We start from the raw sequence: 56,137 nt of genomic DNA, 5'->3' as shown, positions 1-56,137 counted from the left end.
TCGTCGGTGGCGGCACGGGTCGCGGCGACCGTGGTGCGGATACCGCCCCCGGTGTACGGCTCCCCGGCCATCCGGGCCGCGAACTCCGGTGCGCGGTCCCCGGCGAACACCAGATGGCTGTGGCTGTCCACGAAGCCGGGCAGCACCGCCGCCCCGCGTACGTCGAGGCGCTCGTCGGCGGCCGGCGCGGCCGAAGCCGGGCCGACCCACTCGACCCGCTCGCCGACCACGATCGCCGCGTCGCGCAGCAGGCCCAGCTCAGGATCGTTCGTGGTCAGCTCGCCGATGTTGGTGATCAGAAGAGACACGTGATCGCCTCCTGCAGCTCGCGGGCCACGTCGACGGCGACGTGCCGCCCGTCCCGGACGATCTCCCGGCCGTCGGCCAGCACGTGGGTGACGTCGGCGGCGCTCGCCGCGAACAGCACGCCCTCGGGGTCGATCCCCGCGGTGCGCGGGCTGTCCAGGGCCACGGTCACCAGGTCGGCCCGCGCCCCGACCTCGATGCGCCCGGCATCCGGCCAACCCAGGCTGGTGTGCCCCGCCGCCGTCGCCGCGGCCCGCAGCTCGGCCGCCGTGAAGTGGCCGCGCTGCTCGGTGGCGAGGCGTTCGTGCAGCTCCAGGGCCCGTGACTCCTCGAAGAAGTCTATGACCGCGTGGCTGTCGCTGCCCAAGGTCAGCCGGGTGCCCGCGTCGGCCAGGGCGCGCGCCGGCCCGATGCCGTCGCCGAGATCGCGCTCGGTCGTCGGGCAGAAGCAGGCGTACGAGTCCGACAGCAGCGCCATGTCCCGGTGCGTCAGATGCGTGGCGTGCACCGCCGTGAACGTCTCGTGCACCGCCCCGAAGTCCGCCAGCACCTCCGTCGGCGTACGCCCGTGCTCGGCCAGGCACGCCTCGTTCTCGGCCCGCTGCTCGGACACGTGCGCGTGCAGCGGCCGCCCGGCCGCCCACGCCGCCACGGTCGCCATCTGCGGCAACGGCACCGCCCGCACCGAATGGATCGCCGCCCCGACCACCAGGTGCGGCGCATCGGGCAGCGCATCCACCCGATCCGCCCACCGCAGCGCATCCCCGTCCCCGAACCGCAACTGAGGCCCTTCGAGCGGCTTACCGTCCACGGACGCGGTCAGGTAGAGCGTGTCCAGCAACGTGATCCGCAACCCCGCGTCCTGAGCAGCGGAGATCAACGCGTGACTCATCGCGTTCGGGTCGGCGTAAGGCGTCCCACCCGGCCCGTGATGCAGGTAGTGGAACTCACCCACGGACGTGACGCCGCCCAGCGCCATCTCCCCGTAAACACCCCGCGCCAGCCGGTAGTACGAGTCCGGATCCAGCGCCGCCGCAACCCGGTACATCTGCTCCCGCCAGGTCCAGAACGACCCCCGGTCCCCGTGGGTCCGCCCCCGCAACGCCCGGTGAAACGCGTGCGAGTGCGCATCGGCGAACCCCGGCATGGTCAACCCAGCCCGATAAACCACCCCGCCCCCGCGGCCCGTCCCCGCCTCGCGGCGGCGATCTTGCGCGGACTGTGGGGACGACACGCCCGAATCGGGTATCTCGGCAACAGTTCGCGCAAGATCGTCGCGATCTTGGGGGCGGGTGATGCGGGTCAGGCGGGATTCGTGGATCTCCAGGACCACGTCGGGGTAGATGCCGTCGGGGAGCCAGGCGTACTGGCAGTGGATCAGCACGCGAGGTCCTGGAGGGCGGTGGCGAGGGCCTGGATGCCGGATTCGCAGTCGGCATCGGGCGCGTGTTCGGCGGGGGAGTGGGAGATGCCGGTCGGGTTGCGGACGAAGAGCATGGCGGTGGGGACGAAGGCGCTCAGGACGCCCGCGTCGTGGCCCGCTCCGGTGGGCAGGACCGGCGCGTCGTCGAGCAGTTTCGCCAGGCGGTCGCGCAGGCCGAGGTGGAACTCCGTCTCCGGGGAGACGGACTCGGCGGTCAGGGTGACCTTGGTGCTGTCGGCCAGGGCACGATTCTGGGCCTGCAGGTGTACGCCGGCGACGACCTGTTCCATCGTGTCGGGGGAGTCGGCGCGGGCGTCGAGCCAGGCGCTGACCTTGCCGGGGATGGCGTTGGTGGCGTTCGGGTAGACCTGGACGCGGCCGATGGTGGCGTGCGCGCCGAGCCTTCTGGCCTCGTCGTTGGCGGCCAGGACGGTCGCGGCGAAGGTCAGCATCGGGTCGCGGCGATCGGCCATCAGCGTGGTGCCGGCGTGGTTGGCCTCGCCGGTGAAGTCCAGCCGCCAGCGGCCGTGCGGCCAGATCGCGCTGGCCACGGCGACGGGGCGGTCCAGGTCGACCAGGGCGCGGCCCTGCTCGACGTGCAGCTCGATGTAGCAGCCGATCCGGCCCAGCAGGTCGGGGCGCGCCCCGGCCGGGCCCGCGCCCAGCGTGGAACGCATGGCCGTGTCCAGGGTGACGCCGTCGCGGTCGGTCAGCGCCGCCGCGGCGGCCGGGTCGACGAGCCCGGCGAGCAGGCGCGAGCCGAGGCAGGCCAGCCCGAACCGGGAGCCCTCCTCCTCGGCGAACACCGCGACGCCGATCGGCCGGGCCGGGGTGACGCCCCGCGCCCGCAGCTCGTCGATCGCGAGCAGGGCGCTGACCACACCGAGCGGCCCGTCGTACGCCCCGCCGTGCGGCACCGAGTCCAGATGCGAGCCGGTCAGGACGGCGTTCCCCGTGGCGGGATCGCCCCACCACGCGAAGATGTTGCCGTTCCCGTCCTCCTCGATCACCAGATCCCGCGCCTTGGCCTGCTCCACGAACCAGCCCCGTAGCGCCATCTCCGCCGCCCCGAACGCGTACCGCAGATACCCGCCACTCCCCGCGTCCCGCCCCACCGGCGCCAGCTGCGCCCACAACTCCGCGAACGCACTCATCCCGCCACCCCCACGCCGACCCGCACCCCGAAGTGCAGTTTCGGGGAAACTGCGCGAATCGAGTGCGGCATTCGCGCGGTTTCCGCGAAAGTGCAGAGCTCGCTCATGACTCACGCATCGGGATGCGGACGCCGCGTTCGGTGGCGACGGAGGCGGCGTGGTCGTAGCCGGCGTCGACGTGGCGGATGACACCCATGCCGGGGTCGTTGGTCAGGACGCGCTCGATCTTCTGGGCGGCCAGGGCGGTGCCGTCGGCGACGGTGACCTGGCCGGCGTGGATGGAGCGGCCGATGCCGACGCCGCCGCCGTGGTGGATGGACACCCACGACGCGCCGGAGGCGGTGTTGACCAGGGCGTTGAGCAGCGGCCAGTCGGCGATCGCGTCGGAGCCGTCGAGCATCGCCTCGGTCTCCCGGTACGGCGAGGCGACGCTGCCGCAGTCGAGGTGGTCGCGGCCGATGACGATCGGGGCCTTCAGGGTGCCGTCGGCGACCATCTCGTTGAACCGGACGCCGGCCTTGTCCCGCTCGCCGTAGCCGAGCCAGCAGATCCGGGCGGGCAGGCCCTGGAAGGCGACCTTCTCCTGCGCCATCTTGATCCAGCGCGACAGCGACTCGTTCTCGGGGAACAGGTCGAGCACGGCCCGGTCGGTGGCGGCGATGTCGGCCGGGTCGCCGGACAGCGCGGCCCAGCGGAAGGGCCCCTTGCCCTCCTCGAACAGCGGCCGGATGTACGCGGGCACGAAGCCGGGGAACGCGAACGCCCGGTCGTACCCGCCGAGCTGGGCCTCGCCGCGGATCGAGTTGCCGTAGTCGAACACCTCGGCGCCCGCGTCCAGGAAGCCGACCATGGCCTCGACGTGCTTGGCCATGCTGGCGCGGGCCCGCTCGGTGAACTCCTCCGGCTTGTCGGCCGCGAAGGTCTGCCACTGCTCCATCGACACGCCCTCGGGCAGGTACGACAGCGGGTCGTGGGCGCTGGTCTGGTCGGTCACGATGTCGACCGCGACCCCGCGGCGCAGCAGCTCCGGGAAGATGGTCGCGGCGTTGCCGACGACGCCGACGGACAGCGGCGTGCGGTCGCGCTTGGCGGCCAGGGCCAGCTCGATGCCGTGGTCGAGGGAGTCGGCGACCACGTCGAGGTAGCGGGTCTGCACCCGGCGGTCCAGGCGGGTCTTGTCGACGTCGACGATCAGGCAGGCGCCGCCGTTCATGGTGACGGCGAGCGGCTGCGCGCCGCCCATGCCGCCGCAGCCGCCGGTCAGCGTCAGCGTGCCGGCGAGCGTGTCGCCGAACTTCTTGGCGGCGACGGCCGCGAAGGTCTCGTAGGTGCCCTGCAGGATGCCCTGGGTGCCGATGTAGATCCAGGAGCCGGCGGTCATCTGGCCGTACATGGTCAGGCCGAGCTGCTCCAGGCGGCGGAACTCGGGCCAGGTGGCCCAGTCGCCGACCAGGTTGGAGTTGGCCAGCAGCACGCGCGGGGCCCACTCGTGGGTGCGGAACACGCCGACCGGGCGGCCGGACTGGACGAGCATGGTCTCGTCGTCCTTGAGCGTGGTCAGGGTGCGGATCAGCGCGTGGAAGCTGGGCCAGTCGCGGGCCGCCTTGCCGGTGCCGCCGTACACCACCAGGTCCTGGGGGCGCTCGGCGACGTCCGGGTCGAGGTTGTTGCACAGCATGCGGATCGCCGCCTCCTGCTGCCAGCCCAACGCGGTGCGGGTGGCGCCGGTCGCGGCACGGATGATCTGCTCCATCGCTTCCCCTATTCCATGAAGACGCTGCGGCGGGTGGCCGAGCTCTCGAAGTGTTCGAGCCGGCGCTGGGTGGCGGCCGGGTCGACGTCGCTGATGGCCTGCAGCAGCACCATGGTCAGCACCATGGGGGCGGTGTGCAGGTCGAACACGAGCTGGGAGCCGACCGCGGCGGTGAGCGTCACGTCGGCGAGGTCGGTGGCCGGGCTGACCGGGGAGTCGGTCACCACGACGATCTTCAGGCCCAGGGCGCGGGCCTCGGCGAGCGCGTCGCGCAACTCCCGGGGGTATCGCGGCAGCGCGTACGCGAGCACGGCCCGCGCGCCGGAGTCGGCGGCCTGCTCGAGCCGTTCGGCGAGCAGGCTGCCGCCGGTGTCCAGCACCCGCACCTCGGGGTGGATCTTTGCGGCGAAGTAGCCGAAGTAGCCCGCGAGCGGGGCGGCGGCGCGCAGGCCGACCACGGGCAGCGGGCGGCTGGCGGCCAGCAGCCCCGCGGCGGCGTGCACGGCGGCCGGGTCGGCGAGGTGGTCGGCGAGCCGGTTCAGGTTGGCCATCTCGTCGCGTACGGCGCGCTGCAGGTCGTTGTCGCCGTCGGCGGCGCTGCCGGCGCGCGGCCCGGCGGTGAGTTCCCGCAGGCGGCGGCGCAGCGCCGGGTAGCCGTCGAAGCCGAGCGCCATCGCGAACCGGGTCACCGACGGCTGGCTCACCTGGGCCAGCTCGGCGACCTCGGCGGCGGACAGGTAGGCGACGGTGTCGGCGTGGTGCACGAGTTCGCGGGCGATGCGGCGCTGGGTGGGCGTCAGGCGGGCGCCCTGCACGAGCGAGCGCACGTCAGCGGCGGCCCCGGTCGGCGCATCGGTTGTTGGCACCACATTCACAGCGACACTGTATGCAAAATTTCATTCAGAGACAATCTCGGGTCTGTCCGCGGGGCGGCCGGACATGATAGAACTCGCACACGCATTCATGTTCGCCGTGGAAGGTGCGCCCATGACCGACCGCAAGACTCGGCTCAGGCGTGCCGTGTCGCGCACCGCGCTGGCCCCGCTCGCCGCCCTGCCCAAGCGGCTGGCCCGGGTCGCCCGGCACGACGCCAAGGTGATCCGGCAGTCCGCGCGCTGGCTGGTGACCTCCCGCGAGCACCACAACTACACCTACGACCTGACTCCGCTGAACCGCGAGCACCTCGCCTGGTTCGTCAGCATCGTCGCCGAGGCGCCCGTCGCCGACGTGCGCGGCTGGATGGCCGAGATCGAGTCCGACACGGTGCTGCGTACGCACATCGAGCAGACCACCGCCCGCTCCGCCCGCCGGGGCCTGGCCGACAAGCAGGTCCGCTACGCCCGCCGGGTCGGCTGGTATGCCCTGGTCCGGGCGCGCAAGCCGCGGCACGTGGTGGAGACCGGCGTGGACAAGGGCCTGGGCACCTGCGTGCTGGCCGCCGCCCTGCTGCGCAACGTCGCCGAGGGCCACCCGGGCCGGGTCACCTCCCTGGACATCAACCCCGAGGCCGGCTACCTGGCCAAGGCCGAGCCCTGGGCGAGCGTGGTGGACCTGGTCATCGGCGACTCCATCGCGACGCTGAACGCCATGGACCGCCCGGTCGACATGTTCCTGCACGACAGCGACCACAGCGCCGGGCATGAGCAGCGCGAGTTCAGCGCCGTCGAGCCGCACCTGTCCGAGCGGGCGCTGCTGCTCACCGACAACGTCACCATCACCACCGTGCTGCTCAAGCACGCGGAGAAGACCGGCCGCCGCTTCCTGGCCTTCCGCGAGCAGCCGAAGGAGCACTGGTATCCGGGCGACGGCATCGGGGCGGCCTGGCGCTGACGGGGCGGCGCCGGACGCGCTCGCGACAGAGGACCGCCCGGTCGCCGGACGCGCTGATAGCGTCGCGTCATGCGAGTGAGCGCGCTGCACACGTACCCGATCAAGGGTTGCCGCCGGATCGACCACGACCGGGCCGTCGTCGAGCCCTGGGGCCTGGCCGGCGACCGGCGCTGGATGATCATCGACGCGGACGGCGACCAGATCACCCAGCGCGACGTCGCCCGCCTCGCGCTGCTGCGCGCGACGCCCGCCGGCACCGGCCTGGAGCTGTCCTTCCCCGGCTCGGTGCCGCTGCTCGTCCCGCAGCCCGCGCCCGACCCGGCGGTGACCTCCGTGCTGTGGGGCCGCATCACCATGGCCGCGACCCCGGCCGGGCCGGACGCCGACGCGCTGCTCAGCAAGGAACTCGGCCGTGACGTGCGGCTGGTCTGGATGGACGACCCGGCGAGCCGCCGCCCGGTCGAACCCGAGTACTCGCTGCCCACCGACCGGGTCTCCTTCGCCGACGGCTACCCGCTGCTGCTGGCAAGCACCGCCTCGCTGGACCGGCTCAACGACTGGATCGCCGAGTCGGGCTCCGACGAGGGCCCGCTGCCGATGGCCCGGTTCCGGCCCAACGTGGTCGTCGACGGCGCGCCGCCGTTCGCCGAGGACGAGTGGCTGGGCCGGCGGCTGCGCCTCGGCGCGCTGGTGTTCCGGGTCGCCAAGCCGTGCGGCCGCTGCGTGGTCACCACCACCGACCAGGAGACCGGCGAACGCGGCCGCGAACCGCTGCGCACCCTGGCCCGCTACCGCAACGTCGACCAGCACCTGCTCTTCGGTGCCAACCTGATCCCCGACACGCTCGGCGAGATCGCCGTCGGCGACGAGGTCGAGGTGCTGGACCGCTTCCGCGCCGAGCTCAGCTGAGGTCCAGCCACATCAGGACCTCGTCGCGGTCGTCGCCCGGGGCCACCCGCAGCGCGCCCGGCAGGCGGCCGACCTCCCGGTAACCGAGCGGTCCGTAGAAGCGCTCCAGGCCCATGCCGCCGCGCACCGTGATCTGCAGGCCCGCCAGGCCCATCGCGCGGCCGATCCGCTCGCCCTCGCGCATCAGGGCCGCGCCCTCGCCCCGGCCCTGGCGGCGCGGGTGCACCATCACCCGGCCCACGGTGCGCCAGTGCTCGGACAGCGCGAAGCGCTGGCTCACCAGGATCAGCATGGCCGCGACGGCACCGTCCTCGTCGTAGCCGACCAGCAGCCGGTCGATCCCGGCCGCGATCCCGTCGAACGCCGCCCGCGCGACCGGCTCGACGTCGCCGCGGGTCACCTGTCCCACGAAGCCGATCGACCCGCCCGCGTTCGACGCGTCGGTCCACAGCGTGACGATCTGCTCGCGTACGGCGTCGGTCAGCTCGGGGTCCAGCTCGAAGCGCATGATCCCGATCTTATGAAGCCCACCCCCGAGCAAAGGAAGGGCACCTTCACAACGCTATGCGTTGTAGAAGGTGCCCTTCTTAACTCCGCGCCTGCGGGATCAGTACCCGAGCAGGTGCTTCATCGAGCGCTTGACCAGGTCGTCGCGCTCCGCCGGGGTCAGGCCCTCGGCGCCGAAGCCGGTGAAGACCGTGTCACGGGTGACCACGATCGACCCCTCCTCGAACGCCTGCTGGCTGCGCACCCAGGTGTTGCTGCCGGCCGGCGAGCCGTCCGGCGCGGCGGCGACGGTGAAACCGCCCAGGCCGTCCTCGAACGAGGTCGTCGCGAGCGGCGCGCCGTCGGCGCTGACCGTCACGTCGTCGAGGAACACGCCGAGGCCCTGCGTGCCCCAGTCGGACGCGTACGAGATCGAGATCTCCACCTGCTTGCCCGCGTACGCGGTCAGGTCGAAGGCCAGCTCCGTCCAGCCCCCGGAGGGACCGGTCAGTGCGTGCCAGGCGCCCGAGGTGCCCGTCGGCGAGCAGTCCGCGCCCTGGTAGTGGGCCACGAACGGGTGCAGGTCGGACCAGCCGCTCGCGCAGCTGTCACCCGTCACCTGGGTGGTGTGCCCGGTGGTGTCGGGCAGCGTGGTCCATTCGTCCGACCCGACCGGGTGCGCCTCCACGAACATGAAGTCCCAGTTCGGCTCGGTGTCGTACGACGACCAGAACCGCAGCTCGCCCGAGGTCTTCCCGGTCAGGTCCACGGTCCGGGTCAGCCGCTTGTACGACACGTCAGCCCGGTCGCTGTAGAGGTACCAGTCACCGGTGCGCGGGTCGAACGGGGCCGCTCCCGGGCGCAGCCAGTCCACCGGGGACGAGCTGTTGAACTGCGGGAACTGCGCCGGGGGCAGGAAGCTCGACGTGGTCAGGAACGACGCGCTGTGTGTCTGGTTGCCCGCCGAGCCGGCCTCGTTGAGCGTGCCCGAGAACCCGCTGAACGCGCCCGCGTTGCCGCCGACGTCGTACGGCTCGCCGTCCGGGTCGGTGCCGCCGTCGCTGACGTAGGTGTACGCGCCGAGGTAGTACTGCATGAAGTCGTTCAGCAGCGGCAGGCACGGGTACGCCCGCACGGTGCACTCCGGCTGCGCCGGCGCGTCCGGGTGGTAGAAGTACGACCCGTCGGCCGACTGCGCGAACAGCGCGTTCTGGCCCGTGAGCAGCAGCTTGCCGCCCTCGTTCAGGTAGTCGCGCACGGCCAGCTCGATGTCGAGCGCGGCCTTCGCGGCGGTGCCGCCGGGCTGCCCGGTGGACCGCAGGATGATGTCGTCGCCGGTCTCCCACACGATCGCCTTGTAGTGCGACAGCACACCCAGGTGGTGCGGAGCCTTGCGGCCCATCACGTCGAAGTCGTACACGTCGCTGGAGTAGCCGGCCGCGGTCAGCGACGCGGCGTAGTCCGCGGCGTACTTCGCCGTGGTCACACCCTGGGCCGGGCTGACGCCCGTCACGTCCTCCGCGGCGAGGATCAGCACCTTGCCGCCGATGTCGTCGTGCACCCGGTAGGTGAAGTGGTCGCTGGTCACCGCACCGGTGCGCCCCGGCGTCACGGAGAACCCGCTGAACCACACCTCGACCTGGTCACCGGGCTTCTGCCCGGTCACCGTGCCGCGGAACTCGGCGTAGTAGTCGTCGTTCTCGGCGCCGTAGCGCTCGCCGCCCTTCCACTCCTTCACCGAGCCGGACTTCGTCGCCCCGCCGTTGATCTTCCAGTGCACCTTCACGTTCTTCAGCGACCGGCGGATCGTCGCGGCGACGGCCTGGCTGCGGCCGTACGACACGTCGAAGTTATCGGTCACGAAGTGCGGGGTGACGTGGCCCAGCACGGACACCGGGTCGTCCGGCCGCGCCGCCGACTTGGCCAGCGACAGCGCGAACGGGATGTTCTTGGCGAACTCGGCCTGGATCAGCTCCTCGTCGTCCGGGAAGTTGAAGCCGCTCGCGCAGTCCTCGGCCAGCCACTCGTCGTCCGGAATGGAGTTCGACACCGTCTCGCAGGTGGTCATCTCGGGCGTGAAGCCCAGCGTGCCGTACCTGGCCTGCATGTGCGAGTCGACGTCGCCGTTGGTGGTGTACAGCTCGGCCGAGATGTCCGGGTCGTAGCCGGGCACCGCCGGGTTCGCGTCGTCACCGGCCAGCGCCGTGTAGATGGTGTCGTCCGGGGTCGGCGTGCTGACCTGCCAGCCCGTGCCGTAGAGCAGCAGCTCCGCGGCCGAGTGGTAGTTGATGTAGTAGTCCGGGCGCACCCGCTTGAAGAACGAGTCGAGCGCCTTGCTCTCCGGCTCCGAGTTCGGGCCGCTGCCCCGGTAGGTCTCACTGGACGGGTCAGGTGAGGAACCCTCGTTGTCGTAACCCCACTTGAAGGCGTAGTTGCGGTTCGGGTCGACGCCGTCGCCCGCCGTGATCTGCCCGTCGCCGTTGTTGTCCCGGAGGTTCTTGCGCCACAACCGGTTGCCCTCGGTGAACGTGAAGTCGTAGCCGTCCGGGTTCACCACGGGGAAGAAGTACAGCTCACGGGTCTTGATCAGGTTGGTCAGCTCGGCGTTCGTGCCGTAGCCGTCGAGGTAGTGGTGCAGCAGCCGGCGCACCATCTCCGGCGTGATCCACTCGCGGGCGTGCTGCGCCGCGCCGTAGACCACCGACGGCTTGAGCCCGTCGGGCAGCACCCGGGCGCCCAGGCTCAGCTTGATGCCCCGGATGGGCTTGCCCTGCACCGTGTGCCCGATCGTCAGCAGCTTGGTGATCGACGGGTGCTCCGCCGCGATCTTCTCCAGCTCCTCGCGCAGGCCGCCCGGCCCGCTGTACGGCCGGTACACCACGTTGCCCGCCAGCGCCTGCTTGCGCAGCGCGTCCGAGGCCTTCTGGCCGCGGATCATCTTCACCGACAGCGGCACACCGCGACCGGCCAGCCGCGACGCCTCCACTTCGGAGAGCACCGCCTCGACCTTCACCTTGCCGCCGGGCAACTGCGCGGTCCGCAACTCCTCGTTGTCGATGCCGAGCCTGCGGAACTGTTCCAGCTGGCTCTGATCGAGCTCGCCGACATACACGTCGAGCGGGTTCCTGGCCCGATCGCCGTCACCAACGGGTTTCGCGCTCGCCGGCACGACCAGCGCGATCGCGCCGACCATGCCGAGGCACACCGCCATGACTCGAAGTTTCCTCACTGCCCCTCCAGGGTGTCGAAGGACTCGCGCAAGGAGCCTTTCGGAACACCGTTAAATGTGTCAATAGAACACGCCCGTTCCCGGCCGTGTGGTCGGGAATGTCACCGGTGAGGGGCAGACTGGTGGACGCGGCGTCGGGCCAACGCTAAAGGCGTCGCGGCCGGCGGCACGGGAGGCGCGAATGGTCACGGTGGAACAGGTGCGGCAGGTCGCGCTGTCGCTACCCCGGGCGTACGAGGCACTGGTGCGCGACCGGGTCAAGTTCCGGGTGGGGCGGATCGTGTTCGCGGCGCTGTCCGCCGACGAGACGGAACTCGGCTTCGGCTATCCGAAGGAGGCCCGCGACGCGCTGGTGGCCGCCGAGCCGGACAAGTTCTTCCTGCCCCGCGAGTCCGACCTGCGCTACCACTGGGTGCAGGCGAGGATGGCCGCCCTCGACGAGGACGAACTGCACGAGCTGATCACCGACGCCTGGCGCATGTGCGTCCCGAAGCGCGTCGCCGCCGACCACCTGCGCATGCTCGGCCTCTGAACGATGGTGCGGGAGGGGGGACTCGAACCCCCACGTCCTCTCGGACACCAGGACCTAAACCTGGCGCGGCTGCCGTTACGCCACTCCCGCTGAACCGAACCGCAGTGTAGCGGTTCGGCCCGTCAGTCGAGTTTGAGATCCCGGCGGAGTTTGGCGACGTGGCCGGTGGCCTTGACGTTGTAGAAGGCGTGCTCGATGTGGCCCTTCTCGTCGATGACGAAGGTGGACCGGATGACGCCCTGCACGACCTTGCCGTAGTTCTTCTTCTCGCCGAACGCGCCGTAGCTGGTGAGCACGGCCTTGTCCTGGTCGCTGACGAGCGGGAAGGTGATCGCGTCGCGCTCGACGAACTTGGCCAGCTTCGCGGGCGCGTCGGGGGAGATGCCGACGACGGCGTAGCCCTTGGCGGTGAGCGAGGCGAGCGAGTCGCGGAAGTCGCAGGCCTGGGTGGTGCAGCCGGGGGTCATCGCGGCCGGGTAGGCGTACAGGACGACCTTCTTGCCGCGCAGGCCGGACAGGTGGAGCGTGCCGCCGTCGGCGGTGGGCAGGCTGAAGTCGGGGGCGGCGTCGCCGGGCGAGAGTCGTACGTTCTCCGTCACACCGGCCACCCTATCCGTGCCGTCTGCCTGCGCAGGTGAGGGCAGGACCGACGCAACCTTATTGCAAGTCTTTTGCAACAACCCTAGGCTGGCTGAGTGAATATCGCGATGCACATCTCCAACGGCATCATCGGCGGGCCCGTCTCGCTGGCGTACGGCGTGGTCGCCGTGGGGCTGCTGGCCCTCTGCCTGGGCCGCGCTCGCCAGGACCTCAACGAGCGGCTGGCCCCCATGGCCGGCCTGGTCGCCGCGTTCATCTTCGCGGTGCAGATGCTCAACTTCCCGGTGCTGCCCGGCGTCAGCGGGCACCTGCTCGGCGGCGCGCTGGCCGCGGCGCTGGTCGGCCCGTGGGTCGGCGCGCTGTGCGTCTCGGTGGTCCTGATCGTGCAGGCGCTGGTCTTCGCCGACGGCGGCATCAGCGCGCTCGGCCTCAACATCTCCAACATGGCGCTGCTCGGCACCGCCGTCGGCTACCTGGCGCTGGTCGCGCTGCTGAAGCTGCTCCCGCGTACCGCGGCGGGCGTCGGCCTGGCCGTCTTCGGAGCCTCGATCGTCTCCGTCGTGCTCGCCTCGCAGGGCTTCGTGCTGCAGTTCGTGCTCGGCGGCGACGTGCCGCTGACCATCGGCTACGGGCAGATCTCGGCCACCATGGCCGGCGTGCACGCGCTGATCGGCGTCGGCGAGGGCCTCATCGCGGCCGCCGCGGTCACCACGGTGGCGAAGGTGCGCCCCGACCTGGTGTACGCGCTGCGCGGTTCCCGCCTGGAGCGGCCCGCGCCGGGCGGCGTACCCACCAAGGTCTTCCTGCTCGGCGGCCTGGCCGTCGCCGCGGCGCTGGCCGGCGGGGTCAGCTACCTGGCGTCGGGGTCCCCGGACGGCCTGGACGCGACCACCCTGGCGGGCTGCACCGTCGACGCCGACGGCGTGATCACCGGCGGCAGCTGCATCGCGCAGCAGGCGACCGACCACGAGCTGGGCGGCTCGTTCCTGGCCGACTACGGCATCAAGGGGATCGACAACGCGACCGGCCTGGCCGGCCTGATCGGCGTCGCGCTGACCTTCGCGGTCGGCCTGGCGATCTTCTGGGCCGCGCGCCGCCGCCGGCACGCGGCAGCCGCGGCGGAGCAGGCCCCCGCCCCCGTGGCCGCGGAGAAGTAGCCGTGGGCGCGGGGCACACCCATCCGATGTACGTGCACGGGCACTCGTCCGTGCACCACTTCGCGCCCGAGGTCAAGATCGCCGCGTCGGTGCTGTTCACCGTCGTGGTGGTGGCGACGCCGCGCGAGCTGCTGCCCGCCTTCGGGGCGTACGCGCTGATCGTCGCGGCGCTCGCGGTGCTGGCCCGGATCCCCGCCGGGTGGCTGGCCCGGCGCAGCCTCATCGAGCTGCCGTTCGTGGCGACCGCGGTGCTGCTGCCGTTCTTCGCCGCCGGGCCCCGCACCGACGTGCTCGGGCTGTCGGTGGCCGTCGAGGGCCTGTGGGCCGGCTGGAACATCCTGGTCAAGGGCACGCTCGGCGTGCTCATCGCGCTGCTGCTGGCCGGCACGACCCCGGCCCGCGACGTGCTGGTCGGCCTGGACCGGCTGCGCACCCCGCAGGCGATCACCCAGATCGCCCTGTTCATGCTGCGTTACCTGGACGTGCTCGCCGACGAGGCGCGGCGGATGCGCATCGCCCGGCTGTCCCGGCTCGACGACCCGCGTTTCCTGTGGCAGGTGCGCGGCTTCGCCGCCGGGCTCGGCACGCTGTTCCTGCGCGCGTTCGAACGCGGCGAGCGGGTGTTCCTGGCCATGCGCTCGCGCGGGTACACCGGGCGGCTGCCCGCGGCCCTGCACGAGGGCAGCGTGGCCACCGCGCGGCAGTGGGCGATCGGGGCCGTGGTGCCCGCGCTCGCCGTCGTGGTCCTGCTGGCGGATAGGTTCCTGGTATGACCGCGCTGCTGCTCGACGACGTGCGATACGCCTACCCCGACGGCCACCAGGCGCTGCACGGCGTCAGCCTGCGCATCGAGCCGGGTGAGCGGGTCGCCCTGCTCGGCCCGAACGGCGCCGGCAAGACGACGCTGGTGCTGCACCTCAACGGCATCCTGCCCGCGTCCGGCCTGACCGGCTCGTCCGGCTCGGTGTCGGTCGGCGACCGCACCGTCGACCCGAAGGACCGGCCCGGCCTGGCCGAGATCCGCCGCCGCGTCGGCCTGGTCTTCCAGGACCCGGACGACCAGCTGTTCCTGCCGACGGTCGGCGAGGACGTGGCGTTCGGCCCGGCGAACCTGGGCCTGCGTGGCGCGGAGCTGTCGGCGCGGGTCGACGAGGCGCTGGCCGCGGTCGGCATGGGCGACGTCAAGGACCGCGCCCCGCACCACCTGTCGCTGGGCCAGCGCCGCCGGGTCGCCGTCGCCACGGTGCTCGCGATGCGACCCGACCTGCTGGTCATGGACGAGCCGTCGTCCAACCTGGACCCGCAGGCGCGGCGCGAGCTGGCCGAGATCGTGCTGGGGCTGGACGTGACGCTGCTGATGGTCACCCACGACCTGCCGTACGCGCTGCAGCTGTGCCCGCGCTCGGTGATCCTGGACGGCGGCCGGATCGTGGCGGACGGGCCGACCCGCGAGCTGCTGTCCGACACCGAACTGCTGGCCCGGCACCGGCTGGAACTGCCGTACGGATTCGCGGTCCCGGTGGCCTGACGCCACCGGGACCCGCCGCCGGGCGTCAGTGCCCGCGCACCTGCTGGCGGACCGTGGTCCAGACGCGGTTGCCGAACCTGGTGTGCCGGATCCGGCGCAGCAGGCGCACCGGGGCGCTCTCGGGTCCGAACGGCGCCGGCCGCGCGGTGACCCGGGCGTAGGTGCTGCCGGTGGCCGGGAGCATGGTCTCCGGCTCCAGGGCTTCGGCGGCGACCGCCAGCGAGGTGAACTGCTGCAGGATGCGCGCGTCCGGGCGACCACCCAGCCGCAAGCTGCGCAGCGCCTTCTCGACTGCCGGTTTGTGCATGAGCCCGGCGAGCGTGCCGCCTGCGGTGTCCAGGAGGTCGCTCACCGCCGCCACGCCGTCGCCCTCCCAGACACGGGTGGCCGTGGACCGCCCGGTGTGGAGGCTGACGAAGGGGATGTCCGCCCACTCCGGCACCAGCCGGGCGATGATGCCGGTGTGCAGCAGCCGCTCGCGCTTCTGTTCCGGGGTCAGCGCGAACGTGGTGGCGACGAAGCCCGGCGCCAGGAATGGAGTGATCATGCCGGTGGTGTACGCGGAGGTGGACCAGCGGCGCATCCGTTCCACGAGGTAGAGGTAGTCGAGCAGGTGCAGCCCGCGTACGCCCATCGCCTCGGCGTGCTGGAAGATGCCTTCGATCCGGTCCCGTTCGGCGGCGAACACGGCCGGCGCTATGGCCGCCGCGGGTGCGCCGGCGAGCAGCTTGCCCATGCCCGCCTGGCGGGGCGTGACCGTCGGGCCGGCGGCCGCCGGATACCAGTAGCCGACGGCCAGTTCGCCGGCCGCGCCGGTGTACGTGGCGGGGCTCATCCGCTCGGGCGGCAGCGGCGAGTCGGCCGGGCGGGTCAGGTAGCTGGACGGAAACTGGTGGTCGTAGCGGTCGCGCAGGTATCGGGCGCGCTCGCGCAGGCCGGTGTTCAGCACCTTCGCGGGGGCCCCGGCAAGCCGGAGCACGTGTTCGGGATCGAGGCCGCGCCGGTCGCGCAGCAGCTGCACCAGCTGCTGCGCCACCCGCCCCTCGGCCGCGGTGTCCTGGTAGGTGAGGAAGCGGGGAAGGCGATCGGCCGCGACCAGCGTGGCGGCGATCAGGCGGGAGTCCTTGCCGCCGGACAGGCCGAGGGTGATCTGGTCGGCGTAGAGCCGGGGCACGCCGGCGGCGACGCGGGTGAGCGCGTCGGCGGCCCGGTCGAGCTGCTCCGCGACGGGGCGGCCCTGGCCGGCGAGCCCTTCGGCGACCACGTCGTCGACCGCGTACCGGAGCTCGCTGTCGAGATGCCAGCCACCGCCGGGGAGGCGTCGACCGGTCGCCCGCTCGCCCGGGCGCAGCTGCCGGGTCCCGGCCACCGGGGACAGGTCCCCGCCGAAGTGCCCGCAGACGGTGTACGAGGTCCAGCCGGCCAGGTCAGGCTGCGGCTTCCCGTGCAGGAACGTGGCGAGCAGTCCGGGCCGGGTGCAGTAGGCGGTGACCCCGTCGGCGGTGCCGGTGAACACCCGGGCCATGCCGAGCCAGTCCTGCTGCAGGCTGAACCGGTCGGTGTCGAGCGCCAGCAGGCCGAACGGCGGCACCACGGCACGGTGCACGTCCTCGGCGGCCAGCAGCCGCTCGGCCAGCGCCGCCGGGCCGCCGTCGGCGTCGACCCCGACGGGGATGCCGAGGGAGACCGCGGTGACCGGACCGGCGGTCTCCACCGTCGGCCACCGGAACGCTCCCTGGTCGGCAGGGTGCAGGACGGTGACGCCCCAGTCCTCGCCACCGAGGTCGTGCCGCGTCCATGATGCCGGCACGAGCCCGTCGAGCGCCTGCGTGAACCGGGCCGCACGCTGCGAATGCGCCTCATCGGACACCGCGCCATGGGCAAACCAGCACAGCATGAGCTGCATGCAACTACCCCCAGGTCGACTGCTGAGGGCGCAACTTAGCGCGCTCGCCACGCTGTCGCTGTCCCCGATTCCTGTTCGGGGGGATAGCCGACCGAAAAGCTGACCTCAGACCAGACGCGCGGACCAGTTCGACCGGGGATCAGGCGGCGATCCGCCACCCGGGGGTCAGGCGGGCGCTGCCGGGTTGGTGTCGGCCGCCGGCGGGCTGACGTCCTGCGGGGTCGGCACAGTGCCGTGAGCCGGGTCTGCCGCGCTGCCGGAGGTGGTGCCGCGCAGGCGGAGCATGCCGGCCGCGGCGACGCCCACGCCGAGGGCGATGACGGTGGCGACGATGACCCGGGCCGTGGTGTCGCCCCACGGGATCGGGGCGATCGAGCGATGGAACACCGCCGCGTTGACCATGCCCGCGAACAGCCCGACCGCGGCCGCGCCCAGCGCCAGCGCGAAGTCGCCCGCGGCACGGCGGGACAGCGAGTACGCCCCCGCGGCGATCGCGGCCAGGGCGCTGACCACGGCCCACAGCTGCACCGTGAGCAGTTCCAGCAGGATCGGCCCGAGCGCGTGGTTGCCGGCGTCGATCTCGCGCCCGACCGCGTACGCGAGCGCGAGCACCCCGGCGGCGATGGCGGCGACGGACAACACGACGGTGATCGCGCGGGAGCGGCCGCGGACCAGGCCGAGCAGGGCGACGGCGAGAGCACCGGCGACGGCGGCGATCCACCAGGTCACCGGATTCGGTGGCGGCACCCAGTCGAGAGTGCCGGTGACCTGCAACGGGGTCACCTCGGTGCGCATCGGCACGGTCCACTCGCGGATGCGGTGTGGCTGGCCCGGCGCGGCGGCCACGGCGGGCGGCTCGGCCGGTTCGGTCCAGATGGCGCGCTGGTCGTGCCAGCGGTACACCGGCTCGTCGCTGACCTTGCGCCACTCCGGGGGCACCGTCGGGTCGGCGTGCGCGGGCGGGTCCACGTGCGCGATGGTGATGTTGAGGTACGTGGCGGGGGAGTGGATGTTCTCGTACACCCCGTCGGGGCGTACCTCCAGGTAAGGCTCGTTGCTGTAGCCCAGGACCTCGACCGGCTTGCCGCTGTGGTTGCTCAGCTGCAGCCGCGCGCCGGCCTCGATCGTGATCACTTCGAGGCCGGGCAGATCGGGTGTTCCCGTGATGGCGGTGCGGTAGTTCGTGGCGTCGGGGGCGTCGGCCCCGTGCGCGGCCGCGGGGGAGGCGAGGGTGAACAGCAGGGTGAGCGCGGTCCCGAGGACCGCGCCCACCCGCCGTGCCGTGAGGGGTGTCATCTGCTCCTGCTCAGGTCAGCTCGCCGACGGGGTGGCTCCGCCGGCGGCGGCGACCGCGGCGGCGATCTGCGCCGCGCTCGCCTGGGTGGGCTTGCCGTTGACCAGGACGGTCGGGGTGCCGGTGACCCCGGCCCGGCCGGCTTCCTCACTGACGTGGTTGGTCCAGGTGAGGAAGCGCTTGTCGCGTACGCACTGGGCGAAGTCGTCGCCGAGCCCGGCCTGCCGGCCGAGCACGATCAGATCGTCGTCGGTGGGTCCGGCGCCGCCCTCGGCGGGCTGGTTGTCGAACAGCACGTCCGAGAACTCGGTGAACTTGCCGTACTCGGCGGCGCAGCCCGCGGCGGCCGACGAGCGGGTCGAGTACCGGTTGGTGGACGCGCCGTCGAGGTACGCCACCGGGTGCGTCACCAGGGTGATCTTGCCATCGGCGGCGAGCTGCGCGATCGAGGCGGCGGCCTCGTCGTGGAAGCTCTTGCAGTGCGGGCAGAGGTAGTCGACGTACTCGTCGACGACGACCGGCCCGCTGCCGGTGACGATGCCGTTGCCGGCGGCGTTCGCGCCCCGCGGGGCGGTGAAGTCCGTCGTCTTGGAGCCCGCGTAGATGCCCCAGCCGATCAGGCCCGCGATGACCAGTGCCGACACCGCGGCGATGGAGATCCACATGGTGCGCTTGCGCCGCTGCTCCTTGGCGATCTGGTCCCGCACCATCCGGGCCGCCGCGTTCTGGTCCTTCCTGCTGCTCATGCCTGCACCGCACCGCGGTCAGGCGCGCTCGCGGCGCGGTGCGGTGTGCTCGCTCGATTCACTTTCTTCCTCCAGCACGTCGTCATCCGCCGGGAGCCCGGCGGAGAACGGTCGGTCCAGTCGTGCGTCGAGGGAGAAACGGCTGACCGGGTAGATGATCAAAAAGATGGCCATCGCGAGGAAGGCCACATCCCGGAAGATCTCCGGAAGATAGTTGGGCGTCACCCCGGGCGGCAGCTGGCCGCCCTTGCTGAAGCACCCGCAGTCGATGTTCAGGCCGCGGGCCCAGGCCGAGCTGATGCCCGCGATGAAGGCGACCATCATGCCCGCCGACAGCCACGCCGCCAGCCGGGTGGCGAGGCCGAGCAGGAGCAGCAGGCCGACGACGATCTCCACGAAGGGCTGGATCGCGCCGACGACCATCGCGGCGTCATACGACATGATCTGGTACGCGTTCACGGCGCGGCCGTTGGCGGCCAGGTCGGTGACCTTGAGCCCGCCCGCGACCAGGAAGATCCCGGCCAGACCGAGCCTGACCACCAGGCTCACCCACGGCTGGGCCCTGCTCCAGCCGGTGCGCTCGTCCATCGTTCTCCTCCTTCGCCCCCGCGCGACCGCCTCAGGCGGCTAAGGCGCTAACGACGTCGTCCACCAGTTCGGCGCGGGCACGCGCGACCCGGGACCGGATCGTGCCGACCGGCACCTCCTGCACCGCGGCCGCCTGCTCGTACGACAGCCCCAGCAGCTGGGTCAGCACGAACGCCTCCCGGCGCTCCGGGGACAGCCGGTCGAGCAGCTGCGCCGCCCCGACCTGGCCCGCCGGGTCCGGGTGCGGCCCGCTGACCAGCACCTGTGCGGCCAGGCGGACGCCCAGCCGGCGCTGCCTTACCACCGTACGCAGATGGTCGGCGCAGGTGCGGCGGGCGATGCCGAGCAGCCAGGTGCGCACCGTGGAACGGCCCTCGAACGCGGGCAGCGCCCGGAACGCCCGCAGGTACGTCTCCTGGGTGAGGTCGTCCGCGCTGCCCGGGTCGACCAGGGCGGCCACGAAGCGCCACACCTCGGCCTGGGTGGACCGGACGAACGCGGCCTGCGCCACCGGGTCCCCGGTGCGGGCCGCCAGCGCCCATTCGGTGGCCGGGTCCGGCGCACCGTCGAGCGGCTCGGCCTGGCGGGGGGCAGCCGTCCGCGAATCCTGCCCGCGCTGGACGGCTCGCCCGTCGCCGGCCGGCCGGCCGCCCGGCGGCTGGGGGACAACCGTGGCCGGGACCGGCTCCGCGCGCCCGCCACCGCGGGCGACGGGGACACCGTCGTCCGGGAGCGTGTCGTCTCGTGGCACGGGGGGCACGGGGAGCAAGCCTAACCGCCGGTCCGGCTCACACCGGGCGGTGACGGCACGCGTGTCCTGGGACACCGGCGGGAACTGAACGGCCCCGCGCGGCGACTACCCGCCCATGACGAACTGCGACGAGATGCGCGTCGGGCTGTCCGCGCGGCTGGACGGCGAGGCCGGCGCCTGGGCCGCGCAGGCCGGACTCGCGGCGGACGCGCTCGATCGGCACCTGGCCGGGTGCGCGGACTGCCGCGCCTGGTCACGGGCCGCCGAGCAGCTCACCCGGGCGGTGCGGGTGCAGGCGGTCGCGGTGCCCGACCTGACCGTCCCGATCCTCGCCGCGGTCGCGGCCGAGCGGCACGGCGCGGAGCGGGCCGCCCGGCGGCAGGCCGAGGGGCGGCGGCAGATCCTGCGGATCGCGCTCGGGGCGACCGCCGTGGTGCAGGTGCTGCTGGCGCTGCCGGTGCTGTTCGCGGGCGGCGGCGACCTGCACACCGGCCGGGAGGCGGCCTCGTTCGACATCGCGCTCGCGGTCGGTTTCGCGCTGGCCGCGTGGCGGCCGGACCGGGCCCGCGCGTTCGTGCCGGTCGCCTTCGTGCTGGCCGCCTGCCTGATCATGACCAGCGCCTTCGATGTCGCCGAGGGCGTGACCGCGCTGGCTCACGAGATCGGCCACGCCGCCGCGCTGGTGCAGGCCGGACTCCTGTGGGCGCTCAGCCGCACGACGACCGTCTCGCGCGAACCCGCCCGCCCCGTTACGGTCGCCCCGTGAGTCACATGACTGCGCCCCTCCGCGCCCCCGCGCCCCATGATCACTCGACTTGCCCGGCAGGTGTGCGAATGAGTGGTCAAGATACGCACGTGTGCCAGGCAAGTCCGATGATCAAGGGCGGGCGGCGGGTGCGGGCGCTGCTCGCGGCGGTGGCGTTCCTGGCGCTGACGCTGCTGCCCGCGTCCCCGGCGTACGCCCACGCGGCGCTGCTGCGCACCAGCCCGCCCGCCGGGTCGGTGGTGCCCGAGGCGCCCCGGGACGTGACGCTGACGTTCAGCGAGCCGGTGTCCCCGGTCGCCGACAAGATCCGGATCATCGGGCCGGACGGGCAGCGGGCCGACCGCGGCAAGCCCACGGTCGACGGCAACGTGCTGAGCATCGGGCTGCGCGAGGACGCCCCCAAGGGCACCTACCTGGTCAGCTACCGGGTGATCTCGGCGGACAGCCACCCGATCCCGGGCGGGTTCACGTTCTCGGTCGGCGCGCCCTCGGCGACCCCCACGGCGCTGCCCGAGGAGAAGGTCGACACCACGATCCGCAACCTGATCGCGATCGCCAAAGCCATCGGGTACGGCGGACTCGTGCTGCTGGTCGGGCCGGTGCTGGTGCTGGCGCTGCTGTGGCCGGCCCGGCTCAGCCAGCGCGGGCCGCGCCGGGTCATGTGGACCGGCTTCGGCGTCGTAGCGCTGGTCACCCTCGCGGGCCTTTACCTGCAGGCCCCGTACACGTCCGGCAGCAGCCTGACCGGGGTCACCGGCGGCGACCTCGCCGACGTGCTGGGCAGCCAGTACGGCATCGCGCTGCTGGTGCGGCTGGCGCTGCTGGCGGTCGCCGCGATCCTGGTGCGCCCGCTGCTGGCCGGGCGCGACGGCATCGTGGACCGGGTGCTGCTGCTCGCCGTCGCCGCCGGGGCCGCGCTGACCTGGCCGCTGGCCGGGCACCCGGCCGCGTCGCCGGTGCCCGCCGTGTCCGTGGTCGTCGACGCGCTGCACCTGGCCGGGGCGGCGGTATGGCTCGGCGGCCTGCTCATGCTCGCCTGCTTCCTGCTGCGCCAGGCCGACAACCGCGAGCTGGGCGCGATCCTGCCGATCTGGTCGCGCTGGGCGGCGCTGGCCGTGTCGACCGTGCTGCTGGCCGGCGTCGTGTCCGGGCTGATCCAGATCGGCACCCCGCAGGCGCTGGTCGACACGACGTACGGGCAGCTCATGATCGCGAAGATCGTGCTGGTGGGCCTGATCCTCGTCGCCGCGTTCTTCGCCCGGCGGTGGACCAACAACGGGGCCGCCGACAACCCGCGCCCGCTGCGCCGGGTCGTCACCACGGAGCTGGCCATCGCGGCCGTGGTGCTGGCGGTGACCGGCGCGCTGACGCAGACCACCCCGGCCCGCACCGCGCAGGAGACCGCGCAGCTGCCCGCCCAGCCGGTCATCTACTCCTCGACCCTGACCAGCTCGCTGTACACGCTGCAGGTGGAGGTCGACCCGGCCAAGCTCGGCGACAACGCGGTGCACCTGTACGCGTACAAGGCCGACGGCTCGCCGCTGCCGGTGGTCGAGTGGAAGGCCACCGCGGCGCTGCCCTCGGCGGGCCTCGAACCGATCACGTTCCCGCTGCTCAAGCTCACCGACAACCACGCCAGCGGGCAGGTCACCCTGCCCACGCCCGGAGACTGGCAGCTGCGCTTCACCCTTCGCCTCTCCGAGATCGACCAGGATTCGGTCACCGCGACGGTGCCGATCTCATAGCGCTCGGATTCCGAGCCGTACGAAAGGTCCAGGCATGAAGATGACGCGCCGGTTCGGTGTGGTCGCGATGACGGTGCTCGGCCTGCTGGCCGTCGCCGTGCCCGCATCGGCCCACGTCACGGTCAACCCGTCGGAGGCCGTGCAGGGCGGCTACGCCCGCGTGGCGTTTCGGGTGCCGAACGAGTCCGACGACACGAACACCACCAAGGTCGAGGTGTACCTGCCGGAGGACGCCCCGGTCGCGTCGGTCACCACGATGCCGGTGCCCGGCTGGACGGTGGCCGTGGCCAAGCGCAAGCTGGCCACCCCGATCGAGGTGCACGGCAGCCCGATCAGCGAGGTCGTCTCCACGCTGACCTGGACCGCGACCTCGACCGACGCGGGGGTCAAGCCCGGCCAGTTCCAGGAGTTCCCGGTGTCGCTGGGCCCGCTGCCCAAGGTCGACCAGATGGTCTTCAAAGCGCTGCAGACCTACTCCGACGGCACGGTGGTGCGCTGGATCGACCCGCCGGCCAACGACGGCGGCGAGCCGGAGAGCCCCGCCCCGGTGCTGAAGCTGGTGCCCGCGGCGGCCGGCGCGGCGGCGACCCCGGCGACGGACAACACGCTCGCCGTCGGCGACACCAAGGGCGGCGGCACGGACTGGCTCGGGGTGGCGGGCCTGGTCGTCGGCGTGCTGGCGCTGATCCTCGCCGGTCTGGCGTTCGCGCGTACCCGCAAGGAGCCGGTGCGCCAGTAATCCGCACGGTCGTCATCGGCCGGGTGCCCGCATCTGCCGGGCGCCCGGCCGCGTTGTCCCGGGAGAGCGCGCCTCGATCGCCGGCGCGCGGAGAGCCTCGCCGCCCCACCGGCGAGCCCTGGGAGGACACCCGATGCGCGCTGTTCGTGTTGTCGTCGGTCTGCTGGCCCTGCTCGTCGCGGTGCCCGCGCTCGCGGCGGGTGGCGGCGCCGCCTGGCTGTCCGGCCACGACAGCCCCGACGGGGCGTTCCACGCCACGATCGCCCCGCCGAAGGACCCGAACCGGGTGCTGGTCGTGCCCGACCTCGACGCGCTGCTGCAGCGCGACGTCCCGTACGTGCGGGTCGGCACGACCACACTGCGGCTGTCCGCGAGCTCGGCGAACACGCCCGCGTTCATCGGCGTCGCCGCGCCCGACGAGGTCGCCGCGTACCTGGCGGGCATCCGCTACACCGAGGTGGCGCAGACGGTGCTCGGATCCGGGCCGGTGGTGCTGCGTACCAACCGGATGGACGCGCCCGGCCGCGACCCGCGCGACCCGCTGGCCCAGGGGTTCTGGCTGCGGCAGGGGCTGGGCTCGCTGTCCTGGAACCCGCAACAGGACCGGGGACAGCACCTGGCCCTGGTCGTGGTGCTGCGGGACACCCCGGCTGGCGAGCCCGCGCTGCCGTCGGACGCCCCCACCCTGGACGTCGCGCTCAGCGCGAGCTGGCTCGGCTCGGCCCCCTGGGGCCTGCTCATCCTCGGCATGGTGCTGCTGATCCTGGCGTTCGTGACCCTGTCCTGGCCGGCCGGGCCACGCGAGCCGCTGCCGGACGCGACCGGCGACGGCGCGCTGACCGCGCTGCTGGCCGACTACACCCGGCCGGTGCTGCCCGGCGACCCCGAGGCGCTGACCCTGCCGCCCGCGCCGGAGCAGCGCGCGCCGCAGGCTCCGCCGACCACAAAAGCCGAGCCGGGCGTACGCGGCCCGCAGGAACGCGAGCCGGGCGCACCCTCGCCGCAGGGCTTCGAGTCCGGCGCCCGCCCGGCGCTGACGGTCCCGTGGGCGGGCGCGCCCTACACGGGCCCCGCCGCCACGCCGATGGTGACCTGTCTGCAGGCCGCCGACACGCTGCCGGACCCCCGGCTCGCCGACACGGTGCCCTCGGTCATGACGGCCGAATTCGCCGCGCCCGCCGTGCCCGCGATGCGGACCGTCGCCGCGCCCGAGCTGCCGTGGCCGCCGCTGCGCGGCACGCTGCCCGCGACCGAACCGGTCCGGGAAGTGATCACCGAGGAGTTCCTGCGGGTGTGGCTGCCCCGGCCGGGCTGCGAGCTGCGGCTGGACCGCCCGCGGCAGCGGGTCTGAGCACAAGTCGAGCGGCCCGCACGTACCGGCGTACGGGCCGCTCTCACCGGGGGAACGGTGTCACCACTTGGGGACCTGTCCCGGGGGAGACGTTGTCCCTGCCGTTCACGTTACGGCAAAACCGTCAGAACGGACAAGACTGGCTATACGGCCCTTGACGTGGGATAATCCCCTGGTCGATTGATCGGCAAGAACGCCAGCAGCACCAGGCTGAGCAGAACGTAGGCGTTGCGGGCCAGGAAAAGCCCCACGGTGTCCGTGGGCACCGCGGCCACGCCCCAGTCCACCAGTGAGACGACGCCGATCACGCACACGGCGTACACGCCCGCTGCGAAGGCCAGCCAGCCCCACCGGCGACCGGCCTGCGCCCGCTGCGCCGCGGCGAGCAGGGTCACGATCGCGGGCACGAACCAGTACAGGTGGTGCGGCCAGGTGATCGGGCTGATCAAGCCCGACACGAGGCCGGTCAGCGCCAGCCCGGTGACCGCGTCGCCGGCCAGCCCCGCCCGCGCCGCGCGCCACATGCCGAAGCCGAGCGCCGCCAGCGCCAGCAGCAGCCAGAGCCACTTCGCGGGCTGCTCCGGCGCGACCAGGCGGGCCAGCAGGCCCTGCAGCGACTGGTTGCCGGTGTAGTCCAGGCGGCCCACCCGGGCGGTGTCCCAGAGGGCCGAGGTCCAGAAGTCCCACGAGGCGCGCGGCGCGATCGCGGCGGCCAGCAGGGTCACGCCCGCGGCCGCGCCCATCGCCGTGAACGCCGCTCGCCACTGCCTGGTGACCAGCAGGTACACGATGAACAGGCCGGGGATCAGTTTCAGGGCGGTGGCCACGCCGATGCCGACGCCGGTCCACTTCGAGCCGCGCGGCCCCAGCACCAGCAGGTCCATCATGATCAGCAGGATCAGCAGCATGTTGATCTGGCCGAACGTGATCGTCTCGCGCAGCGGCTCGATCACCAGCACCAGCGGTGCCGCGATGCCCACGGCATACCAGGCCGGCCAGCCCTGCCGCCGGGCCAGCGGCGCGACCAGCCAGTAGGTCGTCACCACCACCGCGGCGACGGTGCCCAGCGTGAACAGCGCCTGGGTCACGCCCAGCGGCAGCAGCCCGAACGGGAACAGCAGCAGCGCCGCGAACGGCGGGTACGTGAAGTACAGCGCGCCCTGCACCCGGTCGGGCTGGGCGTAGTCGTAGAGGTCGTGCCCGTCGCCCCACCAGTTCACGGCCGACATGTAGATCTTCAGGTCGAAGAAGCCGTGCTCCACCCGCAGCCGCCAGAACGCCACGGCGGCCAGCGCGAGCACGGCGATCACGGTGAGCACCCGCACGAGCGGGTCGCGGGTGCGGACCTGAGACATGGTCGCCACCCTATCCGCCGGGCGGTCGGCGGGGCACGCCCCCGGGGCCGACAGTGGCGGCACTGACAGTGCGCCCATACGGCGTACGCTGTGCCGGTGGGAGATCTGCGAAGCGCCGACCATCTGGTATGGATCGACTGTGAGATGACCGGCCTGAACCTGGGCAGCGACGCCTTGATCGAGGTAGCGGCCCTGGTCACCGATGCCGACCTGAACGTGCTGGGCGACGGGGTGGACGTCGTGATCCACACCGATGACGCCGCCCTCGACGGCATGGTCGACGTGGTGAAGCAGATGCACGAGAAATCGGGCCTGACCGAGGCGGTGCGCCGCTCCACGGTCACCGTCGAGCAGGCCGAGGACATGGTGCTGGAGTACGTCACCAAGTACGTCACCGAGCCGCGCACCGCGCCGCTGTGCGGCAACTCGATCGCCACCGACCGCGGCTTCATCGTCCGGGACATGCCCCGCCTCGACACGCACCTGCACTACCGCATGATCGACGTGTCGTCGGTGAAGGAGCTGTGCCGCCGCTGGTACCCCCGGGTGTACTTCGGCCAGCCGGAGAAGGGGCTGGCCCACCGGGCCCTGGCCGACATCCGCGAGAGCATCCGCGAACTGCGCTACTACCGCGAGGCGATCTTCGTCCCGCAGCCCGGCCCGGACGTCGACGAGGCCAAGCGCATCGCCGCGACGATGATCCTTCCCTGAGTAGCGGGAGACACAGCGATACCCGCTCGACGTGACGCCGGGGGGTATGGCTATCATTGGTCAGTCGCCGCGGCCGTGAGGTCAGCGGCGGTGTGATGGTGGTCGTAGCTCAGCTGGTAGAGCACCGGGTTGTGGTCCCGGGGGTCGCGGGTTCGAGTCCCGTCGATCACCCCATATCGAAAGCCCCGGCGGAATTCCGCCGGGGCTTTTCGCTGCCCGCCCCCGCCTCGGTGGGCCTTCGGCCCGGACGCGCTTCGGGCCGCGACTCTTGAAGAGTCGCGGCCCGAGAGGCGGTCTGAAGGCGCGACTCGTTAAGAGTTGCGCCAGGTGGTGGCCGGGGTCAGGCGCTCGGGGTGCCCGAGACGGCCGGGGACGGGGTGGCGGACGGGTCGGTGGACGGGGCCGTCGACGGGTCCGGGGTGGGGTCGGCCGGGGGGACGTACGGGATGGCGCTGCCCTTCACGTACTGCTCCCAGGTCTTGTCCCAGTCGGTCCAGCCGTTGCCGTAGTCCAGCTCGCGGGGCGTGCCCTTGGTCGTGATCGGGGTGCCGACCAGCGTGTTGGCGAACAGCCAGGCCGCGTTGGCCATGGACACGTTCACGCAGCCGTGGGACACGTTGCGGCGGCCCTGGTGCTGCACCGACCACGGCGCGGCGTGGATGAACTCGCCGCCCCAGGTCATCCGCTGCGCGTACTCCACCGGGGTGCGGTAGCGGTTGGCCGGGTTCGGGGCGTCCATCGTGTCGAAGACGGTGTTCCGCTTCTTCTCGATGATGATCATCGTGCCGCTGGACGACGGCATGGTGGGACGGCCCAGGCTGACCGGGATCGTCTTGATCACCTTGCCGTCCTTGTGCACCGTCATCTTGTGCGTCTTGTCGTCGACCCGCAGCTGCAGGTCCGGCCCGACCTTGCAGACCAGCGTCGAGTCCCGGCGGCCGTAGTAGCCGCCGCCCATCGGCAGGCCGCCGGCCCGTACCGTCACGTTGATCTGCGTGCCGGCCTGCCAGAACGTCTTCGGCCGCCAGTGCAGCTCGCGGGCGGTGTACCAGGTCCAGATGCCTTCCTGGAGTGGCTGGGTCTCCACCATCAGCCGCCGCTGCACCGCGGCCCGGTCGGCCTTGGCGATGTCCCGGCTGGTCTTGAAGATCAGCACCATGCCGACGCCGATCACGGCGTTGTCGGCGAGGAAGCTGCTGATGCCGACCAGCTTCGTCGGCTTGGCCATGGTGGTGAACGTGCTCGTGGCGGTGACGGCCTTGCCGTCGTCGCCGGTCGCGGTCACCGTCGCCGTGTACGTCGCGCCGAAGGCCAGCGCCTTCTCCGGCAGCCAGCCGGCGCCGTCCGGGTGCATGGCGCCCGGCACCTCGGCACCGTTGGCGTCCTTCAGCGAGACCGTGGTCTGCACGGCCTCGGTCGCGGCGAACACGATCTCCGCGCTGGCCGGGACGTCCTTGGTGTCGGCGGCCGGGCCGCTGATGGTGACGGTCGCCTTGGGCGGCGTCTCCGCGGGCTTGTCGCCGTCACCGGTCGAGCCGTTCCAGATCGGGGACTTGTCGCCGGTGCAGGCAGCCAGGCCGGCCACTCCGGCGACACCCGCGCCGGCCAGGCCGAGCGCGGTGAGCGCGCGCCGCCGGGTCATGGACATGGGGGCGGGGAGATCGGGGGTGGGCATAGGCTCCTCACCAAGATCGAGGGGTGTACGCGCGAGGCGCTTGTCAATACTGCCTCAAAGACGCTCGATCAAGGTTACGCGTTGCATCCAGTGAGGACGACCACCGACGCATCTAGTGATAAAACGGACTAGTTGATCGAATCTGTCGGGGATGGGACGGCCACCGAGGGCGTCGCGCTCACCGACGGTGAGGGGGCCACTGCGGGCACCGGCTCCAGCAGCTCCTGCGGCACCGGCAGCGCGCTGCCCTTCACGAACTCCTTCCAGCTCAGGTCCCACGCGGTGAAGCCGTTGCCGCGCTCCAGCTTCACCCCCGTGCCCTTGACCGTCACCGGGTCGCCGACGTGCGTGTTCTGGAACAGCCACACCGCGTTGCTAGGCGAGACGTTCAGGCAGCCGTGCGACACGTTGCGGTTGCCCTGATCGCCGACGCTCCACGGCGCCGAGTGGATGAACTCCCCACCCCAGGTCAGCCGCTGCGCGTACTGGATCTGCACCCGGTACTGGTCGCCCGGCTCGCCGGTGGTGTCGAAGATGGTGGACTCCTGCTTGTCCATGATCACCATGGTGCCGGAGGACGACGGGGTGCTCGCCTTGCCCAGGCTCACCGGCATCGACCTGACCTTCTTGCCGTTGCGGAAGACGTCGATGTGCTTGTTCGAGTTCTTGACGACCAGCTCCAGCTTCTCGCCCGCGATCTTCGCGGTCGCCTTGCGGTCGTCGTCGCCGTACCGGCCCTCGCCCATCGGCAAGCCCTTCAGCGCCGCCCGCACGCTGAGCACCGTTCCCGGCTTCCAGTACTCCGGCGCCCGGTAGGTCACCTGCCGCCCGCTCATCCAGTGCCACACCCCCGGCTGGGCCGGCGTCGTCGTCACGAACAGCCGCGACTCCACCTGCGCCCGCGACTTCTCCGGGATCTGCTCCGAGAACTCCACCACCACCGGCATCGCGACGCCGTAGGTGTGGTCGTCGAACAGGTACATGCCCGTGCCGACCTGCCGCTGCGGCTCCGCCATCGTGGTGAACGAGGTCGACTTCGTGATCGCCCGCCGGCCGTCGGTGGCCGTCACGGTGACCGAGTAGCGGCCCTTGTAGTCCAGGGGCTTGTCCGGGATCCAGGCGCTGTTGTCCGGGCGCATCTGGCCCGACAGGAGCCGGCCCTTGGCGTCGGCCAGGGCGACCGAGCGGACCGAGGCGTTCGCGACGGTGATGCCGATCTCGGTGCTGACCGGCAGGTCCTTCTGCTCGGCGGCCGGGGTGAGTTCGAGGGTCTGGGCGGGCGGGGCCGGTTGGGGGGCCGCGTTCTGCTTGAAGCCGGCGGGGTCGCCGGTGTCGCAGGAGGTGAGTGGTACGAGGACCACGGCCGTTGCCGCGGCGAGGCCGAACCTGCGGAGTGCACCCATGACGCCACCTACCTGTTACCACCGTTATGTCCCGGTTCACATATTGCCGCAGGCGGGTGGGGCGTGTGGGCGGTTCTGACGGAATCTCGGGAATCGGCGCGGCGACACGGATGATCTTTGAGTGAGCGTGCTCACAGGGCGGCTTGGTGACGCTCCGTGGTGAGGTGGTCGGGGCCGACGTGCGCGCCCTTATCGGGTGGTATGCCTTGTTCGCTCGGGTGGTTTGGGGTGGTTTGGGGACGCGCACCGCGAGTCCGTTAACCGATTGGAGAACCCCCGGATCGTCATGCTAAGGTTCTCTCCGTTGCCAACGAGCGCCGCTAGCTCAACTGGCAGAGCAGCGGACTCTTAATCCGCGGGTTCGGGGTTCGAGTCCCTGGCGGCGCACAGCGAAAGCCCCGTCTGACCTAGTCAGACGGGGCTTCTGGCATTCCGGGGATGGTTGAGCCGTGATCGGTCCAAGCGGAGTCCGGGACGACTGCTAACTAGGCCGATTCGGCGTGAGATGCGCAGCTGGTCGGCCGCTACCCGTTCCGGTACTCCGCCCAGGTACGCGCGGCCCAAGCGACTTCGATCTTCCACGGTTGGGGATCAGCGGTGGCAATTTCCGCCCACAGGCCGTGGGCGGCGCTGACGAAGGTCGTCACCGCCAGCTCGGAGGCATCGGCGAAGGCGGGGGAGTCCTGGCACCACAGCTCGGCTTCCTTAGGCGTGTGGCCTGCGTGGATGAGCTGTAGTCCCACGCAGGCGGTGTCGAACCAGGGTGCGGCGAGGGTCGGCCACGCCCAGTCGATGAACTTTGCGGCGTCGTCGATCAGGATGTTGTGGCGGTGCAGATCCGTGTGCGCGACGGTCGTCCCAGCGAGCAGGTGCGCGTGGTCGCCTGCGTAGTCGCGCCAGCGGTCTTCGGCGGTGCGCAGCATGAGCCCGTCAGGGGCGGGGGTGGCGGTGAGGTCCCGCAGGCTCGCTGTGATCTTCGGCAGGTCCAATGAGCCGGGGCTCAGGTCGGCGTGTTGAGCGTCGAGGTATCGGAAGCCGAGCACGTCCCAGCCGTCGGCGGCCACGTGGAAGGCGAGTGGTGCCGACACGTGCCGGATGTGGGGGTTGATAGCTGCCTCGTTGCTCTGGGTCCAGACGGCCCGCTTGTGGTCGGCGGGGACGCCCTTGAGGAAGAAGCGGTCGTGCGTCGTATGCATGACCATGCCGAGCAGGCAGTTGTGCCCGGTGCCGACCTGCTCGGCGCCGACGAAGACCCCCGCCTCGGCCTCGATCAGGCGACGTAGGTCGGCGGGAAGGTCTTGCCATGACACGCGCGGATTCAGGATCTGCTCCTTCGCTGGGCCGCCTGCTGGCGGCGAGGTTACCGAGGTGATGGAGGGTGGTCCCAGCGCCCACGCCGGGACCATGCGTGAGTGGCTGCGGGAGTTGCGCAAGGACGATCCCGATTTCTATTGCAGCGTCAACCTCGCGATCGACATGCTGGCCTAGACGGGACCGGCGCTCGGCAGACCGCTCGTCGACACGCTCAAAGGCTCCTCCTGGCCAACCTCAAGGAACTCCGGCCGAGATCAGGGCGCGACGTGTCGATTCGCATCCTGTTCGTCTTCGACCCGTGGTTCCAGGCGGTCCTGCTGGTCGCCGGGAACAAGCCGGAACTGGGAGGGCTGGTACCAGCAAGCGATTACCAGGGCTGAGACTGGTTACCAAGCGTGGCTTGAGTTCGAGCAGAAGAGGAGGCAGATGCTGTGACCGACTTCCACGACTGGGAAGACGTGCGAGCTGAGCTGCACGATGGCGACGACGCCGCGCTGGAGACCGAGCGCGCCCGCACCCTCGCTTGGACGCACGCGTATCACCTTGCCGAGGAGCGTCGCCGGCTCGGGCTGACCCAACGCGACGTGGCTCGCCTGATGAACGTCACCCCCGGCCCGGGTGAGCCAGATCGAGAACGGTGACCTCGACGTCAACGAGGTGGCAACCCTCAGCCGCTATGCCCGCGCGCATGCGCATCATCTTCGACTACGGCGATGACCTGCGGCAGATCGCATGACGCCCCGCGCGGCGCTGGTGGTCAGAGACCGACCGAGAACCTCGGGACGGTCTGAAGCCTGCCCTGCCGAGGAGAGCCTCCACCAGACACTGTGGAGAACAGACTTATAGATGCTGGTGGGAACCAGAGTCCCGCCAGACAAGCGCGACGGGTTTTCCCGTGTTGTCGCGAGCGACTTCGTACGCCGATTCATCAACAATGACTGAAGGCTCATCGAGTGCTGCAGCGTCCACTTGGACGGTCTTGCCGTCCTGCGGTCCGCCTTGCACCACGATCGGGACCAGGAGGTTCATGCGCTTAGGTTAGACCGAGGGCGGCCACAGGGCAGGCGAACCGATGACCGCCGTCAAGGTGACATTGACTCTGTTCCGTACCCTCGTGATGATGGCCAGGATGGGGCGGAAGCGGAGTTGCGATCAAGTGGCGCGGTGGGCGCCTTGGTCCGCCGTGTATTTCGTGACCCTTAACGGCGTGAACGAGGCCGCGAAAGCCGCGATTGGCATCGGCGGGGTGGCGCGCGGCTTCCAGTTCGGCTTCCTCGCCACGGCGGTCGTTGCATCCGTCCTCGTCGCGGCATGGACGACGCGTGAGGGTTTAAAAAAAATCTTCAACCATTGAACTGGACTTGACGGAGTCTGGCGGTGCAGCAGACTTGACGCCTGCGAGCTGAAGATCAACCCGGCGCAAGTTCTGGGTGTCAAACTGAGTGTCAACAACAACGCACGGCAGCATCTCCGCTGGGACCTTCGCGAACGATATCCGCAGGTGAAGCGTGGTGATTGTCGTGCATGTTAGACCAAGATCGTTGCCTGGGGGTCAAGGACGGGAGCCGCTGCCACGGCTGCCCCGCTTACAACGTGAGACTTCTGCGGCTGGGGCTCCACCTTGCCCACTCCTGGGTGACCTGTCCCTCCAAAGGGCGGGACGGCGATCGAGTCGAGGTCTGACCCCCATGCGACCCCAACTGACCGCAAACCAGCGCAGTCAGCATCCCCGCTCAGCGAGCCGGTCCGAGGCCAGGGCGTCCGACCGTGACTGGTAGGGAGCCCTCTTAATCCGCACGTCGGGATCGGACCGTCTGCTTGTACCAGCAGTGACACGTCCGAGCCGTTAGGGCTGTTCCAGTCGTGTTCTAGAACCGTGTGGTTGTTCCGAGACCAGGCGATTATGGCCTTGATCGTTAGCGGTGGCGCGGCGCGAAGTAGTCGCTCAGCATCTCCGTCGTCCAGTCAGCCTGGTGGACCTCTCCCCGAGGGCCGAATTCGATGAACCAGGGCTTGATGTCGAGGATCGGCGTACCGTCGACGGCGTCAAGATCCTCCACGTGCAGATCTAGCCCGTCGACCTTAGCCAGTCGACAGCGCGAGACGCCCAGCCAGTTCAGCCGCCTCATGTTGCGGTGGCCAAAGATACCCACCTCGGGCCACACGGCGTTATCGCGGGGGCGTCGAGCGCCAGGGTTGAGGTCCGTCACGTCGGTCAGATGGAACCGGAACACGACCTCAAGGTGCGAGAAGTCCTCCAGGCTCTTGGTCGAGTCAGGGCCGAAACGGTTGGCGTCGATTCGGATGATCGAACGGGTGCCGCCCCAGTAATCATCGGTGGGCTCGGTCCGGCCACCGACGACATACGCGACCGGCACCACCTCAAACGGCTGCTCCTGCATGACCTTCCCTTCCGCTACGCGGCTGCTGCAAGGTAGGCCGCAGCCCTGGAGTCGACCTCGCTGGTAGTGCTGTTGGTGCGCCTCCGGAAGGGCGACAACGCCCGTCGCATCTCCACCACGGTCTGACGCGCACGAGCGGAGTGAACACCTTCCATGGCGTCCAGTGCTCGTGACCACGTCGCGCACGCCTCGTCGATGGCGCCCTGCCGGGCCTGGACCGCACCCAGGTAGCCCAGCGTCACGGCATGGGTACGTGTGAACGTGGCGGCCTTGCGGGTCCGGACGCTGCGGCGGAACTCCCGGACGGATCCGGCCAGGTCACCGGTATCACGGAGCGCGCATGCGGTTTCATGGGCGAGGCTCGCTTCGCCGAAGAAGAACACGCGTGACGGTTCGTCGTCGTCCGATGAGGCGGCGGCAAGGTCGCCCTCAGCACGTAGTAGGGCCGCCGCAGCTGCCTGCTTGTTCCCGGTGGAGGACAGCCCGCGTGCGTAGACGACGCCGAGCAGCGAGCGCTCACGCGGGCTGGCCTCCGTGTATCTCGGACCCTCCATGGACGCCTCGGCGAGGCGCAGGCCTTGTTGGAGGTGCCCGAGGTCGATCGCCTGGTGAGCCATCGCGCGGATGATGTGCCCGGCCAACGGGGGATCGTCGGCTTCGGCGGCGAGCTTGAGCGCCACACTGAAGTAGTGCTGAGCGGTGGCGTGCTCGGCGTTGTCGAACGCCATCCACCCGGCGAGGTATGCCAGCTCTCCAGCGGTGGAGAAGACCGCGCGGCGGACTCTCTCGTCGGCGTACTTCCCGGCGAGCAGGCCCGCGACCTCGGTGCGTAGGTAGGTCACCACGGCCGCGCGGGCGTGACCGCCGCCGCGCCGCTGGTCGAGCTTCGAGAAGACCTGGGCCGTTTCCCTGACCATCTCCAGGTCGGCTCGGCCGATGGTCCGGGCACCGGGGCGTGCGCGGCTCGTGCCCCGTTCGGCCATGGCGGGCCACCACTGTTCAGGAGGCAGCGCAAGCCCGGCCAGCGAGAAGGCCGCAGTCCCCAGGACGCGCCTGCGATTTTCGTCCACGTCCGCCTTCCCCACTTCATTCAACGCCATCAGCGTATCGGCATCCCAGCCGAGCATCGAACGGTCGGCGAGTTCGGCCGATGGTGTGAGGCCGAGGTCGTCAACGCTGACGATCCGGCCCAATCGACGCGAGAACGTCTCGGCCAGCAGCTCAGGCGCTTGCCCCGAGGGGTGGTAGCCGGCGACCCACTTGGACACGTGAGAGCGCCCGACGGCGAGGAAGTCATGTGCCCCGGCCTCGGACGCCACACGCACGAACACGGCCGCCACCTGGCCGTGCGACCACCTCGCTTCGGTGATCGCTGCGGCGAGCCTGGCATTGGGGGTGCGTGGCTGTCCCATGAGGTTCCCGCCTTCGGTGATCTTTCACGGCTTTCACTGGAGCGGAGCCATTGATTACCTGCCCACAGGCCGTAAGCCATGGTTCGCTCGTAGTGTCCAAAGTAAACATACGCGTATTCGTGCCGAATGTCAGGTCCGTACTGCAAGATCCGAATTCGGCACGGTGCCGAGAATGCGCCGCGACCTTCCTTCCGATGGCGGAGTCGGCGGGCGATCTACACAACGTGAAGGCAAGGCGAGGGGGAAACGTGAGATTGCTGAAATTGCGTCTACGGCGACGCCGTGACGCGACGGCCGGCGCGCCCACAGCCGTGCCGGCCACCAAGCCGCTGCACGGTCTGGCCTGCCAATGCTGGGTGTGCGGATACACGATCCTGCTGCCGACGTACTCGCTGGTGCGGCCGTACACGCAGCGGCTGAGCACCTGAGCGAACGACTCCTGGCCGCATCTCCCATGGCCGGTCAGGTCGGAGGGACCGGGCAACGGCTCGATGGATCGCCTTGCCCGGTTCCTCTATTCAATCCCGCTGGGGTGGGGAGCCGGTCACGTCGGCACGACGCCGGGCGTTTTGGCATGTGCACGACAACCCCGTCCGCGTCACACGTTCCGTCACACGGTGTCGCTCGATCGTGGATCCCGCTGACGGGATCGAACGAGGCGGAGTGTGGCGATGAGTGCCGTGGCAGTGCCAACAAGCGGGTCGGACATCGGCGCCCCGGGCGACGGGCAGCCGCAGTGGAGGCTGCCGGACGCGGGCTGGGGCCGCAAGGCCGCCGACGCCGCGACCCTGCACGAGCCGCAGAACATCCGCGAGTACGTCGCGATGCACCAGCACCTCAAGGTCGGCGGCGGCACCCGCCTGCTCGACGTCGCCTGCGGCGCCGGGCTGGCCGTCGAGCTCGCCGCCGCCCGGGGAGCGACGGCGGCCGGCATCGACGCGTCCGCACGGCTGGTCGCCGTCGCCCGCGACCGCAGCCCCGAGGCCGACCTGAGGGTCGGCGACATGCGGGCGCTGCCCTGGGCCGACCACGCCTTCGACGTGGTGACCAGCTTCCGCGGGATCTGGGGCACCACCCCGGAGGTGCTCGACGAGGTGCGGCGGGTGCTGCGGCCGGGCGGGCTGCTGGGGCTCACGGTCTGGGGCCACGTGAAGGCCTCGCCCGGGGCGTGGGCGCTCCGGCCGCTGCTGTGGGCGCAGGCGTCGCAGGTCGCCCACCAGGCGGCGATGAACAGCCTGGGCAAGCCCGATGTCGGTGAGCGGCTGCTGACCGAGCACGGGTTCGAGGCGGTCAGGCGGGTCGTGGTGCCGTTCGTGTGGGAGTTCGCCGATCCCGAGTCGTACGCGCGGGCTGTCGCCTGCACCGGGCCGGGGTACGAGGCGATCCAGGCCATCGGCGAGGAGCGCTTTCTGCACGATGCGGCGCAGCTGGCGGCCGAGCACGCCCGGGACGGGCTGCCGTTGCGCGCGGAGATCAACCTCGTCGGGTTCATCGGCCGGGCTCCCGCGCCGGCCGGGACCGGTTCGTCGTTCCTCGCCGAGCCGGTGGAACTGACGCCCGCGGCCGCCGCGTCCTACGCGGACGACAGCGCCGAGTTAGGGTACGTCATGAATGCCACGCGGCTGTGGGCTCACGACACCGAGGCGCTGGAGCTGCTGTTCAAGGCCCTCGGCCGGGTCTCCCGGACCGCCGGCCTGAGCATCCGCGACCGCGGCATCCTGGTCACCGCCGCCGCGTCGACGCTGGGTGACTCGTACTGCTCGCTGGCCTGGGGCGGCAAGCTGGCGACGGCGGCGTCCGCGCAGCTGAGCGCCGGGGTCCTCAGCGGCGACGACAGCCTGCTGGACGACCGGGAGCGGGCGCTGTCCCGCTGGGCGCGGCGAGCCGCCGCCGATCCGAACGCCACCACCGCCGCGGACGTGGAGCCGCTGCGCGAGGCGGGTTTCAGCGAGGCGCAGATCCTGGCGATCACGGCGTATGTCGCGCTGCGGGTGGCGTTCTCGTCCGTCAACGACGCGCTGGGGGCGGTTCCGGACTGGCAGCTGCGCGCCGGCACGCCGGAGGCGGTGCTGGCGGCGGTGACCTTCGGCCGGGCTCCGGCGGCGGGACCGGGCAGTTCATGACCACTGTGGTACGCCTGCTGGGGCCGCCGGGGATCGCCAGGGACGGGCTGGCGGTCGCCGGCCCCCGCGGTCACAAGGCGTGGGGGCTGCTGGCGTTCCTGGCGCTGGCCGAGCGCCCGCCGAGCCGGCAGCGGCTGGTGTCGATGCTCTTCGAGCGCGCCGACGATCCGCGTGGCGCCCTGCGGTGGAACCTGGCCGAGATGCGCCGTGCGCTCGGCGGGCGGGTGGCGGTCGGCCGCGATCCGCTGACCTTCACCGCCGAACCCGACGTGTCCATCGACGTCATGGGCCTGGCCCGCACGACCGGCGTACTCCAGGGCGAGCTGCTCGAAGGCCTCAGCTTCGACGACTCGCCCGCCTTCGACACGTGGCTCGGCGTCGAGCGGCAGCGGCTCGTCGCGGACTGCCGGGCGCTGGCCTACCGCCGGTCGGTCGAGCTGCTGACCGGCGGGCGGCCCGAGGAGGCGGCCCGCGTCGCGGTGCGGGCGCTCGAAAGCGATCGGCTCAACGACGAGCTGCACGCGGTCCTGGTCGCCGGCCTGACACGGGCCGGGGACCAGGCGGGGGCGAACGCGCATCTCGCCCGGTGCGCCGACCTGTATCGCCGCGAGCTGGGAGCCGGGCTGCCCCCGGCCGTCGCCGCCGCTGCCGTGCGTGCTCCTGCCGAGCCCGCAGCCAGTGGCGCCGCCGTCCGGTCGCTGCTCGACCTCGCCGACGCGTCCCTGTCCGCGGGCACCGTGGCGGCCGGGCTCAGCCAGCTGCGCCGGGCCGTCGCGGGCGTCGCGGACACCGATGAGCAGCTGTCCGGCCGGGCCCGGCTCGCCCTGGCCTCCGCGCTCATCCACGCCGACGGCGGCCGCGGCGGCGACGTCACCACGCTGCTGCACCAGGCACTCGTGCACGCCCGACGCGGCGGCGACGCCGCCATCGGCGCCGCGGCGTGCCGGGAGCTGGCCTTCCTCGCCGTCCAGGCAGGACATCGCGTCGAGGTTGAGCACTGGCTCGGCCAGGCCGAAGGCTGGGGCCCGACCGAGGCCGAGAACGCGCGGATCCTGGGCGTACGCGGCATGAACCTCAGCGACGCCGGCGCGTACGACGAAGCCCTCGACGCCCTCGGCGCGTCCGTGGACACGGCTCGCCGGTGCGGCAACCGGCGACAGCTCGCCTGGTCGCAGGCCATGATTGGGCGGGTGCGGCTGCTGCGGGGCGAGGCTTCCCAGGCGGCCCTGGTCCTCGACGAGGCGCTGCACCACATCCGCGCCGACCGCTGGACCGCGTTCACCCCCTTCCCGCAGGCGCTGCGGGCCGAGGCGGCGGTGGCCCTGGGCGACGGCCCGACGGCGCGTGAACTGCTCGACTACGCCTGGGTGCAGACCGTCGAGTCCGGCGACCAGTGCTGGGTCGCCGTCGTCGCCCACGCGCAGGCGGTCCTCGCGCTGCACGAGAAGCGCGACGCGCTGACCTGGTGCCGCACCGGCCTCGCCGCGGCGCCCTGGTATCTGTGGCCGCGCGCCCGGCTCATCGAGCTGGCCGCCCGCCTCACTCTCGGCACCCGAGAAGGCGCCGACCTGCTCGACGAACTGGAGCGCATCGCCGGCGCCGGAACCATGCGTGAACTCACCGTCCGGGCGCTGATCCATCGCAGCCGGGTCGAAGGCGCGCGACATCTGGTCCGGGCCCGCGCCATGGCGGTCGACATCGCCAACCCGGCACTGGCCGCGGAGCTTCTCACCTGATCAGCGATGGTCAGTCCGTGCGTACGATGTGGACCCCGCGCTGCAGGTGAGCCGCCGTCAACGGCGTGTGAGACAACCGGGCTGCGCGGGTGGCGTTGTCGGGCCATACTGCGGCTGGACCGGTGGCAGAGCCGGGTTATCGCAGCGCTCAGAGTCGGATGCCGGGCACGCACGGGCGATTCGAAGGCGCGTGGGGCCGCCGGCGTGCCATGCCCCACCGGGGGTTCGAATCCCCTTCGGTCCGCGTCGCTGCGATCCGTGGCCATCCGCGGACTCCGGATCAACTGACTGTTCACACGGTCGTCCCTTGCTGATCATCGTGCCCACGCGGTGAGTTCTCGAACGCTCGGCAGAGTTCCCGGCTGGTCGCGCCCCTGGCGCGCACCGGCACCAAGGGATCCGGAGCTTCGTCCTTGTCCACACACGCACATCGGCCGCGCCGCGGCGCGACGACCGCCTTCGTACTGCTGACGGTCGCCGCGGCTCTGCTCGCCACCGCCACCCCGGCGCAGGCCCATCCGTTCGGCGATCCGCAGACCGTCGCCATCGCGCCCGACGCCGAGCGCCCCGAGGTCGTACACGTCCGCTGGAAGGTCGGCGGTGTGGACGACCTGACCCTGCTCGGGGTCGCCCTCGGCCTGCTGCCGCAGGACCGGGTCATGCTCGACGGCGCTGTCTTCTACCAGGACTCGGACGCGGCCGCGATCGGCCCGTCCGCCGAGTTCGCCGCGTACCTGCTGAAGCAGATCACGGTGACCAGCGGCGGCCAGGGGTGCGGCGGGGTCGTCGCGCCACCGGGCGACCTGGCGCGGACCGGTGTGACCATCGACTACACGTGCCCGGGGCCGGTCGGCGTCGTCGCGGTCGGGGTGCGGACCCTGACCGACCTCAACCCCGCGTACCGCACGCTGGCCACCGGGCCGGAGGGCGCGCGGGCGGTGTACGCGTCAGATCAGCCCACCCACGACTGGGTGCTCGGCAACGCACCGCCGCAGGCGGCTCCGGACCTGGGGCGCAGCGCCGCCGTCCAGATCTCCGCCGTGGTCGGCGGCGTGCTGCTCATCGCCGTCGCCGTGGTGGTGCTGTGGCGCAGGGCGGGTCGTCGCCGGCAGCGGGTCGCCCAATGACCGCCTTCATGCCTGCCGCGTCGCTGGCCGACCAGCTGCAGAGCGTCATCCACTCGCCGGGGGTGCCGCCGCTGGCGTTCGGGCTCGCGTTCGTCGCGGGCGCGGCGCACGCGGTCGGCCCGGGGCACGGCAAGAGCCTCGCGGCGGCGTACCTCATCGGGTCGCGCGGCCGGATCCGCGACGCCGCCTGGCTCGGCGGTTCGGTCGCCGTCATGCACACCGTCTCCGTGCTCGTCATCGGCCTGGCCTGGACGTTCCTCTCCCTCTCGGACGTGATGCGGATGGAGGAGCTGACCGGCTGGCTGCAACTGCTCGCGGGCCTGCTCGTCCTGGCCACCGGCCTCGCCCTGGCACGGCGTCACCTTCGCGGCCACAGTCACTCACACGGCCACAGTCATTCGCACGGCCACAGTCATCCGCACGGCGATGGCCACGACCACGCGCACGACCACGGTTCCGAAGCCGGTCATGCGCACGACCATGGCTCCGATCCTGCTCACAGCTCCGGTCACCCGGAGGCTCACGCCACCGCCCATGACCATGGCCCCGGCAGGCGGCCCGGGTTGGTGCTGCTCGGGGTGTCCGGTGGGCTGACCCCGTCTCCGGCCGCGTTCCTCGTGCTGGTGACCGGGCTGTTCATCGGGCGGCCCGGGTTCGCGCTGCTGCTGGTGATGACGTTCGGCGTCGGGATGGCCGTGGTGCTGTTCGGCGTCGGCCTGCTGGCCATCGCGGGCGGGTCCGTCGTCGTACGCGGAGCCCGGTCGAGCGGTGTCCTGCGCCTGGCCACCCGGGTGGCCCCTGTTCTCGCCGCCGCCGGCATCACGTTGTTCGGCGCCGGTGTCACCGCTGTCGCAGCGGTGCAGCTCACGAATGTCAGCTAAGGAGACACCCCTCATGATCCACCGTTTACGCCTGCAACGGCTGCACCCGCGCATACTCGGGCCGGTGCTCGCGCTGGCGCTGGTCGCCGGTGCGGGCACCGCGATCGTCTCGGTCGCCGCGGACGGTTCGCCGGCCGCGGCGTCGGGCAACGGACCGACCCTCGACCTGCGGGCGGGCCAGACCCTCGAAGGCACCGTGCCGGTCAACGCGGGGCCGACCGTGGAGGACGACTCGGTCGTCTCGATCACCGTCGACGGCGTGACGGTCGACGCGGGCAAGACCGCGGGCACCGCGCGCCTCAGCTTCGACATGGGCGGCAACGGCACCGAGGCCCGCTACCACAACTACGTCGTCGTCAACGGGCACACCGCGGACGCCGAGCGGATCTTCTTTCCTGACGTCGTCGGCGGCACGCGCGGCACGCTGGAGTTCCCGGGCTCGTGGCTGCAGGCGGGCGCCAACACGGTCACCGTCAAGGCGGGCGCGAACTGGGTCGACACCACGAACGCCACCGCGGTCGGCGTGGAGACGCTGCCGTACGGGGAGGGCCTGCGCTGCCCGAACTATGACGACTTCGCGCTGAGCAGCATCGGCCTGGGCCTGCTCGGGGTGGTGGCCGACGGCGAGCAGAACGCGTTCAGCTACAGCTTCGGCGACGGCACCTGCGGCAGCTCGAAGCGCCTGCTGAGCCAGCCGCTGACGTTCGTCGTCTCCGGCGAGCCGGGCAGCACCGCCGGTCTGCGGGCCGACCTGGACACCACGAAGCTGTCCAACGGCTCGCACACGGTCGCCGCGACGACGGAGTCGGGGGCGCGGACCAGCGTCACCGTCGAGGTCAACAACGCCCCGGCGGGGGCGGCGAAGGTGACGCCGGCCGACGGCGCGCTCGCGCGCGGTACGCAGCTGGTCATCGCGGCGCTGCCGACCGGCAGCGGTGACGCGGTGGAGTCGCTGGCGATCGACGGCGCCCCGGCCGCGAACGCGGAGACGCTCGCGTCAGGGACCGCGACGTTCGGGTTCACCGTCGAGGCGGGCAACTCGGCCGAGGCGAAGTACCACAACTTCGTGCTGGTGAACGGCAACCGGGTCGACCTCGGCGGCGACTACGGCGCGCTGGGCGCGGAGGACGTCGGCCTGCGCTTCCCGACCCGGTTCCTGCGCTCCGGTGACAACGTGGTCCAGGTCCGGACCGGTGACTACAACGGCACGGCCAACAGTGCGACCTGCGCCAACCACGACGACTTCAAGGTCACCCTGGCTTCGGCGAAGCTGGCGCTGAGCCTGCCGGGCACCGTGACGGCGGGCACGACGTACCTGGTGACGACGACGGGCACGACCGAGACGAAGGCCGAGACGACGGCGGCCTCGCTCGCGCTCGGTGACGGGACCTGCGGCCCGAACAAGGATGCCGAGTTCCACTTCGACATCGCGGGCGCGCCGACGGCCCGCGCCGTCGGCACGCTCGGCAGCGGCGGCGACGCGCATCTGCGGATGTTCATCGGCGGCAACGGCACCGACAACGGGTACGACAACAAGGTCCTGATCAACGGCATCCCGCTGGACCTCGGGGTGTGGGAGAAGGAGACCGCGGACGTCGCGTTCCCGAACGAGTGGCTGGTGCCGGGCGTCAACGTGCTGGAGTTCGTCGCGGGCAGCGACCACGGCAGCGCCAAGCCCGGCGGCTGCGACAACTTCGACGACTTCACGCTGCGCGACTTCGAGCTGCGCCCGGCGGGCGCGAAGGCGACGCAGCTGACCAGGCAGCTCGCGCAGACCACGGTGACCATCGGGTCGGCGAGCTACCCGGCGGGTTCGCCGGTGACCGTGCACATGGGCGACGGCACCTGCGGCAGCAGCTTCAACAGCGCGCTGGTCAAGGCGCTGCTGTTCGACGTCACCGCGGCGGACGGCGCGGCGCTGCCGGTGCTCGGCACGCGGGCCGACGTCGACACGACGAAGCTCGCCGACGGGGCGCACACCATCACGGCCGTGGTCGGCGGCAAGACCGCCACCCGGCGGTTCACCGTCGACAACACCGCGCCGGAGATCGACGGCAGCGTGCCGGCGCAGGGGCAGAAGCTCGTCGCGACCGTGGCGCTGAACGTCAAGGTCAAGGACGCCTCGGGCGTCGTGGGCACGCCGGTGATGACGCTGGACGGCAAGCCGGTGCAGCAGGGTGACCAGATCGGCCACGGCCTGCCGGCCGGGGCGCACACGATCGCGGTCACCGCGACCGACACGCTCGGCAACACCGGCACGCGGGAGATCCGCTTCACCAGCGCGAGCATCCCGGACGTCCCGACCGAGCTGACTTCGACGGTGTCGGACCCGAACGCGCCGTCGGCGCGGCTGTCGGCGCGGATCCCCGGCGAGGAGGGCGTGCCGCTGACGGCCACGTTCACCAAGGCCGACGTGGTGACGCCGACCTCGGGTTACCAGGGCGAGGCGCTGGCGGTGCCGACCACTCTCGACGTCGCGCACGACACGAACGTCAAGGTCGAGTCGCTGCGGCCGCTCGACGGGCAGACGGTCGACACGCCGTCCGGCCGGGACGTGGTGTTCCAGCGCTACGACCTGACGCTTGCCGAGACCGCCGCGTCGCCGACGCTGCGGTGGGAGGGCACCATCGACCCGAAGCGCCTGGTGGCGCTGCGGGTGTGGGACAAGGCGGCCGGGCAGTGGACGGTGCTCACCAGCTCGCGCGGGCAGGTCGGGCGCAGCACGGTGCTGACCGCGCCGCTGGCCGCCGGCTACCGGGACGGCACGACCGTGCACGTGCTGGTCACCGGTGAGGACCCGTTCGCCGACGACCTGTCGCCGCGCGACGCGTCCGCGGCCGCCGACAAGAACCACTTCGAGCAGCCGGGCACGTACGACTTCGCGATCTCGCATTTCACCGACACGCAGTACATCACCGAGGGTGCGGCGGGCGGCACGTATGACGACTGGGACGGCAAGACCGAGCCGTCGGACGTGATGGCGGCGGCGGAGCAGGCGATCTGGCAGGCGGCGTACCGGGCGCAGACGCAGTGGATCGCGGACAACGCGGCCACCCGCAAGATCGCGTACTCGGCGCACACCGGCGACGTCATCGAGAACGACTACTACGACCCGCTCGCGAGGAATCCGGACGGCTCGCTGGTGCGGCCGGGCCTGCACGAGCAGGTGGAGAAGGAGTTCGCGGTCTCGTCGGAGTACCAGAGGATCCTGGACGACGGCAGGGTCGTCAACCAGGTCATCGCCGGCAACCACGACAACCAGCTCGGCGCCGAGACCGGGCCGGGTTCCCGGTTCAGCCGGACGTTCAGCGCCGACCGCTACTACGGGGTGGCGAAGTCGTGGCCGGCGGGCGCGTCGTACCACGCGTGGGACGAGGTCGTGAACGCCGACGGCACGGTCACCCCGGGTAAGGACAACCAGAACAACTACGTGCTGTTCAGCGCGGGTGGCCTGGACTTCGTCGCGGTCGGCCTGTCGTACGGCGTCACCCCGGCCGAGGCCCGCTGGGCTGACTCGATCTTCAAGCGGTACAAGGACCGCAACGGGATCCTGCTGTCGCACGACTACCTCAAGCCGTCCGTCAACCCCGACGGCCGCGGGGCGGCGTTCTCCGACCCGGACGGCTCCGCCCTGTACAAGGGTGTCGTCGAGAACAACCCGAACGTGTTCCTGATCCTCGCCGGCCACGAGCACGGCGTGGGCATCAACCTGAAGTCGAAGGTCGGCGTGACGGTGTCGCACGACGTCGTCGAGCTGCTCGCGGACTACCAGTTCTACACGGTGCCCGCGAGCGACCTGTGGCCCGACAAGGTCGACGCCGGCGGCAACATCGACCTCAACGGCGACGGGGTCACCGACCACAAGGCCGCCGACCGGCTCCAGTTCGGGGCGAGCTTCCTGCGGCTGATGCAGTTCGACGTCAAGAACGCCGAGATGCACATCGACACGTACTCGCCGTTCCTCGACACCTTCGGGGCGACCGAGTTCGACATCCGCGCCGACGGCAGCCAGACCAAGCCGCGCTACAACGGCGCGGAGGACAACCTGACCCTGCCCGTCGACCTGACCAGCCGCAAGACGTCGTTCTCCACCGACTCCCTGGCCGTGTACGTGCCGACGGGTGTCATCGGCTCCGACGAAGTGGCCGCCAACGGCACCGCCACGGTGACCTGGCCGGGGCTCAAGCCCGTGACGTCGTACGCCTGGATCGTCACGGCGCGCAGCGCCGACGACGGCGTGGCCGTGGCACAGCCGGCCGTGTTCCGCACCGGCAAGGGCAAGCCGGCCGTGACGGTGACCTCGACCGCGACGGACTGGGGCACGGCGGCGAAGGTGACGGTCAAGGTCGCCGCGGGCGGCCTGCCCGTGGCGGGCACCGTCGAGCTGCGCGAGGGCGACAAGGTGCGCGGCTCGGTCGACACGACCGACGGCACCGCGACGTTCACCCTGCCCGTGGGCCTCGCCGCGGGCAGCCACCCGCTGACCGCGTCCTACGCGGGCAGCGACCAGCTCGAACCCGCCCAGGGCGGCGGGACGGTGACGGTGAACCTGCCGTCCGCCTGGGTCGCGTCGAAGGCGTACAAGGAGGGCGATCGTGTCTCCTACCAGGGCAGGGTCTACCTGGCCTCCTGGTACGCGCAGAACCAGAAGCCGGGCGACCCGAAGGGTCCGTGGCAGGAACTCGCCATGACCGAGGACGGCGTCGCGATCTGGACCGCGTCGCGGATCTTCAACGGCGGCGACGTCGTCGTCCACCAGGACAAGAAGTTCCGCGCCCGCTGGTACACCCGCAATCAGGCTCCCGGTGACCCGAACGGTCCCTGGGAGGAGCAGGCCCCGCCGTCACCCGACGGCAGCCCGGCCGCCTGGACGCCCACGACGGTGTACCACGCCGGCGACCGGGTGTCGTACCAGGGCCACGTCTACGAGGCCAAGTGGTACACCCGCAACCAGGCGCCCGGCACCGGCTCCGGCAGCCCCTGGAAGCTCATCAAGTAGCGGGTCGCCAGCACTGCGGGCCGGGACCGATTCGGTCCCGGCCCGCAGTGTTCGCCAGGTCAGACGTGCTGGACCTCGCGACGGAACAGGGCGGTCCACAGGAACGGCTCGCCGAACAGCGCGGAATCCGCCGGCTCGTCGTGCATGCGGCGCAACTCGACCTCGATCAGGTCGGCGAAGATCCCGCGCAGCGACTCCGGGGTGTACGCGAGGCCGCCGTGCAGCCGCCCGTGCCGATACAGGTCCATGTCGGACTCCTCGGAACCCATACCGCCGTCGGCGAAGCAGCTCAGGCCGAAGTGCCCGCCCGGTGCCAGCGCCCGGTCGAGCAGCCGCAGGTAGCTGATGCGGCGGTGCGGCGGCAGGTGGTGGAAGCAGCCCGAGTCGTAGATCAGGTCGTACGGGCCGGTCAGGTCCAGCGCGAAGGCGTCGCCGCACAGGAAGCGCACGTCCACCGCGGCCTCCCGGGCGCGCTCCTGCGCCCACGCGATCGCGGCGGGGGACAGGTCGACCGCGTCGACCTCGAATCCCAGCGCGGCCAGGTGCACGGCGTTGCGGCCGGGCCCGCAGCCCAGGTCGAGGGCGCGGCCGGGCTTGAGCAGGCCCCGATCCAGGTACGAGGCCAGATTCTCGTCCGGCTTCGCGACGAAGAACGGCACCTCGCGGGAGCGGTCCGCGTAGAAGCCGTCCCACCAGGTCGCGCCGCCGCCGGCGGTCCACCGGTCGGCCTCCGGCGCGAACAGGGTGTCCATGAGCCGCAGCACGTCGTCGATGGTGCGGATGTCGCGTTCCATGCGGGTCTCCTCGGGTCAGGCGGGCAGGGGTGCGCTGAAGACCTCGGTGTAGTGGTTGCTCACCGGGTGGTCGCTGCGCATGAGCACGAGAGCGGGGGTGTCCCAGGCCGGTCCGGCGTACGCGCCGAGCTGCTCCAGGACCTCGCGCAGCTCGTCGGGGCCGAGCCGGTCGCCGGGCCGGGCCAGGGTCAGGTGCGGTTGGTAGGGGCGCGGGTCGAAGGGCACGCGCGCGTCGGCCAGCGCCCCGCGCAGCCGGCCCGCGAGTTCGTGCAGGTCGTCGAGGTCGCCGTGCAGTCCCGCCCAGATCGCCGCCGCCCGCCCGTTCGGGAAGCGGCCGCCGCCGGACAGGCGCAGCCGCGGGGCGCGCGGGGTCGCCGCGGCGGTAGCGCGCATCGCCGCGATCGTCGCGTCGAGCTGGGCGGGGTCGAGCTCGCCGAGGAAGGCCACGGTGACGTGCCACTGCTCGGGCGGCACGGGCCGCAGCGACAGGCCGGCGGGGTGCGGCCGGGTGAAGGCCAGGCGGGAGACCAGCCCGGCCAGGTCGGTGATCGCCGGTGCGGGCGGGTAGACCGCGATGAACAGGCGCTGCGTAGGTGGCACGGCAGAACACGGTAGCGAGCCGCCACCCGGCCCGTCTGCCGGGTGCCGGGATCGGCTGCCGGTGGCAGTGCTACGAGCTGCGCGGATGGTCGTTCGGGTGGTGCTCGGCGACGTTCGGGGGGCGCGCATGGAATGCGTCCATGGTGGACAATCGCATACGCCGCATTTGATCACGGGGCGGCTCCATCACTGCGAATCGCGGCGACGCTTCGCGTACCCCTCGAGGACGTCATGTTGAAAACCTCAGCGAGACGACTGGGCGTGCTCGCCCTCGCGCTCGCCATCGGCACCCTGGGGCTGGCCGCGCCGGCCCAGGCCGCCGACACCGGAAGCATCGTCGGGCAGCTCACCGACGGCGGGCAGCCCGTCAACGGCGCGTCCGTCCAGGCCACCGCGGTGGACGGCGACGGCTGGGGCTACGCCAGCACCGACGCCGGCGGCCACTACCAGCTCACCGACCTGCCGGCCGGCGCGTACCGGGTCCGGTTCGATGTGGACGGGCGCCCGGGCCAGTATGCGTTCGGCCAGGTGAACTACACCTCGGCGGCGCTGATCACGGTGCCCGCCGGCGGTCAGGCGACCGTCGACGACGCGCTGCTGCCGACCGGCACCATCACCGGCACGTTCCGGGACCGCGCGGGCAACGGCATGGCCGTCTCCGTGCGGGCCGACAGCGCCGACGGCGAGGGCGCGAGCGGCTACGCCGATGCCGACGGCCACTACACGCTGCGGGTGCTGCCCGGCTCCTACCGGCTGAGTTTCGAGATCGCGTCCGGCGTCTACCAGTACGCCCCCGGTGCGATCGGCTACGACGGCGCCGTCGTGTACCCGGTGGCCGTCGGCCAGACCGTGACCGTGGACGACACGAAGCTGCCCACCGGCTCGATCGCGGGCCGGTTCACCGACCGCGACGGCACGGGCATCGGCGACGTGCAGGTGCAGGTGTCCAGCCAGTCCGGTCCGTCCTACTCCGCGACGACCGACGGCGCGGGCGACTACCGCATCGACGACGTGTTCGTCAGCGACGACTACACGGTCGCGTTCCACAGCTGGGAACGGCAGTTCAGCCAGCACGCCTACGGCAAGATCGACAGCGCTGACGCGACCGAGTTCGCGGTCACCGCGGACGCGGTCACCCGGGTCGACGACACCCTGCTGCCGACCGGGACGGTGCACTTCACCGTCACCGACGCGCTGACCGGTGCGCCGATCCCCGCGTTCTACGCCGAGGCCGGAATGGTCAACACGAGCGGCACCGACGGTCAGGCCACGCTCGCCGGTGTCACCGTCGGCCAGCAGCACGTGTTCGTGAGTGCGGACGGCTACCTCGGCGGGCACGCCACGGTGACGGTCACCGACGGGGCCACCACCGAGGCGGTGGTGGCGCTCACGCCGGTCGCGACGGTCACCACGACGGTCGTCGACGCGCGCACCGGAGCGCCCGTCGCGGGCTTCTGCGTGCAGCCGGTCGTGCCGACCGACCTGTACCTCGGGGAAGGCTGCTCGCGGAGCGACAGCGAGGGCAAGGTGTCCATCGACGGGCTGCGGGCCGGCGCCTACCAGCTGTTCGCCTACGCGCCGCGGTACACGCAGGACACGTCGCCGTACGGCGCGCAGTGGGTCACCGCCGACGGCGGCACCGGCACCCAGACGCTGGCCGCGGTCATCACCGCCGTGGCCGGGCAGACCGTCGCCGCGCCGACCGTCAAGCTGGACCGGCGGGGTGTGCTCACGGGCACGATCCGTGCCGCCGACGGCACGCCGGCCAAGAACGCCTACGTCAGCTTCGGCAACTTCCACTACCACAGCGGCGACGGCGGCATCACCTTCCCGGCCGCCGCCGACGGCGCCTACACCGTGGACTTCCTCGGGCCGTACCTGTGGCCGCTGCACTTCTACGCCGCCGACCACGCCCCGCAGTGGAGCGGCAACTCGGGCGGCCGCTCGGGCGCGACGAAAGTCAAGGTGCGCGCGGGCAAGACCGTCGTGTACGACATCCAGCTGCTCAAGGGCACCAAGGTCACGGTCAACTCGCCGCAGAGCGGCGCGTTCGTGGCCTACCATGCGGCGACCGGTGAGACCAGCGGCCGCTGCGGCGCCTGGCCGGCCATGACCTGCGAGATGCTGGTGCTCGGCCCGCAGAAGGTGCGCTTCAAGATCTGGGGCAGCGAGGAGGACTTCTGGTACGGCGGCGCCGACTTCGCCACCGCCACCTCGGTGAGCATCCCCGCGACGGGCACCCTGACGGTGAACGTCACCCGATGACGGCTCGGCCGGGGCGGGTTCGCCCGTCCCGGCCCCACCGGTCAGCTGAGCTCGGTGTTCGGGACCTCGCGCAGGTACGAGGCGACCTTCTTGTTGTGCGAGCGCGCCTGCGCCGCCTTCTGCGTGACCGTGGTGCCCTCCTCGACCGACGGGTCGAGCCGGACGGAGCTGCGCACCTCGGACATGTTCCGGTAGACCTCGGGCGGCAGGGTCCGGGCGAGCTTCAGCACGTCGCCGTCACTGGTGTATTCGATGACGTGTGCGAAGATTGCGTGCTTATCAGCCGGAAAGTCTATGTCGCGCAGTGCTTGCTGCATCTGCAGCCAGGCTTGGTTCTCCATGATTCGACTCTGATCCGTCGCCGTGCCGCATACGGCCTGTTCCCGGAAAATCCCGCGCCGAGCGGCGGACCGTGTCAGCCGGCGGTCGCGGCGGGCACCGGCACGGCCCGCCGCCGGGCTGTGCCCGCCAGGCGCAGGCCGCCCGCGACCACGGCCAGCGCGACCGTGGCCGCGCCCGAGGCCAGCAGCGTGCCGCCCGGCCCGAGCCAGTGCACCAGCGGCCCGCCGAACGCGGCCCCGATCGGGGCCGCCGCCACGGTGATCGAACCCCGGGCGGCCAGCACCGCGGGCAGGTCGGCGGGTCCGGCCGCCGACTGGAACAGGGTGATGTTGAACGCGGGGAACGGGCCGTAGATGAGCCCGCCGGCGGCCAGCCCGACCAGGGTGATCCAGGTCGAGGTGGTGAAGCCGAACGGCAGCAGGGCCGCACCCCAGCCCGCGATGACCGCGATGGTGAACGGCCACGGCGCCACCCGCCGCAGCGCGCCCGCGAGCAGGCCGCCGAGCAGCGCGCCGACCCCGAACACGGCCCAGTAGACGCCGAGGAAACCCGCCGAGCGGCCCAGCGTGTCGACGATGAACAGCGGTAGCGCCACCTCGACGGGGCCGTACAGGAAGAAGAAGACCGCGGTGAGGGCGAGCAGGCCGAGCAGCTCGGGCCGCCGGGCCAGCAGGCGGAAGCCGCCGGTGGTGCCCGCGGCGTCGGGCTCGGCGGGCGCGGCCGCGGCGGGGATGCGGCGCAGCTGCGCGGCCAGTACGAGGTAGGTCAGCGCGTCGATGACGAGGGCGACGCCGGGGCCGGTGGCGGCGACCAGGAGCCCGGCCAGCGGCGGCCCGACGATGATGGCGGTGGTCTGGCTGGTGCCGAGCAGGGTGTTGGCGGGCAGCCGGTGCTCGTCCGGCACGAGCCGGCTGACCAGGGTGTAGGTGCCGGCCGAGCCCCACGCGACGAGCAGGGACGACACCGCCAGCAGGGCGACGTACCCCGCGGGGGACAGCAGCCCGAGCAGGTGCAGCACGGCGGCCGCGCCCAGCCCGCCGGCCCGCAGCAGCGCGTTGGCGGTGACCAGGGTGCGGGCGTCGACCCGGCGCAGCCAGGGGGCCAGCGCCAGCGCGCCGAGCGCGGCGGGCAGCGTGTACGCGGCGACGGCCGCGCCGACGACCAGCGCCGCCTGCTCCGGGGCGGCGATGCGGATGGCGAGCAGCGAGATGGTGACCACGCTCAGGCCGTCGCCGAGGTAGGAGACGGCCTCGCCGGACAGCAGCCGGCGGAACCCGGTCACCCGCAGTACGTCCCGGTAGGCGACCGGGACCAGGCGTTTCGTCACACGCATCGGCACAGCCTGCCAGTTAAACCGGGCTTGAGGTCAAGGTGGGCAGAGTCGTGCCGGAACCGTGCGGGGGTGTCGTGACTCGTCCCGGTGACCGCCGCCCCGGACCCGGGAGACTTCCATGACCGTTTTGTTGAGGCGTTCCGCCGCCGTGCTGGCCGCCTGCGCCGTGCTCGCCGCCGGGTGCACGGAGCAGAGTTCGCCGTCCGCCGCGCCGAGCCCGTCGCCGGCAGCCCCCTCGCTCGCGCCGGGCTGCTCCGCCACCAAGGTCGAGAACGGGCCGCTGCCGGAGTGGGCGCGTGCCGGGTTCAGCGGGGACGCGCGGGCCGTGCACGTGCTCGGTGTGCAGGGTGAGATCGCCGCCGTGCTGTTCGGGCACCCGCTGACCTACGACCGCAAGGACGGCGCGAGCAACAAGATCCTGTGGGTGGGCCGGGAGAAGTACGAGACGGGCACGCTGACGATCAAGGCGCGGCTGGAGGGCACGGGCGAGCCGGTGCTCCGCGAGGTCGCGGGCGGCCCGGGACCGTCCATCATCGACCTGCCGCAGGCGGGCTGCTGGCGGCTGTACCTGAGCTGGCCCGGGCACACCGACACGATGGACCTGGTCTACGCGGGCTGAGCCGGCCGCGTCCGGCCACTGCCGACGATGGCCCGCGGGAACCCTACCGCCGCCCGGAACTGCGGGTTATGGTGCACCAATGACGGACGGGAGCGCTTCCACGCCGCACTCGGGCGGGCCGGCCACGCTGGCCGAGGTGGCCCGCGCGGCCGGGGTCTCCATCGCGACCGCCTCGCGGGTGCTCAACAACTCCAGCCAGGTCAGCGCCGAGGCGTACCAGCGGGTCTGCGACGCGGCGAGCCGGCTCGGCTACCGCCGCCGGCGCGCCGCCTGGGGGCGCTCGTCCGCCGGGGCGCGGGCCGTCGCGGCGGTGGTGCACGCCGGGCACCGGCTGGTGTTCACCGAGCCGTTCTTCGCCCGCTTCCTGGGCGCGGTGGAGACCGAGCTGGCCCGCTACGACCTGCCGCTGCTGGTGACGAACGTGTCCGGCACGCTGGCCGAGACCGTCGGGCGCTACCTGCGGGCCGGCAACGTGGCCGGAGTGATCATCGTGTCGGATCACGGCCCGCTGCCGCTGTCCGGCTCGCTGGCCGCGCTCGGGCTGCCGATCACCGTGGTCGGCCGGCCGCTGCACCCCTACCAGCTGCCCTACGTGGACGCCGACAACCGCGGCGGCGCGCGGGCGGCGGTCGAGCACCTGCTGGGCAAGGGGTACCGGTCGATCGGGCACATCGCCGCGCCGCCGGACACCGGCCCCGGGGCGGACCGGCTGGCCGGATACCGCGACGCGCTCCAGGCATCGGGGCTGACCGACCTGCCCGTCGCGTACGGGGACTGGAGCCAGGCCTCGGCCGCGCACGCCATGCAGCGGCTGCTCGAACAGCGGCCGCAGCTCGACGCGGTGTTCGCCGCCTCCGACGTGATGGCCGCGGGCGCGGTGCGCTACCTGCGCCAGGCCGGCCGGCGCATCCCCGACGACGTCGCCGTGGTCGGGTTCGACGACCACGCGCTGGCCGCCCAGGTGCGCCCGGCGCTGACCACGGTGCGCCAGCCGGTCGAGCTGATGGGCGCCACCTGCGTGCGGAGCCTGCTCTCGGCCGCCGCGGGGGACCCGCCCGGCGAGTTCGCCACCGTCCTGCCCACCGAACTCGTCATCCGCGACTCCGCCTGACCTCCACCTGACCTCCACCCAGCCCGTCCCGCCCGCCCGATTTCGACAAAGGCGCGGCGTGGGTGGCGGGTCACTCGTGGGCGGTCATGTGCAGGCGGATGGTGGTCGTGCCGGGGCGGGCGTGTACGCGTACCAGGTCGCAGTGCAGGTGGGCGGTCAGCAGGGCGTCCCCGGGGGCGGCCAGCGGGTCGGTGAGCTGGCCGTGGTCGCGCAGCTGGCACACCACGAGGTCGTGTTCGGGCCAGACGCTCACCGCGCCGGGTCCGTCGGTGCGGGCGAGGGTGCCGGCGGCCAGTTCCGCGATCAGGTCGGCGAGCAGGTCGCGCCGTTCCGGCTTCAGCCCGGCGGTGGCCGCGTGCCCGGTCACGAAGGAGCGCAGCCCGGCCAGGTCGTGCACGGCGTCGTACCGCATCGTCGCCGCGTGCGGCGGGGGAGCGGGCAGCGGCGGATGCAGCGAGGCCGCCGTCTGGCGCGGGTCGCCGTAGGCGGGGCTCGGCCGGCGCTCGCCGCGCAGCAGCAGCTCGGGGTGGGTGCGGTGGGCGTCGGAGACCATGTGCGGGTCCAGATTGGCCGCGTCGCACGGGCACAGCAGCGCCACGTCGCGCCCGGCGAACGCGAGGTTGACCATCGCCTCGTGCGCGACGCAGGCCGGATACTCCAGCGCGCTGCGGCCCGGCCACAGCGGCTCGGCGACGATCGCCGTGCGGCGGCCGGGGAACTCGTCGGCGAAGGCCAGCAGCACCCCGGGCAGGATGCGGCCGGGGTTGCGGCCGGCGACGGTCAGGTCGGTGAAACGCACCCGCTCGGCGTGCGAGCCGAGGCAGTCCCGCAGGATCTCCAGCTTCGCGCTGGGCACGGCGACCAGCACCGGGTGCCCGGCGTCGAGGGCGGTGTGGATGAAGGCCAGCGTGCCGCTGACGTACTCGGCGACCCCGCGGTAGGGGAAGCCGACGTGCTCGCGTGGTGCAGGTTCGGACATGCGTCACGCGGCCGGGAGCGGTGGTGCGATGGGCGTGCCGGCGCGGGGCACGAACCATGGGGGCACCTCTTGCCATGCCATAGCGGGGGCGTTACCCCACCGGGTGCGCGGCTAAACGCGGTTTCGCGGAAAAAGATTCGCGGCGTACCGGGGCGAAAAGCGCGGACCGCCGGCGTCGCTCTCACGACGCCGGCGGCCGTGCCGCTGCCGGCGGGGCCCAAGTTTCCGCCCCAGCGGCACTCCCTACAGACCCGCCGCGCCGGTGCGCCCGGCCGGCGGGGTTCCCGCCGGCCGGGGCAGCCAGAACGGCGGACCTCGGCCGGCGCGAGGACGGTCCCGATCCTGAGCACCCACGCGGATGCGGGACCGTCGCTCGGTAGCGGTCAGCTCAACGGCGGGTACGCGTTCGCCATCAGCTGCTGGAACTGAGCGGAGAACCAGTGCCCCGACACGGGGGCGCCGGGCAGCGCGCCGGACATGCTGTTGCCGTTACGGGCGTTGCCCGTGTACGTCGGGTCGCACATCCGGTCGAAGCCCTTGCCCTCGTCGTTCGGGATCAGGCTGCTGGAGCCGTCGGACTCGCCCGGCGGCTTGATCCAGACGTACGCGTCGATGCCCGTCGCGGGCGCGGAGCGCGGGCGCTCGCCGAGGCCGGCGCCGGCCTGGTTGCACCAGTTGCCCTTGTGGATACGACGGTCGATACGCGACTGGTTCACGAACGTGTTCGGGTCGGTCGACGTGCTCGCCGCCGTGGGCCGGGTGGCCTGCGTCGGCTGGCACGGCGTCTGGACACAGCTGCCCCAGCCGTTGCGGGAGGTGTCGATCAGCATGCCGATGCTCGACGAGAACCCGGACTGGATGAGCCGGGACCGGAACGCCTGCGCGAAGGTCAGCTCGTCGTTGTACCGGTTCCAGTCGATCCAGGTGGTCTGGCGCAGCTGCTCGGTCACCGAGCCCACGTACGGCTCGGTCAGCGCCGAGGTGTTCGCGGTGTTGGTGATGAAGCCGTGCACGTTGGCGGCGGTGCTGCCGGACGCGGTCGCGGCCGTGAACATCATGTTCGCGGTCGCCCCGAAGTTGTCGTCCCAGCCGACCCAGCCGTGGTGCGCCGCGTCGATGTAGTTGTAGACGTTCGGGATCGCGCCGAGCTTGTTCAGCGCGTAGCCGACGCCGTCGACGTAGCCGCGGTTGGCCAGCATGGTGTCGCACATCGCGGTCGCGGTCGCGCGGCCGCCGACGTTGGTCACCAGGTTCGGCAGCGAGTCGATCTCGATGATCGCGACGATGCGCAGGTTCGCGTACGCCGGGCGGGCCAGGATCCCCGCCATCACGTCGATGTACTCGGACTTGTACCGGGCCAGCTCGGTCGGGCCCAGCTCGCCGTTGGAGGCCAGTGCGGCGCAGTCGCGGCCGGGCAGGTTGTAGACGACGATCTGGATCACCATCGGCGCGGAGCCGTTGGCCGCGTCCTGGGTGACCGCCTGGTCGAGGTGGTCGGCCAGGCCCATGGTGCCCGTGGTCGGGCTGCCGTTGCCGGTCAGCGCGCTGATCCGGTCGAACCACACACCGGTGGGCTGGTTGGCGATCCGGCTGCCGCCCGGCTCGGCGAGCGCCTTCGAGCGCCACTGCGGGTTCACGTAGACGCCGGCGTTGGCGTACGGGTTGTCGGCCCGCGGGCCGACCGGACCGCCGTCGTTGTCGGCCTCGGTCGCGGTGACCGTCACCGAGGTCAGGCCGCTGGAGGCGACCGTGATCGGCCGGGTGCCGGCGGTGCTGTCGGAGTCCTCGGCCGCGGCCAGGGTCACCGTCTGAGCGGTGTTCCAGTTGCTCGTGGTGAACGTCAGGCTCGCACCCGACGACACGGTGATGTTGGTGTCACCGGAGCCGGCCGTGTTGGTCACGGTCACGTTGCCCGACGGCTGCGCGGCCAGGCGCACCGTGTAGCTCGAGGTGCCGCCCTCGGGCACGCTGACGCTGGTCGACGAGACCACCAGCGACTGGGTCGTGGTGCCGTCGTTGTCGGCCTCGGTCGCGTTGACCGTCACCGACGTCAGCCCGGACGACGCCACCGTGAACGGCCTGGTGCCGTTCGTGGTGTCGGAGTCCTCGGCCGCGGCCAGGGTCACGTTCTGGTTGGTGTTCCAGTTGCTCGACGTGAACGTC

48 protein-coding genes, 4 tRNA genes and 2 pseudogenes (1 of these 54 cut by a window edge) are annotated in these 56,137 nt (G+C 71.9%); 27 read left to right on the top strand and 27 right to left on the bottom strand.

The genetic code is table 11. The features are described 5' to 3' along the window. The 5 genes and pseudogenes from hutI to Cco03nite_RS26940 all read right to left on the bottom strand — a co-directional run. Positions 1 to 308: pseudogene (gene hutI / locus Cco03nite_RS26960) on the bottom strand (imidazolonepropionase) (its annotated part extends 826 nt beyond the left edge of the window); the annotation flags it as partial. Continuing rightward, entirely contained in the window at positions 296 to 1,690 is a 1,395-nt protein-coding gene (locus Cco03nite_RS26955) for a formimidoylglutamate deiminase (protein ID WP_239167690.1), read from the bottom strand. The gene Cco03nite_RS26955 and the pseudogene hutI, both read right to left, overlap by 13 nt. Continuing rightward, positions 1,684 to 2,883, bottom strand: coding sequence for an allantoate amidohydrolase (locus tag Cco03nite_RS26950; RefSeq protein WP_203695009.1), 1,200 nt, complete (start codon positions 2,881 to 2,883; stop codon positions 1,684 to 1,686). The genes Cco03nite_RS26955 and Cco03nite_RS26950 overlap by 7 nt, the downstream gene beginning before the upstream one ends. A 103-nt stretch (positions 2,884 to 2,986) precedes the next feature. Next, complete coding sequence (gene hutU, locus Cco03nite_RS26945; RefSeq protein WP_203695008.1) at positions 2,987 to 4,636, bottom strand: urocanate hydratase; 1,650 nt, start codon at positions 4,634 to 4,636, stop codon at positions 2,987 to 2,989. A gap of 8 nt (positions 4,637 to 4,644) precedes the next feature. Beyond that, complete coding sequence (locus tag Cco03nite_RS26940; RefSeq protein WP_239167695.1) at positions 4,645 to 5,502, bottom strand: MurR/RpiR family transcriptional regulator; 858 nt, start codon at positions 5,500 to 5,502, stop codon at positions 4,645 to 4,647. Positions 5,503 to 5,623: 121 nt separating this feature from the next. Here Cco03nite_RS26940 and Cco03nite_RS26935 point away from each other — a divergent pair, with 121 nt between their 5' ends. Together Cco03nite_RS26935 and Cco03nite_RS26930 are read left to right on the top strand one after the other, a co-directional pair. Further along, positions 5,624 to 6,466 carry a class I SAM-dependent methyltransferase gene (locus Cco03nite_RS26935; protein WP_203695007.1) on the top strand — a complete coding sequence of 281 codons (843 nt, stop codon included), beginning with the start codon at positions 5,624 to 5,626 and terminating at the stop codon, positions 6,464 to 6,466. A gap of 69 nt (positions 6,467 to 6,535) precedes the next feature. Further along, positions 6,536 to 7,375 (top strand): MOSC domain-containing protein, encoded by an 840-nt coding sequence (locus tag Cco03nite_RS26930; RefSeq protein ID WP_203695006.1) that lies wholly within the window; start codon positions 6,536 to 6,538, stop codon positions 7,373 to 7,375. On the opposite strand, the gene Cco03nite_RS26925 is transcribed toward Cco03nite_RS26930, so the two are convergent. Further along, on the bottom strand, positions 7,368 to 7,883 hold the full coding sequence (locus tag Cco03nite_RS26925; protein WP_203695005.1) for a GNAT family N-acetyltransferase: 516 nt from the start codon (positions 7,881 to 7,883) through the stop codon (positions 7,368 to 7,370). The genes Cco03nite_RS26930 and Cco03nite_RS26925 overlap by 8 nt on opposite strands. A gap of 99 nt (positions 7,884 to 7,982) precedes the next feature. Next, positions 7,983 to 11,072, bottom strand: a complete 3,090-nt coding sequence (locus Cco03nite_RS26920) for a M14 family metallopeptidase (RefSeq protein WP_373314334.1) — start codon at positions 11,070 to 11,072, stop codon at positions 7,983 to 7,985. A 199-nt stretch (positions 11,073 to 11,271) separates the two neighbouring features. On the opposite strand from Cco03nite_RS26920, the gene Cco03nite_RS26915 reads away from it, so the two are divergent. Continuing rightward, positions 11,272 to 11,622 carry an MmcQ/YjbR family DNA-binding protein gene (locus tag Cco03nite_RS26915; protein ID WP_203695003.1) on the top strand — a complete coding sequence of 117 codons (351 nt, stop codon included), beginning with the start codon at positions 11,272 to 11,274 and terminating at the stop codon, positions 11,620 to 11,622. 4 nt (positions 11,623 to 11,626) lie between these two features. On the opposite strand, the gene Cco03nite_RS26910 is transcribed toward Cco03nite_RS26915, so the two are convergent. Next, positions 11,627 to 11,712 (bottom strand) — tRNA-Leu (locus tag Cco03nite_RS26910). 32 nt (positions 11,713 to 11,744) lie between these two features. Further along, the gene (gene bcp / locus Cco03nite_RS26905) at positions 11,745 to 12,221 is read right to left on the bottom strand and encodes a thioredoxin-dependent thiol peroxidase (RefSeq protein WP_203695002.1); all 477 of its coding nucleotides are present in this window, start codon (positions 12,219 to 12,221) and stop codon (positions 11,745 to 11,747) included. Positions 12,222 to 12,329: 108 nt separating this feature from the next. On the opposite strand from bcp, the pseudogene Cco03nite_RS43195 reads away from it, so the two are divergent. The 4 genes and pseudogenes from Cco03nite_RS43195 to Cco03nite_RS26890 all read left to right on the top strand — a co-directional run. Next, positions 12,330 to 13,007: pseudogene (locus Cco03nite_RS43195) on the top strand (energy-coupling factor ABC transporter permease); the annotation flags it as partial. After that, the gene (locus tag Cco03nite_RS43190) at positions 12,984 to 13,379 is read left to right on the top strand and encodes a PDGLE domain-containing protein (RefSeq protein WP_373314333.1); all 396 of its coding nucleotides are present in this window, start codon (positions 12,984 to 12,986) and stop codon (positions 13,377 to 13,379) included. The pseudogene Cco03nite_RS43195 and the gene Cco03nite_RS43190, both read left to right, overlap by 24 nt. A gap of 2 nt (positions 13,380 to 13,381) precedes the next feature. Continuing rightward, entirely contained in the window at positions 13,382 to 14,152 is a 771-nt protein-coding gene (gene cbiQ, locus Cco03nite_RS26895; RefSeq protein WP_203695001.1) for a cobalt ECF transporter T component CbiQ, read from the top strand. Further along, positions 14,149 to 14,907, top strand: a complete 759-nt coding sequence (locus Cco03nite_RS26890; RefSeq protein WP_203695000.1) for an energy-coupling factor ABC transporter ATP-binding protein — start codon at positions 14,149 to 14,151, stop codon at positions 14,905 to 14,907. The genes cbiQ and Cco03nite_RS26890 overlap by 4 nt, the downstream gene beginning before the upstream one ends. 25 nt (positions 14,908 to 14,932) lie before the next feature. Here Cco03nite_RS26890 and Cco03nite_RS26885 read toward each other — a convergent pair whose 3' ends face one another. The 5 genes from Cco03nite_RS26885 to Cco03nite_RS26865 all read right to left on the bottom strand — a co-directional run bounded on the left by Cco03nite_RS26885 (position 14,933) and on the right by Cco03nite_RS26865 (position 19,976). Next, the gene (locus tag Cco03nite_RS26885; RefSeq protein WP_203694999.1) at positions 14,933 to 16,813 is read right to left on the bottom strand and encodes a hypothetical protein; all 1,881 of its coding nucleotides are present in this window, start codon (positions 16,811 to 16,813) and stop codon (positions 14,933 to 14,935) included. 165 nt (positions 16,814 to 16,978) lie between these two features. Beyond that, positions 16,979 to 18,109, bottom strand: coding sequence for a hypothetical protein (locus tag Cco03nite_RS26880; RefSeq protein ID WP_203694998.1), 1,131 nt, complete (start codon positions 18,107 to 18,109; stop codon positions 16,979 to 16,981). 15 nt (positions 18,110 to 18,124) lie between these two features. Next, complete coding sequence (locus Cco03nite_RS26875; protein WP_203694997.1) at positions 18,125 to 18,853, bottom strand: thioredoxin domain-containing protein; 729 nt, start codon at positions 18,851 to 18,853, stop codon at positions 18,125 to 18,127. An 18-nt stretch (positions 18,854 to 18,871) separates the two neighbouring features. Beyond that, a complete protein-coding gene (locus tag Cco03nite_RS26870) occupies positions 18,872 to 19,441 on the bottom strand; it encodes a DoxX family protein (protein ID WP_203694996.1) in 570 nt (189 codons plus the stop codon). Between the two features lie 31 nt (positions 19,442 to 19,472). Next, on the bottom strand, positions 19,473 to 19,976 hold the full coding sequence (locus tag Cco03nite_RS26865) for a sigma factor-like helix-turn-helix DNA-binding protein (RefSeq protein ID WP_203695029.1): 504 nt from the start codon (positions 19,974 to 19,976) through the stop codon (positions 19,473 to 19,475). Positions 19,977 to 20,307: 331 nt separating this feature from the next. Between Cco03nite_RS26865 and Cco03nite_RS26860 the strand changes: the two genes are divergently transcribed. The 4 genes from Cco03nite_RS26860 (at position 20,308) to Cco03nite_RS26845 (ending at position 24,793) form a co-directional block, all read left to right on the top strand. Further along, positions 20,308 to 20,958, top strand: coding sequence for a hypothetical protein (locus Cco03nite_RS26860; protein ID WP_203694995.1), 651 nt, complete (start codon positions 20,308 to 20,310; stop codon positions 20,956 to 20,958). Between the two features lie 68 nt (positions 20,959 to 21,026). Beyond that, positions 21,027 to 22,703 (top strand): copper resistance CopC/CopD family protein, encoded by a 1,677-nt coding sequence (locus Cco03nite_RS26855; RefSeq protein ID WP_239167689.1) that lies wholly within the window; start codon positions 21,027 to 21,029, stop codon positions 22,701 to 22,703. A 34-nt stretch (positions 22,704 to 22,737) separates the two neighbouring features. Continuing rightward, complete coding sequence (locus Cco03nite_RS26850) at positions 22,738 to 23,442, top strand: YcnI family copper-binding membrane protein (RefSeq protein ID WP_203694994.1); 705 nt, start codon at positions 22,738 to 22,740, stop codon at positions 23,440 to 23,442. A gap of 133 nt (positions 23,443 to 23,575) precedes the next feature. Further along, a complete protein-coding gene (locus Cco03nite_RS26845) occupies positions 23,576 to 24,793 on the top strand; it encodes a hypothetical protein (RefSeq protein WP_203694993.1) in 1,218 nt (405 codons plus the stop codon). A 143-nt stretch (positions 24,794 to 24,936) separates the two neighbouring features. On the opposite strand, the gene Cco03nite_RS26840 is transcribed toward Cco03nite_RS26845, so the two are convergent. Next, positions 24,937 to 26,148 carry a glycosyltransferase family 87 protein gene (locus Cco03nite_RS26840; RefSeq protein ID WP_203694992.1) on the bottom strand — a complete coding sequence of 404 codons (1,212 nt, stop codon included), beginning with the start codon at positions 26,146 to 26,148 and terminating at the stop codon, positions 24,937 to 24,939. Positions 26,149 to 26,253: 105 nt separating this feature from the next. On the opposite strand from Cco03nite_RS26840, the gene orn reads away from it, so the two are divergent. Together orn and Cco03nite_RS26830 are read left to right on the top strand one after the other, a co-directional pair. Further along, positions 26,254 to 26,859, top strand: a complete 606-nt coding sequence (gene orn, locus Cco03nite_RS26835) for an oligoribonuclease (RefSeq protein WP_203695027.1) — start codon at positions 26,254 to 26,256, stop codon at positions 26,857 to 26,859. 98 nt (positions 26,860 to 26,957) lie between these two features. Further along, a tRNA-His gene (locus Cco03nite_RS26830) sits at positions 26,958 to 27,033 on the top strand. Positions 27,034 to 27,199: 166 nt separating this feature from the next. Here the strand turns inward: Cco03nite_RS26830 and Cco03nite_RS26825 are convergent. Together Cco03nite_RS26825 and Cco03nite_RS26820 are read right to left on the bottom strand one after the other, a co-directional pair. Next, complete coding sequence (locus Cco03nite_RS26825) at positions 27,200 to 28,534, bottom strand: L,D-transpeptidase (protein WP_239167688.1); 1,335 nt, start codon at positions 28,532 to 28,534, stop codon at positions 27,200 to 27,202. 128 nt (positions 28,535 to 28,662) lie between these two features. Next, positions 28,663 to 29,937, bottom strand: a complete 1,275-nt coding sequence (locus Cco03nite_RS26820; protein WP_203694991.1) for a L,D-transpeptidase — start codon at positions 29,935 to 29,937, stop codon at positions 28,663 to 28,665. 314 nt (positions 29,938 to 30,251) lie between these two features. Between Cco03nite_RS26820 and Cco03nite_RS26815 the strand changes: the two genes are divergently transcribed. Then, positions 30,252 to 30,324, top strand: a tRNA-Lys gene (locus tag Cco03nite_RS26815). A 137-nt stretch (positions 30,325 to 30,461) separates the two neighbouring features. Here the strand turns inward: Cco03nite_RS26815 and Cco03nite_RS26810 are convergent. Continuing rightward, positions 30,462 to 31,247, bottom strand: coding sequence for a hypothetical protein (locus Cco03nite_RS26810; RefSeq protein ID WP_203694990.1), 786 nt, complete (start codon positions 31,245 to 31,247; stop codon positions 30,462 to 30,464). Positions 31,248 to 31,388: 141 nt separating this feature from the next. On the opposite strand from Cco03nite_RS26810, the gene Cco03nite_RS26805 reads away from it, so the two are divergent. Beyond that, positions 31,389 to 31,631 (top strand): type II toxin-antitoxin system RelE/ParE family toxin, encoded by a 243-nt coding sequence (locus Cco03nite_RS26805; RefSeq protein ID WP_239167691.1) that lies wholly within the window; start codon positions 31,389 to 31,391, stop codon positions 31,629 to 31,631. 51 nt (positions 31,632 to 31,682) lie between these two features. Further along, positions 31,683 to 31,892 (top strand): helix-turn-helix domain-containing protein, encoded by a 210-nt coding sequence (locus Cco03nite_RS26800; RefSeq protein WP_239167687.1) that lies wholly within the window; start codon positions 31,683 to 31,685, stop codon positions 31,890 to 31,892. Positions 31,893 to 32,091: 199 nt separating this feature from the next. Here Cco03nite_RS26800 and Cco03nite_RS26795 read toward each other — a convergent pair whose 3' ends face one another. Next, positions 32,092 to 32,280 carry a hypothetical protein gene (locus tag Cco03nite_RS26795; RefSeq protein WP_203694989.1) on the bottom strand — a complete coding sequence of 63 codons (189 nt, stop codon included), beginning with the start codon at positions 32,278 to 32,280 and terminating at the stop codon, positions 32,092 to 32,094. A 43-nt stretch (positions 32,281 to 32,323) separates the two neighbouring features. Here Cco03nite_RS26795 and Cco03nite_RS26790 point away from each other — a divergent pair, with 43 nt between their 5' ends. Continuing rightward, positions 32,324 to 32,605 (top strand): hypothetical protein, encoded by a 282-nt coding sequence (locus Cco03nite_RS26790; RefSeq protein ID WP_203694988.1) that lies wholly within the window; start codon positions 32,324 to 32,326, stop codon positions 32,603 to 32,605. 562 nt (positions 32,606 to 33,167) lie between these two features. On the opposite strand, the gene Cco03nite_RS26785 is transcribed toward Cco03nite_RS26790, so the two are convergent. After that, positions 33,168 to 33,653 carry an SAM-dependent methyltransferase gene (locus tag Cco03nite_RS26785; protein ID WP_203694987.1) on the bottom strand — a complete coding sequence of 162 codons (486 nt, stop codon included), beginning with the start codon at positions 33,651 to 33,653 and terminating at the stop codon, positions 33,168 to 33,170. A gap of 14 nt (positions 33,654 to 33,667) precedes the next feature. Continuing rightward, positions 33,668 to 35,065, bottom strand: coding sequence for an NsdA family TPR-like regulatory protein (locus Cco03nite_RS26780; RefSeq protein ID WP_203694986.1), 1,398 nt, complete (start codon positions 35,063 to 35,065; stop codon positions 33,668 to 33,670). 248 nt (positions 35,066 to 35,313) lie between these two features. Here Cco03nite_RS26780 and Cco03nite_RS26775 point away from each other — a divergent pair, with 248 nt between their 5' ends. The 7 genes from Cco03nite_RS26775 to Cco03nite_RS26745 all read left to right on the top strand — a co-directional run bounded on the left by Cco03nite_RS26775 (position 35,314) and on the right by Cco03nite_RS26745 (position 45,931). Continuing rightward, positions 35,314 to 35,493 carry a hypothetical protein gene (locus tag Cco03nite_RS26775; protein ID WP_203694985.1) on the top strand — a complete coding sequence of 60 codons (180 nt, stop codon included), beginning with the start codon at positions 35,314 to 35,316 and terminating at the stop codon, positions 35,491 to 35,493. Positions 35,494 to 35,745: 252 nt separating this feature from the next. Beyond that, positions 35,746 to 37,188: a methyltransferase domain-containing protein gene (locus tag Cco03nite_RS26770; protein ID WP_203694984.1), complete on the top strand. Its 1,443-nt coding sequence runs from the start codon at positions 35,746 to 35,748 to the stop codon at positions 37,186 to 37,188. Further along, positions 37,185 to 38,924: an AfsR/SARP family transcriptional regulator gene (locus Cco03nite_RS26765; RefSeq protein WP_203694983.1), complete on the top strand. Its 1,740-nt coding sequence runs from the start codon at positions 37,185 to 37,187 to the stop codon at positions 38,922 to 38,924. The genes Cco03nite_RS26770 and Cco03nite_RS26765 overlap by 4 nt, the downstream gene beginning before the upstream one ends. A gap of 116 nt (positions 38,925 to 39,040) precedes the next feature. Then, positions 39,041 to 39,168 (top strand) — tRNA-OTHER (locus Cco03nite_RS26760). A 169-nt stretch (positions 39,169 to 39,337) separates the two neighbouring features. After that, positions 39,338 to 40,051: a hypothetical protein gene (locus Cco03nite_RS26755; RefSeq protein ID WP_203694982.1), complete on the top strand. Its 714-nt coding sequence runs from the start codon at positions 39,338 to 39,340 to the stop codon at positions 40,049 to 40,051. Positions 40,052 to 40,059: 8 nt separating this feature from the next. After that, positions 40,060 to 40,932, top strand: a complete 873-nt coding sequence (locus Cco03nite_RS26750) for a HoxN/HupN/NixA family nickel/cobalt transporter (protein ID WP_203694981.1) — start codon at positions 40,060 to 40,062, stop codon at positions 40,930 to 40,932. Between the two features lie 13 nt (positions 40,933 to 40,945). Then, on the top strand, positions 40,946 to 45,931 hold the full coding sequence (locus tag Cco03nite_RS26745; protein WP_203694980.1) for a carbohydrate-binding protein: 4,986 nt from the start codon (positions 40,946 to 40,948) through the stop codon (positions 45,929 to 45,931). 59 nt (positions 45,932 to 45,990) lie between these two features. On the opposite strand, the gene Cco03nite_RS26740 is transcribed toward Cco03nite_RS26745, so the two are convergent. Beyond that, positions 45,991 to 46,725, bottom strand: a complete 735-nt coding sequence (locus tag Cco03nite_RS26740; RefSeq protein ID WP_203694979.1) for an SAM-dependent methyltransferase — start codon at positions 46,723 to 46,725, stop codon at positions 45,991 to 45,993. 15 nt (positions 46,726 to 46,740) lie between these two features. Beyond that, positions 46,741 to 47,325, bottom strand: coding sequence for an RNA 2',3'-cyclic phosphodiesterase (gene thpR / locus Cco03nite_RS26735; protein ID WP_203694978.1), 585 nt, complete (start codon positions 47,323 to 47,325; stop codon positions 46,741 to 46,743). A gap of 231 nt (positions 47,326 to 47,556) precedes the next feature. Here thpR and Cco03nite_RS26730 point away from each other — a divergent pair, with 231 nt between their 5' ends. After that, the gene (locus Cco03nite_RS26730; RefSeq protein WP_203694977.1) at positions 47,557 to 49,590 is read left to right on the top strand and encodes a carboxypeptidase-like regulatory domain-containing protein; all 2,034 of its coding nucleotides are present in this window, start codon (positions 47,557 to 47,559) and stop codon (positions 49,588 to 49,590) included. A 41-nt stretch (positions 49,591 to 49,631) separates the two neighbouring features. Here the strand turns inward: Cco03nite_RS26730 and Cco03nite_RS26725 are convergent, their stop codons facing one another. Together Cco03nite_RS26725 and Cco03nite_RS26720 are read right to left on the bottom strand one after the other, a co-directional pair. Then, a complete protein-coding gene (locus Cco03nite_RS26725; RefSeq protein ID WP_203694976.1) occupies positions 49,632 to 49,931 on the bottom strand; it encodes a DUF2795 domain-containing protein in 300 nt (99 codons plus the stop codon). A gap of 74 nt (positions 49,932 to 50,005) precedes the next feature. Then, the gene (locus Cco03nite_RS26720) at positions 50,006 to 51,265 is read right to left on the bottom strand and encodes an MFS transporter (protein ID WP_203694975.1); all 1,260 of its coding nucleotides are present in this window, start codon (positions 51,263 to 51,265) and stop codon (positions 50,006 to 50,008) included. A 118-nt stretch (positions 51,266 to 51,383) separates the two neighbouring features. Here Cco03nite_RS26720 and Cco03nite_RS26715 point away from each other — a divergent pair, with 118 nt between their 5' ends. Next, positions 51,384 to 51,884 carry a hypothetical protein gene (locus tag Cco03nite_RS26715; protein WP_203694974.1) on the top strand — a complete coding sequence of 167 codons (501 nt, stop codon included), beginning with the start codon at positions 51,384 to 51,386 and terminating at the stop codon, positions 51,882 to 51,884. 79 nt (positions 51,885 to 51,963) lie between these two features. Continuing rightward, positions 51,964 to 52,995, top strand: coding sequence for a LacI family DNA-binding transcriptional regulator (locus tag Cco03nite_RS26710; protein WP_203694973.1), 1,032 nt, complete (start codon positions 51,964 to 51,966; stop codon positions 52,993 to 52,995). A 70-nt stretch (positions 52,996 to 53,065) separates the two neighbouring features. Here the strand turns inward: Cco03nite_RS26710 and Cco03nite_RS26705 are convergent, their stop codons facing one another. Together Cco03nite_RS26705 and Cco03nite_RS26700 are read right to left on the bottom strand one after the other, a co-directional pair. Beyond that, on the bottom strand, positions 53,066 to 53,974 hold the full coding sequence (locus Cco03nite_RS26705) for an anti-sigma factor RsbA family regulatory protein (protein ID WP_203694972.1): 909 nt from the start codon (positions 53,972 to 53,974) through the stop codon (positions 53,066 to 53,068). A gap of 383 nt (positions 53,975 to 54,357) precedes the next feature. Next, complete coding sequence (locus Cco03nite_RS26700; RefSeq protein ID WP_373314331.1) at positions 54,358 to 56,094, bottom strand: glycoside hydrolase family 6 protein; 1,737 nt, start codon at positions 56,092 to 56,094, stop codon at positions 54,358 to 54,360. Positions 56,095 to 56,137: the final 43 nt, after the last annotated feature.

Source organism: Catellatospora coxensis (assembly GCF_016862635.1).
GTDB classification, from domain to species: Bacteria; Actinomycetota; Actinomycetes; order Mycobacteriales; family Micromonosporaceae; genus Catellatospora; species Catellatospora coxensis.
Note: the sequence above shows the minus strand (reverse complement) of the source record. Positions and strands in the feature narration are given on the sequence as shown.

Bases quoted from the DNA above. Each gene is read 5' to 3' on its own strand.
- Cco03nite_RS26790 (WP_203694988.1), top strand. From the start codon at position 32,324: ATGACCGCCGTCAAGGTGACATTGACTCTGTTCCGTACCCTCGTGATG.
- Cco03nite_RS26765 (WP_203694983.1), top strand. From the start codon at position 37,185: ATGACCACTGTGGTACGCCTGCTGGGGCCGCCGGGGATCGCCAGGGAC.
- Cco03nite_RS26850 (WP_203694994.1), top strand. From the start codon at position 22,738: ATGAAGATGACGCGCCGGTTCGGTGTGGTCGCGATGACGGTGCTCGGC.
- hutU (WP_203695008.1), bottom strand. From the start codon at position 4,636: ATGGAGCAGATCATCCGTGCCGCGACCGGCGCCACCCGCACCGCGTTG.
- Cco03nite_RS26915 (WP_203695003.1), top strand. From the start codon at position 11,272: ATGGTCACGGTGGAACAGGTGCGGCAGGTCGCGCTGTCGCTACCCCGG.
- Cco03nite_RS26705 (WP_203694972.1), bottom strand. From the start codon at position 53,974: ATGTCCGAACCTGCACCACGCGAGCACGTCGGCTTCCCCTACCGCGGG.
- Cco03nite_RS26920 (WP_373314334.1), bottom strand. From the start codon at position 11,072: ATGGCGGTGTGCCTCGGCATGGTCGGCGCGATCGCGCTGGTCGTGCCG.
- Cco03nite_RS26840 (WP_203694992.1), bottom strand. From the start codon at position 26,148: ATGTCTCAGGTCCGCACCCGCGACCCGCTCGTGCGGGTGCTCACCGTG.
- Cco03nite_RS26725 (WP_203694976.1), bottom strand. From the start codon at position 49,931: ATGGAGAACCAAGCCTGGCTGCAGATGCAGCAAGCACTGCGCGACATA.
- Cco03nite_RS26875 (WP_203694997.1), bottom strand. From the start codon at position 18,853: ATGAGCAGCAGGAAGGACCAGAACGCGGCGGCCCGGATGGTGCGGGAC.
- Cco03nite_RS26860 (WP_203694995.1), top strand. From the start codon at position 20,308: ATGACGAACTGCGACGAGATGCGCGTCGGGCTGTCCGCGCGGCTGGAC.
- Cco03nite_RS26745 (WP_203694980.1), top strand. From the start codon at position 40,946: ATGATCCACCGTTTACGCCTGCAACGGCTGCACCCGCGCATACTCGGG.
- Cco03nite_RS26720 (WP_203694975.1), bottom strand. From the start codon at position 51,265: ATGCGTGTGACGAAACGCCTGGTCCCGGTCGCCTACCGGGACGTACTG.
- Cco03nite_RS26795 (WP_203694989.1), bottom strand. From the start codon at position 32,280: ATGAACCTCCTGGTCCCGATCGTGGTGCAAGGCGGACCGCAGGACGGC.
- Cco03nite_RS26890 (WP_203695000.1), top strand. From the start codon at position 14,149: ATGACCGCGCTGCTGCTCGACGACGTGCGATACGCCTACCCCGACGGC.
- Cco03nite_RS26855 (WP_239167689.1), top strand. From the start codon at position 21,027: ATGAGTGGTCAAGATACGCACGTGTGCCAGGCAAGTCCGATGATCAAG.
- Cco03nite_RS26885 (WP_203694999.1), bottom strand. From the start codon at position 16,813: ATGCAGCTCATGCTGTGCTGGTTTGCCCATGGCGCGGTGTCCGATGAG.
- Cco03nite_RS26925 (WP_203695005.1), bottom strand. From the start codon at position 7,883: ATGCGCTTCGAGCTGGACCCCGAGCTGACCGACGCCGTACGCGAGCAG.
- Cco03nite_RS26870 (WP_203694996.1), bottom strand. From the start codon at position 19,441: ATGGACGAGCGCACCGGCTGGAGCAGGGCCCAGCCGTGGGTGAGCCTG.
- Cco03nite_RS26785 (WP_203694987.1), bottom strand. From the start codon at position 33,653: ATGCAGGAGCAGCCGTTTGAGGTGGTGCCGGTCGCGTATGTCGTCGGT.
- Cco03nite_RS26750 (WP_203694981.1), top strand. From the start codon at position 40,060: ATGCCTGCCGCGTCGCTGGCCGACCAGCTGCAGAGCGTCATCCACTCG.
- Cco03nite_RS26930 (WP_203695006.1), top strand. From the start codon at position 6,536: ATGCGAGTGAGCGCGCTGCACACGTACCCGATCAAGGGTTGCCGCCGG.
- Cco03nite_RS26820 (WP_203694991.1), bottom strand. From the start codon at position 29,937: ATGGGTGCACTCCGCAGGTTCGGCCTCGCCGCGGCAACGGCCGTGGTC.
- Cco03nite_RS26740 (WP_203694979.1), bottom strand. From the start codon at position 46,725: ATGGAACGCGACATCCGCACCATCGACGACGTGCTGCGGCTCATGGAC.
- Cco03nite_RS26950 (WP_203695009.1), bottom strand. From the start codon at position 2,883: ATGAGTGCGTTCGCGGAGTTGTGGGCGCAGCTGGCGCCGGTGGGGCGG.
- Cco03nite_RS26845 (WP_203694993.1), top strand. From the start codon at position 23,576: ATGCGCGCTGTTCGTGTTGTCGTCGGTCTGCTGGCCCTGCTCGTCGCG.
- Cco03nite_RS26825 (WP_239167688.1), bottom strand. From the start codon at position 28,534: ATGCCCACCCCCGATCTCCCCGCCCCCATGTCCATGACCCGGCGGCGC.
- Cco03nite_RS26880 (WP_203694998.1), bottom strand. From the start codon at position 18,109: ATGACACCCCTCACGGCACGGCGGGTGGGCGCGGTCCTCGGGACCGCG.
- Cco03nite_RS26730 (WP_203694977.1), top strand. From the start codon at position 47,557: ATGTTGAAAACCTCAGCGAGACGACTGGGCGTGCTCGCCCTCGCGCTC.
- Cco03nite_RS26780 (WP_203694986.1), bottom strand. From the start codon at position 35,065: ATGGGACAGCCACGCACCCCCAATGCCAGGCTCGCCGCAGCGATCACC.
- Cco03nite_RS26715 (WP_203694974.1), top strand. From the start codon at position 51,384: ATGACCGTTTTGTTGAGGCGTTCCGCCGCCGTGCTGGCCGCCTGCGCC.
- Cco03nite_RS26935 (WP_203695007.1), top strand. From the start codon at position 5,624: ATGACCGACCGCAAGACTCGGCTCAGGCGTGCCGTGTCGCGCACCGCG.
- Cco03nite_RS26710 (WP_203694973.1), top strand. From the start codon at position 51,964: ATGACGGACGGGAGCGCTTCCACGCCGCACTCGGGCGGGCCGGCCACG.